The sequence below is a fragment of the Shewanella sp. FDAARGOS_354 genome, from assembly GCF_002209245.2.
In the GTDB taxonomy this organism is placed as follows: Bacteria; Pseudomonadota; Gammaproteobacteria; order Enterobacterales; family Shewanellaceae; genus Shewanella; species Shewanella xiamenensis.
Genome location: NZ_CP022089.2, coordinates 1845277 through 1902947, shown reverse-complemented (window position 1 = coordinate 1902947; position 57671 = coordinate 1845277). Strand labels below are relative to the sequence as shown.

The 57671-nt window shown below is 45.8% G+C and carries 46 protein-coding genes and 1 pseudogene (2 of these 47 only partly in view); 26 read left to right on the top strand and 21 right to left on the bottom strand.

The features are described from left to right. From CEQ32_RS08580 to nadK, 5 genes are all read right to left on the bottom strand, one after another. Positions 1-754, bottom strand: partial view of a lactate utilization protein B gene (locus tag CEQ32_RS08580; RefSeq protein ID WP_055648002.1) — the 5' portion only. The gene continues 641 nt to the left of window position 1, outside the view; only the first 754 of its 1395 coding nucleotides appear in the window; its start codon is at positions 752-754; its stop codon lies off the left edge, out of view. Positions 755-764: 10 nt separating this feature from the next. Then, positions 765-1508, bottom strand: a complete 744-nt coding sequence (locus CEQ32_RS08575) for a (Fe-S)-binding protein (RefSeq protein WP_037416062.1) — start codon at positions 1506-1508, stop codon at positions 765-767. 301 nt (positions 1509-1809) lie between these two features. Beyond that, the gene (locus CEQ32_RS08570) at positions 1810-4614 is read right to left on the bottom strand and encodes an FAD-binding and (Fe-S)-binding domain-containing protein (protein WP_088585853.1); all 2805 of its coding nucleotides are present in this window, start codon (positions 4612-4614) and stop codon (positions 1810-1812) included. A 66-nt stretch (positions 4615-4680) separates the two neighbouring features. Then, complete coding sequence (locus CEQ32_RS08565) at positions 4681-6324, bottom strand: L-lactate permease (protein ID WP_037416068.1); 1644 nt, start codon at positions 6322-6324, stop codon at positions 4681-4683. A 751-nt stretch (positions 6325-7075) separates the two neighbouring features. Then, complete coding sequence (nadK, locus tag CEQ32_RS08560) at positions 7076-7954, bottom strand: NAD(+) kinase (protein ID WP_086023973.1); 879 nt, start codon at positions 7952-7954, stop codon at positions 7076-7078. A gap of 99 nt (positions 7955-8053) precedes the next feature. On the opposite strand from nadK, the gene grpE reads away from it, so the two are divergent. After that, on the top strand, positions 8054-8674 hold the full coding sequence (gene grpE, locus CEQ32_RS08555) for a nucleotide exchange factor GrpE (RefSeq protein ID WP_037416074.1): 621 nt from the start codon (positions 8054-8056) through the stop codon (positions 8672-8674). A 132-nt stretch (positions 8675-8806) separates the two neighbouring features. On the opposite strand, the gene dxs is transcribed toward grpE, so the two are convergent. From dxs to xseB, 3 genes are read right to left on the bottom strand one after another with little or no spacing between them, the layout of a single operon-like run. Continuing rightward, the gene (gene dxs, locus CEQ32_RS08550) at positions 8807-10675 is read right to left on the bottom strand and encodes a 1-deoxy-D-xylulose-5-phosphate synthase (protein WP_037416077.1); all 1869 of its coding nucleotides are present in this window, start codon (positions 10673-10675) and stop codon (positions 8807-8809) included. A 21-nt stretch (positions 10676-10696) separates the two neighbouring features. Then, positions 10697-11578, bottom strand: coding sequence for a (2E,6E)-farnesyl diphosphate synthase (gene ispA / locus CEQ32_RS08545; RefSeq protein ID WP_069454565.1), 882 nt, complete (start codon positions 11576-11578; stop codon positions 10697-10699). A 2-nt stretch (positions 11579-11580) separates the two neighbouring features. Next, positions 11581-11820 (bottom strand): exodeoxyribonuclease VII small subunit, encoded by a 240-nt coding sequence (gene xseB, locus CEQ32_RS08540; protein ID WP_011623480.1) that lies wholly within the window; start codon positions 11818-11820, stop codon positions 11581-11583. Between the two features lie 314 nt (positions 11821-12134). Here xseB and pomA point away from each other — a divergent pair, with 314 nt between their 5' ends. The 3 genes from pomA (at position 12135) to thiI (ending at position 15497) form a co-directional block, all read left to right on the top strand. Continuing rightward, complete coding sequence (gene pomA / locus CEQ32_RS08535) at positions 12135-12902, top strand: flagellar motor protein PomA (RefSeq protein ID WP_037416085.1); 768 nt, start codon at positions 12135-12137, stop codon at positions 12900-12902. Between the two features lie 3 nt (positions 12903-12905). After that, positions 12906-13826: a flagellar motor protein MotB gene (locus CEQ32_RS08530; RefSeq protein ID WP_037425837.1), complete on the top strand. Its 921-nt coding sequence runs from the start codon at positions 12906-12908 to the stop codon at positions 13824-13826. A 216-nt stretch (positions 13827-14042) separates the two neighbouring features. Beyond that, positions 14043-15497, top strand: coding sequence for a tRNA uracil 4-sulfurtransferase ThiI (thiI, locus tag CEQ32_RS08525; RefSeq protein ID WP_055647997.1), 1455 nt, complete (start codon positions 14043-14045; stop codon positions 15495-15497). Between the two features lie 130 nt (positions 15498-15627). Here thiI and CEQ32_RS08520 read toward each other — a convergent pair whose 3' ends face one another. Continuing rightward, on the bottom strand, positions 15628-15861 hold the full coding sequence (locus CEQ32_RS08520) for a hypothetical protein (RefSeq protein WP_037416521.1): 234 nt from the start codon (positions 15859-15861) through the stop codon (positions 15628-15630). A gap of 176 nt (positions 15862-16037) precedes the next feature. Between CEQ32_RS08520 and CEQ32_RS08515 the strand changes: the two genes are divergently transcribed. The 4 genes from CEQ32_RS08515 (at position 16038) to rlmM (ending at position 19308) form a co-directional block, all read left to right on the top strand. After that, the gene (locus CEQ32_RS08515) at positions 16038-16949 is read left to right on the top strand and encodes a transcriptional regulator GcvA (RefSeq protein WP_037416523.1); all 912 of its coding nucleotides are present in this window, start codon (positions 16038-16040) and stop codon (positions 16947-16949) included. Next, positions 16930-17583: an alpha/beta fold hydrolase gene (locus tag CEQ32_RS08510; RefSeq protein WP_055647996.1), complete on the top strand. Its 654-nt coding sequence runs from the start codon at positions 16930-16932 to the stop codon at positions 17581-17583. Before CEQ32_RS08515 ends, CEQ32_RS08510 begins: the two co-directional genes overlap by 20 nt. 93 nt (positions 17584-17676) lie before the next feature. Continuing rightward, positions 17677-18069, top strand: a complete 393-nt coding sequence (locus tag CEQ32_RS08505; protein ID WP_037416529.1) for a DUF423 domain-containing protein — start codon at positions 17677-17679, stop codon at positions 18067-18069. 153 nt (positions 18070-18222) lie between these two features. Next, complete coding sequence (gene rlmM, locus CEQ32_RS08500) at positions 18223-19308, top strand: 23S rRNA (cytidine(2498)-2'-O)-methyltransferase RlmM (protein ID WP_037416532.1); 1086 nt, start codon at positions 18223-18225, stop codon at positions 19306-19308. Positions 19309-19429: 121 nt separating this feature from the next. On the opposite strand, the gene CEQ32_RS08495 is transcribed toward rlmM, so the two are convergent. Next, the gene (locus tag CEQ32_RS08495; protein WP_088585852.1) at positions 19430-20752 is read right to left on the bottom strand and encodes an IS4-like element ISSba6 family transposase; all 1323 of its coding nucleotides are present in this window, start codon (positions 20750-20752) and stop codon (positions 19430-19432) included. Between the two features lie 119 nt (positions 20753-20871). Beyond that, positions 20872-21882 carry an isocitrate dehydrogenase gene (locus tag CEQ32_RS08490; protein ID WP_088585851.1) on the bottom strand — a complete coding sequence of 337 codons (1011 nt, stop codon included), beginning with the start codon at positions 21880-21882 and terminating at the stop codon, positions 20872-20874. Positions 21883-22136: 254 nt separating this feature from the next. On the opposite strand from CEQ32_RS08490, the gene CEQ32_RS08480 reads away from it, so the two are divergent. Continuing rightward, positions 22137-24953: a S9 family peptidase gene (locus CEQ32_RS08480; protein ID WP_055647172.1), complete on the top strand. Its 2817-nt coding sequence runs from the start codon at positions 22137-22139 to the stop codon at positions 24951-24953. 1210 nt (positions 24954-26163) lie between these two features. Further along, complete coding sequence (gene ltrA / locus CEQ32_RS08475; protein ID WP_088585850.1) at positions 26164-27513, top strand: group II intron reverse transcriptase/maturase; 1350 nt, start codon at positions 26164-26166, stop codon at positions 27511-27513. A gap of 94 nt (positions 27514-27607) precedes the next feature. Here the strand turns inward: ltrA (CEQ32_RS08475) and CEQ32_RS08470 are convergent, their stop codons facing one another. Continuing rightward, complete coding sequence (locus tag CEQ32_RS08470; RefSeq protein ID WP_055646945.1) at positions 27608-27958, bottom strand: hypothetical protein; 351 nt, start codon at positions 27956-27958, stop codon at positions 27608-27610. Positions 27959-28571: 613 nt separating this feature from the next. Between CEQ32_RS08470 and ltrA (CEQ32_RS08465) the strand changes: the two genes are divergently transcribed. Then, positions 28572-29921 carry a group II intron reverse transcriptase/maturase gene (gene ltrA, locus CEQ32_RS08465; protein ID WP_088585850.1) on the top strand — a complete coding sequence of 450 codons (1350 nt, stop codon included), beginning with the start codon at positions 28572-28574 and terminating at the stop codon, positions 29919-29921. Positions 29922-30009: 88 nt separating this feature from the next. Here ltrA (CEQ32_RS08465) and CEQ32_RS08460 read toward each other — a convergent pair whose 3' ends face one another. Continuing rightward, a complete protein-coding gene (locus CEQ32_RS08460) occupies positions 30010-30801 on the bottom strand; it encodes an AadA family aminoglycoside 3''-O-nucleotidyltransferase (protein ID WP_018716282.1) in 792 nt (263 codons plus the stop codon). Between the two features lie 306 nt (positions 30802-31107). On the opposite strand from CEQ32_RS08460, the gene CEQ32_RS08455 reads away from it, so the two are divergent. Together CEQ32_RS08455 and CEQ32_RS23065 are read left to right on the top strand one after the other, a co-directional pair. Continuing rightward, the gene (locus CEQ32_RS08455; RefSeq protein WP_055646947.1) at positions 31108-32067 is read left to right on the top strand and encodes an integron integrase; all 960 of its coding nucleotides are present in this window, start codon (positions 31108-31110) and stop codon (positions 32065-32067) included. Between the two features lie 313 nt (positions 32068-32380). Next, the gene (locus tag CEQ32_RS23065) at positions 32381-32557 is read left to right on the top strand and encodes a hypothetical protein (RefSeq protein WP_226871894.1); all 177 of its coding nucleotides are present in this window, start codon (positions 32381-32383) and stop codon (positions 32555-32557) included. A 519-nt stretch (positions 32558-33076) separates the two neighbouring features. Here the strand turns inward: CEQ32_RS23065 and CEQ32_RS08440 are convergent. The 5 genes from CEQ32_RS08440 to CEQ32_RS08420 form a co-directional block, all read right to left on the bottom strand. After that, positions 33077-33505, bottom strand: coding sequence for a DUF3192 domain-containing protein (locus CEQ32_RS08440; protein WP_037416564.1), 429 nt, complete (start codon positions 33503-33505; stop codon positions 33077-33079). 110 nt (positions 33506-33615) lie between these two features. Then, entirely contained in the window at positions 33616-34398 is a 783-nt protein-coding gene (gene xni, locus CEQ32_RS08435; RefSeq protein ID WP_055646948.1) for a flap endonuclease Xni, read from the bottom strand. 14 nt (positions 34399-34412) lie between these two features. Continuing rightward, on the bottom strand, positions 34413-35768 hold the full coding sequence (ppnN, locus tag CEQ32_RS08430; protein WP_037425808.1) for a nucleotide 5'-monophosphate nucleosidase PpnN: 1356 nt from the start codon (positions 35766-35768) through the stop codon (positions 34413-34415). A gap of 56 nt (positions 35769-35824) precedes the next feature. After that, entirely contained in the window at positions 35825-37381 is a 1557-nt protein-coding gene (locus tag CEQ32_RS08425; protein ID WP_037416573.1) for a GGDEF domain-containing protein, read from the bottom strand. A 149-nt stretch (positions 37382-37530) separates the two neighbouring features. Next, positions 37531-39693 (bottom strand): tetratricopeptide repeat protein, encoded by a 2163-nt coding sequence (locus tag CEQ32_RS08420; protein WP_037425805.1) that lies wholly within the window; start codon positions 39691-39693, stop codon positions 37531-37533. Positions 39694-39833: 140 nt separating this feature from the next. On the opposite strand from CEQ32_RS08420, the pseudogene CEQ32_RS08415 reads away from it, so the two are divergent. From CEQ32_RS08415 to CEQ32_RS08405, 3 genes and pseudogenes are all read left to right on the top strand, one after another. Then, positions 39834-40031 (top strand): annotated as a pseudogene (locus tag CEQ32_RS08415) (M61 family peptidase); the annotation flags it as partial. A gap of 103 nt (positions 40032-40134) precedes the next feature. Next, positions 40135-41343 carry an IS4-like element IS10A family transposase gene (locus tag CEQ32_RS08410; RefSeq protein WP_001206290.1) on the top strand — a complete coding sequence of 403 codons (1209 nt, stop codon included), beginning with the start codon at positions 40135-40137 and terminating at the stop codon, positions 41341-41343. Beyond that, positions 41318-42982: a M61 family metallopeptidase gene (locus CEQ32_RS08405; RefSeq protein ID WP_226871893.1), complete on the top strand. Its 1665-nt coding sequence runs from the start codon at positions 41318-41320 to the stop codon at positions 42980-42982. The genes CEQ32_RS08410 and CEQ32_RS08405 overlap by 26 nt, the downstream gene beginning before the upstream one ends. 181 nt (positions 42983-43163) lie before the next feature. Here the strand turns inward: CEQ32_RS08405 and rdgC are convergent, their stop codons facing one another. Further along, positions 43164-44078 carry a recombination-associated protein RdgC gene (gene rdgC / locus CEQ32_RS08400; RefSeq protein ID WP_088585848.1) on the bottom strand — a complete coding sequence of 305 codons (915 nt, stop codon included), beginning with the start codon at positions 44076-44078 and terminating at the stop codon, positions 43164-43166. A gap of 292 nt (positions 44079-44370) precedes the next feature. Here rdgC and CEQ32_RS08395 point away from each other — a divergent pair, with 292 nt between their 5' ends. The 6 genes from CEQ32_RS08395 (at position 44371) to CEQ32_RS08370 (ending at position 51726) form a co-directional block, all read left to right on the top strand. Continuing rightward, positions 44371-45345, top strand: a complete 975-nt coding sequence (locus tag CEQ32_RS08395) for a porin (RefSeq protein WP_181159797.1) — start codon at positions 44371-44373, stop codon at positions 45343-45345. Between the two features lie 165 nt (positions 45346-45510). Next, entirely contained in the window at positions 45511-45945 is a 435-nt protein-coding gene (gene tnpA, locus CEQ32_RS08390; RefSeq protein WP_088585846.1) for an IS200/IS605 family transposase, read from the top strand. Between the two features lie 196 nt (positions 45946-46141). Continuing rightward, positions 46142-46831 (top strand): phosphate regulon transcriptional regulator PhoB, encoded by a 690-nt coding sequence (gene phoB, locus CEQ32_RS08385; protein ID WP_011071727.1) that lies wholly within the window; start codon positions 46142-46144, stop codon positions 46829-46831. Positions 46832-46911: 80 nt separating this feature from the next. Further along, positions 46912-48210: a phosphate regulon sensor histidine kinase PhoR gene (phoR, locus tag CEQ32_RS08380; RefSeq protein ID WP_122040753.1), complete on the top strand. Its 1299-nt coding sequence runs from the start codon at positions 46912-46914 to the stop codon at positions 48208-48210. A 217-nt stretch (positions 48211-48427) separates the two neighbouring features. After that, the gene (locus tag CEQ32_RS08375) at positions 48428-49399 is read left to right on the top strand and encodes a PstS family phosphate ABC transporter substrate-binding protein (protein WP_011623458.1); all 972 of its coding nucleotides are present in this window, start codon (positions 48428-48430) and stop codon (positions 49397-49399) included. A gap of 509 nt (positions 49400-49908) precedes the next feature. Continuing rightward, the gene (locus tag CEQ32_RS08370; RefSeq protein ID WP_181159796.1) at positions 49909-51726 is read left to right on the top strand and encodes a M1 family metallopeptidase; all 1818 of its coding nucleotides are present in this window, start codon (positions 49909-49911) and stop codon (positions 51724-51726) included. Positions 51727-52322: 596 nt separating this feature from the next. Here the strand turns inward: CEQ32_RS08370 and CEQ32_RS08365 are convergent. Beyond that, positions 52323-52808, bottom strand: coding sequence for a glutathione peroxidase (locus CEQ32_RS08365; protein WP_037425797.1), 486 nt, complete (start codon positions 52806-52808; stop codon positions 52323-52325). Between the two features lie 147 nt (positions 52809-52955). On the opposite strand from CEQ32_RS08365, the gene CEQ32_RS08360 reads away from it, so the two are divergent. From CEQ32_RS08360 to CEQ32_RS08350, 3 genes are all read left to right on the top strand, one after another. Beyond that, positions 52956-54326, top strand: coding sequence for a magnesium transporter (locus tag CEQ32_RS08360; protein WP_088585845.1), 1371 nt, complete (start codon positions 52956-52958; stop codon positions 54324-54326). 27 nt (positions 54327-54353) lie between these two features. Further along, positions 54354-54863, top strand: coding sequence for a GNAT family N-acetyltransferase (locus CEQ32_RS08355; protein ID WP_088585844.1), 510 nt, complete (start codon positions 54354-54356; stop codon positions 54861-54863). Positions 54864-55025: 162 nt separating this feature from the next. Beyond that, the gene (locus tag CEQ32_RS08350) at positions 55026-55565 is read left to right on the top strand and encodes a YfaZ family protein (protein WP_037416607.1); all 540 of its coding nucleotides are present in this window, start codon (positions 55026-55028) and stop codon (positions 55563-55565) included. Positions 55566-55622: 57 nt separating this feature from the next. Here the strand turns inward: CEQ32_RS08350 and CEQ32_RS08345 are convergent, their stop codons facing one another. Next, on the bottom strand, positions 55623-56474 hold the full coding sequence (locus CEQ32_RS08345; RefSeq protein ID WP_037416608.1) for a DMT family transporter: 852 nt from the start codon (positions 56472-56474) through the stop codon (positions 55623-55625). A gap of 197 nt (positions 56475-56671) precedes the next feature. On the opposite strand from CEQ32_RS08345, the gene CEQ32_RS08340 reads away from it, so the two are divergent. Beyond that, positions 56672-57671: the 5' portion of a diguanylate cyclase gene (locus tag CEQ32_RS08340; protein ID WP_122040752.1), read on the top strand. 668 nt of this gene lie beyond the right edge of the window; 1000 of the gene's 1668 nt are visible here — the first part of the coding sequence; the start codon lies at positions 56672-56674; the stop codon falls past the right edge of the window.

The window sequence follows — 57671 nt, the reverse complement described above, 5'->3', positions numbered from 1 at the left end:
GGACAATTTTGTCGATCCCCATTGAATGCAACTGCAACTTGGGCAGGTTAGCGCCCATATCGGCGTTACCTTCGTTGGTACAAACGACCACGGCGCCCTTATCGGCAATCGCCATGTTTACCCCTGTCATGGCGGCATCGGCGCTGAGGAATTTTTCACGCAAATGCGCGCGGGCGGCACGGGTTAAATACAAGGGATCGGCTGCCCCCGCTTTAGTGCCGAGTTTCTCATGGAAGAGGTCACCGACTTCTTCTTTTTTCATGTGAATAGCGGGCACCACAATGTGCGAAGGCGGCATTTTCGCGAGCTGAATAATGCGCTCACCTAAGTCGGTGTCGATGACTTCAATTCCACGCTGCTCTAAGTAAGGATTGAGATGACATTCCTCGGTGAGCATGGATTTGGACTTAACTAACTTCTTCACTTTATGGCTAGCTAAGATCTCGTGCACGATACGGTTGTGCTCGGCACCATCTTTAGCCCAATGCACTTTGATGCCGTTGGCAAGGCAGTTTTGCTCAAAGGTTTCAAGGTATTGTGCAAGGTTGGTTAAGGTGTGCAGTTTGATTTCAGAACCTAACTGACGCAGTTGCTCCCATTCGGGTAAGCTGCCAGCGGCGCGGTCACGTTTTTCACGCAGTACCCAGAGGGCTTTAGAGTGCCAGTCAACTCGGGTTTCATCGCGGCAGAAAATATCGGCTTTATGAGCGTGAACCTGTGAACCCGTGGCTCCGTGATTATGTTGATATGCCATAGTGGGTCTCCTAGAGCGCGGCGTTTAGCACTTGCGCTATGTGGCGAATTTCAATCGGCAATTGTTGTCTGCGGATCATGCCATCGAGGTGCAAGAGGCAAGAGGGGTCGAAGCCAACCACATATTGCGCGCCTGTTGCCGCGTGGGCTTGGGCTTTGTCTTTACCCATCTTGGCGGATACGGCACCTTCATCGACGGCAAACGTACCACCAAAGCCACAGCATTCATCGCGGCGGTCTGGATAGACAATGTCGATACCTGCGATATTAGCAAGCACGGCTTCAACTTTGTTGAATCGTGGGCCCATTTGCTCGCTTGGCGTGGCAAGGCTCAGCATACGAATGCCGTGACAGCTTAGTTGCAGGCTGATCTTATGGGCAAAAGGTTTGTTGAAGGCGGGAATGGGAGCGATATCGTGGAGGAACTCGGTCAGCTCATAGAGTTTGTCGATAACGGCTTGAGCTTCTGGGCTGCTATCAAACTCGTGGAAATTTTCTTTGGCGGCCACTAAACAAGAAGCGGCAGGACAAACAATGGCATCGCATTCTACACCTTTGAAGGCATTGAGTAATTTCAAGGTGGTACTGCGTGCTGCATCAAAGCAACCCGAGTTAGTCATCGGTTGGCCACAGCAAGTTTGGCCTGCGGGTAGAATCACTTGGTGTCCGAGTTTTTCCAGTAATTCCAGAGTGGCAATGGCCACATCCGGCATCATTTGGTTAACAAGACACGGGATGAAAAGGGCGATTTTCATTGTGCTTTCTCTTTCTTGTTAGTGAACGACATTGCCTTGCATTGTGGCCCCAAAGTCCACACAAATGCTAAGGTAGTTGATCCAATATAGGCTTATCTAAAGTAAATAAGTAGCCCTAATTTAGTAAATGATCTACTAGATTTTTGCAAAAATGAGAAGTTTTTAACAATATGATTTTAAATGGTTAATTTGGTTTTTATTTTAAGATTTATTTCGTTAACTTTGCGGAGTTGTCGATAAATGAGAATAGTTTTCTTCTAAAGAAAAACGGGGCTATCTTTAGCCCCGTTTGGTCAGTGTGTTAGCGACTGCACTCTTCGAGCAGATACGCTAAGTGGCGGTAGGAAATACCACTGTGTTGGGTCAAACCGACCTCGCACATACGGTTGGCGTAATAGCCTTCTTTAACCTCAACTGGGATTAACTTCTTAATATTGCGCAGGGCGCTGGCGTTGATTTCTGGCTTATATAAACCTTTTTCACCGGCGTATCCACAACATTCAATACCCGCGGGTTTGAGCACTTGCGCCGAGCAAGCATTGGCAATGGCTTGCATCTTAGGCTCTAACTTCATCTTGCGAGCACTACAACCTAAGTGTAAAGCAACATTGACCTTTTTGTTGATGGTCAGCTTGTCCAGCAGCTTGTCATGCATAAACTCAACTAGATCCGTTATTTGTACCTTTGGGTTACCCGTGAGGGTGCGATAAGTACAAGATAAGGCATCGACTAACACTGGGATCTTGCCGCCATTGCTCATCTTGCTAAGCACATCGATAAGCTCTTGGCGTTTGGCGTCGGCGTTTTTAAAGTCGCCCTTTGATTCCCACATTTGGCCGCAACATAAATCGCGGGTCTTTTCTGGCGTGACAACGTTATAGCCCGCGCGCTCTAGTAGGGTTACAACCACTTCTGGCAAGGTGCGGTTATCCGGATCTTTCGGCGTTGGACCAAAGGTCCGGCCACCACAGGCGGGGAAGTAAACCACGGTTTCTTGGCCTGCTTTGGCGGGTGACGGTTTAGGCAGTTTGCCGCCTTTGGGGAAGTCAGGATTCCAGTAGGGCACTTCTTTAGAAATCAGCCGACCCGTTTTCATCAGTGCATTAGTAATGCCATCGCCGGTGATTTTATGGATAACGCCAAGTACATCAAAGCCCGTACTGATCACTTGGTTTACCGCGCCAAAATGCTTGGCTTGGAAATCCAATACTTTTTGCTCTGTGGTGCTGATATAAGGTGTACGTAGTTTACGGACTAACTGACCCATGCTGTTATCGACTGGACAGGCGATAGTACAAAGCTGACAGGCAGCGCAGGTATCAATCACATCGTATTTTGCATCGGCGCGCATTTTAGCGGCCGCAGCTTTATCACCGGACTGCTCTAAGCGTTCGATTTCACGCAGAGTAGCGATACGTTGACGTGGCGAGAAGTTAAGTGCTGATGTTGGGCAGGTTTTTTCGCAGAAGCCACATTCAATACATCTATCAACAAAATCATCGACAACAGGGCAGGGCTTAATATTTTTAACGTGGACGTTCGCATCATCGTTAAGAATAACGCCTGGGTTTAGAATACCCTGAGGATCAAATAGTTGTTTGATGCTCTTCATCAAAGTGTAAGCATCTTGTCCCCATTCTTTTTCAACAAATGGTGCCACAGCGCGGCCGGTGCCATGCTCAGCTTTCATTGAGCCGTTGTACTTGTTAATCACCATATCGGCAATATCGTCCATAAAGGCATGGAAGCGGTCAATATCGGCTTGAGTGGAGAAGGTAGGAGTAATAATGAAGTGGAAGTTACCTGCTAGCGCGTGGCCATAAATACAGCCTTCAGGGTAACCATGTTTATGGAAAAGCTCAGTGATATCGTGAGCTGCTGCGGCTAGATGTTCAAGCTCAAAGGCCACGTCTTCGATGATAACTGAGGTTCCTTTTGGACGCTCGCCACCGACAATGGGGAAAAGCCCTTTACGCATCGCCCAGTACTTGTCGTAAACCGCGGGATTGGTACTGAATTCCATCGGACGGATGAAGTCAAAACCAGCCAGCTTGGTACTGACATCTTGGGTATAGCGTTCGAGCGTTTGAGCATCATCCGCACGGGATTCTATCAATAGAATCGCCGATAATGCAGGCAGTTCCGACAACCAATCTGGCATGCCTGGCTTGCCTGTTACCGCTTTAATGGATGGCCAGTCAAGGAGTTCGGCCGCAGAAACACTTTCACCATTAATCAGCGGAATGGCGCGTGCAGCATCTTCCATATTATGGAATACAGCCATGGCTGAGGCTTTAAATTTAGCTTCATTTACAGTGTGGTAAGTGACTTCGTTAATGAAAGCTAACGTACCTTCCATCCCGACCATTAAGTGGTTAATGATGTCAAATGGGTCGGTAAAATCGATTAAGGAGTTAATACCGTAGCCAGTGGTATTTTTGATGGAATACTTTTTACGAATGCGCTCGGCCAATACGGTGTTATGGCGTGTCAGATGGGAGAGCTCGCTCAGATCTTGCAGTAATTTTCCGTGGGTCTTAGCAAACTCAGCCTTAGATTTTTCACAGCCAGTATCGAGTTCAGTGCCATCGGCAAACAACAGTTTTGCCGATGCGATGGTTTGGTAACTGTTTTGAGCAGTACCACAGCACATGCCTGAAGCGTTGTTAGCAACAATTCCGCCAATTTTTGCCGAAGCAATCGTCGCTGGATCGGGGCCGATTTTGCGATTCAGTGGCGCAAGCGCAGCATTCGCGTCTGAACCAATAACGGCGGCACCTAAGGTAATTTGTTTTGCATCGCTACTGACTTCAATCTTTCTAAAACCATCATGGCCAAGGATAAGTAGTATCCCTTCACCAATCGCTTGGCCAGATAAACTGGTGCCTGCTGCTCTAAATGTGACGGGCGCATTATGCTTGCGGGCAACGGCTAAGGTGAGTTTTACCTGTTCTAAGGTCTCGGTATGGACAACAACTTCGGGCACGATTCTGAAGTAGCTGGCATCGGTAGACCAAGCAAAACGACGGACGGGATCATCCGTCACCGGACGATCACCTAATTGTGTTCTGAGATCACTGATGACCTCTTTGTAGTTAATCGACATAACATCACTCTCTTTATCTTATAGAAGAAAGTCGAAGTCACTCGGCGTGACTTCGAACAAGATGGATTAGAAGCCACCCCAAAGTGTTGCGATAGTGCCTGCAAGTAAGGCGTAGCCAAGGGCAACAGGCATGGTTTTACGAATAATTTCCGACTCTCTACCCGCCATACCTACTACAGTTGCTGCGGCAACCACGTTCATTACGCACATCATGTTACCGGCGTTTGCACCGATACCTTGCAGTGCCAATATCAGCGTATGGTTCATGCCAACATTATCAGCCACACTGTATTGCAGGCTTGAGAACATCATGTTTGAGAACGTCGCTGAACCTGACAGGAAGGCACCAAAAATCCCCACGATAGGCGCCATCCATGCCCATACCGCGCCCATTGAATGGCCCAACATATCGGCTAAGGCCACTGGCATAGAGGCTAGTCCAGCACCATTAGCACCTGAGTTTAAGAAGATTTTCACCATAGGTACTGAAGCACCTAATGAAATAATCGTCGGTAACATTGATTTGCATGAAACACCGATGGATTGCTTAATCGCAGGACTTTTCATTTTGAACAGGAAGAAACCGATAATACACACTGCGACGAAGAAGGCGCCAGGGGCGTATAAGGTTGCAAAGCTCGCTTTAAGCTCAGTACCCATCAGGCCTGTCCAGCTAATGTTGAAACTCGATAACCAAGCTTTCAGTGGCGTGACTGTACGAGATAACACTAACAGCGCAGCCATGATGATATAAGGTGTCCAGGCGGCAATTTGTGAAAACTGGGCTTTCGCTTCGATCTTCACACCTTCTTGGTTGTCATTCTCTGCGAAATCATTCCAAGGTGTTTTAGGCAGTAGGTAGCCCTTACGCGCAACAGGGATCACCAGTGCCATACCGATTAATGCACCAATAACTGATGGGAATTCAGGGCCTGCAAGGTAGTTAATAATCCAGGCGGGGACAGTAAAGGCAAGACCTGCGAAAATCGCAAATTTCCAAATGGCTAAGCCTTCTTTAAAGGATTTGTTGCGGCCAAAGAACCCGGTCAGCATCGTCACCATAACCAGTGGAATTAATGAACCTGTGATTAAGTCGATAGTGATCATATGCATTACGATATATCGAGCATAACCCGCATAGGTTCCACCATGGGCAGCAAACTGCTCAGCAGCCATGCTTACACCACCTTGGATAAGACCCTGTTCCATCCCAAAGAGCACGGGTAAACCAATTGCCCCAAATGATACGCAGGCTGAGTCAGCAATTAAGGCGACTACGGCGGCGGCGACAGGAGGTACTCCCAGTAATACCAGCAGTGGCGCGCCAATGGCGGCTGGCGTACCAAAGCCTGCGCTACCTTCGATAAAGGCGCCGAATAACCAACAAATAATAATCACCTGTACACGGGCATCGGCACTGATGTTAGTGAAGCCTGCTCGGATAGTATCCATTGCACCTGAATATTTCAGAGTATTAAGTAGGAATACCGCACCGAAGATGATGGTTAATGGCGTGATCGCTGACAGCAGTCCTTCAAGAACGGATGCGGCCAATAGAGTGGTATCCATTTGCCAAATAAATACGGCGGCGATGGCCGTAACTACCATGGAAATGGGCATAGCTTTTGACGCGGGCATTCTCAGTAATACAAGAAAGATCATTACACTGAGCACTGGCGTCAAGCTGGCGAAGAGTTGGAGTATTGTCATGCTTGCCTCTACATAAAGTGGTCTGTCTTATTTTTTATAGGAATCTTATTGGTGCTTCGATATCAGAACTTATGGTGGATAAATCAGCAGTATTCACTACTAATAATCACTGTTACGACATTCTGTGGTGTGTACTAGACGCTATTCGGGGTTGAACTTATATGATCTAGATCATTTTGACTGCTGTATGAAATGCTAATTTACAGTGCTGCGGGAGGCTTCTCTCATAGGATTTCTTCAACTGTGACCAATGTCACTTAAAGAGTGGTTTGTATATTCCTGTTATTAGTAATTTATTTAACTTTTATGCTTTTTAGTTATAAAAAATCAGATCTTCACTAAATTAGCGATCAGTATTGCAATTAACTGATCCATTTATTTCATTAATGGGCACTTAATGAATTTTTAAGACAATATTAAGGTGTGATCTGCGTCACTCAGGCTCTCATTAAAAGGAACGGTGGTTTTTAATGATTTATTTTAAATATATGATTTTTATTATTTTATATGATTTTTAGATGGAGATTTTTAGTGTGATCTAGCTCACGCTTTATCGGGCGGGGAAATTGAGTGTGAGCAATGTCACTTTATGAAATATGAGTTAATCTGAAATTTAATAACGGTTAATAAAGCTGTTTACAGCAATGCAGCTGCACAACTCCATTTTGTTAACAACTATAGTCAGTCATTGTCTATATTTTTTTATGGTAGGTTGCTTGAGTTAAGCTTCGCATCATCTCATCGTACAAACTCAAAACAACTTACTGCCCCAGCCAAGTTTGCTTCGTAATACATGGAAGTAATTATGGCCTTTAGGATGGATAAGCCTAAGTTGCTCAGAGCTGCGGCGCACGATGATCTCATCACCGGGTAATACTGCTAAATGCACATGGCCATCACAGCTAACCTCAAGGTTTTCGCCATTTTCAGGGGAAACCACCATCTTAATGGTGCTGCAAGCATCGACCACAATAGGACGGCATGACAAGGTGTGTGGAAACATCGGGACTAAAATTAATGCCTGTAAATTGGGGGTGAGAATCGCCCCACCTGCTGACAGTGCATAGGCGGTTGACCCCGTGGGAGTGGAAACTATCATGCCATCGGCGCGTTGGCTGTACATGAATTGATTGTCAATATAGACTTCAAATTCAATCATGTGAGCGATCTTCCCCGGATGCAGCACCGCTTCATTTACCGCGGTATTACTGGCTTTTAGCTGTCCATGGCGATAGACCTCTGCCTCAAGTAAAAAACGGTGTTCGGTATCAAACTCACCATCGAGCACTTTAGCGAGCGCCTCTTCGAATGCATCCGGCGGTAAATCCGTTAAAAAGCCAAGGTTGCCACGGTTTACACCAATCACGCCCACATCGAAGCGCGCCAGCACTCTGGCGGCGCCGAGCATATTGCCATCACCGCCAACGACTATCGCTAAATCACAACGCTCGCCAATCTCTAATAAATCAACCGCCACAATTTGTGGGCCTAACTCAGTTGCTACCCGCTCTTCTACGAGGACTTCATAACCTTGCATCGTCAGCCAGTGGTGCAGACGTTTGAGGGTTTGATTTGTCCCTGGATGATGCGGCTTACCAATTAGGCCAATGGTGTGGAACTTTGTGGTCATATTTATGCTAGATCTGGCCTTAGGCCTTGAAACGTCAAAATTGATCCCCATAATATGCCCAGAGTATTTAGAAACAAAGCATTTTTAGCTGGAGTGAAAATGAGCAACGAGTCGATTAAAGCAGAACAGGATCTGATCCAAGAGGGTGTAGAGTCTGAAGTTTCTACCGAAGAAGCAAGTCTGATTGATGAGCTTACCCAAGCCAATTTCCGTATTGAAGAGCTGGAACAGTTACTCGCTGACGCTTTGGCGAAAGTTGATGAGCAAAAAGATTCAGTAATACGTGCAGCTGCCGAAGTGGATAACATTCGTCGTCGCGCTGCGATGGATGTAGAGAAAGCCAATAAGTTTGCTCTGGAAAAATTCGCCAACGAATTGCTGCCAGTGATAGACAATATGGAGCGAGCGCTGCAAGGGACTAATCCGCAGGATGAAACCACTAAAGCTATCTATGAAGGTGTTGAGTTAACACAAAAGAGTTTGTTGACCGCTGTGGCGAAATTTGGTGTAAAACAAATTGATCCTCAAGGACAAGCCTTCAACCCTGATCAACATCAAGCGATTGGTATGCAACCAAGTGCTGAATTCCCAGCCAATACTGTGATGTTAGTAATGCAAAAAGGCTACGAACTGAATAGCCGTTTATTGCGCCCAGCCATGGTGATGGTGTCTCAAGGTGGCCCTAGCCAAGAGTCAGCTTCGATTGATATTGAAGCTTAAGCGGTAAAACGTTAAACCAATAAAAAGGACTGCCGATACAGTCCTTTTTATTTGTCTGTTGCTTTTCTATTTGCCGTTAATCGTGAATTATCACGTTTGTAGTATTGATGGGAGCTTAGCCCCCATCAATAATCAATCGGCGAGATAGGCATTAATCTGCGCTAACATGCCTTCGGCATCGAGTTGTAAGTCATGGATCACTTCTTCTGGTGATCCATGTTTAATAAACTCATCGGGCAAGCCAATTTGTAGTACAGGTTTAGGCATTTTAAGCTTTTGCAGAAGCTCTAGCACACCTGAGCCAGCGCCGCCCATAATGGCGTTTTCTTCCACTGTGACGAGCACATCGTGGGTTTGAGCCATCTCTTTGACTAAATCCACATCCAGCGGTTTCACAAAGCGCATATCGACCACTGTTGCATCTAAACTCTCTGCGGCAGTGAGTGCTGCGGCTAAGGTAGTCCCGAAGTTAAGCATCGCGATACGTTTGCCTAAACGCTTAATCACCCCTTTACCAATTGGCAGTGCCGTCATGGCTTCAACTTGAGTCGCACCTGTTGCACTACCTCTTGGATAGCGTACCGCGCTTGGGCCTGCATCATAGCAATACCCGGTATACAGCATCTGGCGACATTCATTTTCATCCGATGGCGCCATAATCACCATATTTGGGATACAGCGCATAAAGCTTAAATCGAACGCCCCTTGATGGGTTGGGCCGTCGGCACCGACAATACCTCCACGGTCAATCGCAAATAGTACGGGTAAACGCTGCAATGCGACGTCGTGGATCAGCTGATCATAGCCGCGTTGCAAGAAAGTCGAATAAATGGCGACCACAGGTTTATAGCCCTCACAGGCAAACCCTGCGCCTAAGGTCACCGCATGTTGCTCGGCAATGGCTGCATCAAAATATTGTTTTGGGAAGCGCTGCGAGAACTCCACCATACCCGACCCTTCACGCATGGCAGGGGTAATGCCTAAGACTTTTTCATCCTGCTCAGCGATATCACATAACCATTTGCCAAACACTTGGGAAAAGGTTGGTAGTCCCGGCTTAGTCGCTGGCTTCTTAAACTGTGATGGGTCAAATTTAGGGACGGCGTGCCAACCGATAGGATCTTTTTCTGCTGGCTCATAACCGCGACCTTTTTTGGTCATAATGTGTAGCACTTGTGGCCCCTTGAGATTGCGCATATTGCGCAGGGTTTCCACTAGGGCATCGACATCGTGGCCATCGATAGGGCCGATATAGTTAAAGCCTAACTCTTCAAACAGTGTGCCAGGAACCACCATGCCTTTGAGGTGTTCTTCGGTGCGCTTGGCCATTTCTTTGATAACAGGCATGCCCTTGAGCACTTTCTTGCTGCTTTCACGAATCGTGGTGTAGAAGCGGCCTGACATCAATTGGGCTAAGTGATTGTTGAGTGCGCCGACATTTTCTGAAATCGACATTTCATTATCGTTTAGCACCATCAGCATATCATTGTGCAAATCACCCGCGTGGTTCATTGCCTCGAACACCATGCCGCCTGTCATGGCACCATCGCCAATCACGGCAACCACTTTACGGCCTGCCTGTTCTTTTTCGGCTGCAACGGCCATGGCTAATGCGGCACTGATGGAGGTGCCTGAGTGGCCTACGCTAAAGGTGTCATATTCACTTTCTTCCCGCCAAGGGAAGGGGTGTAAACCGTTCTTTTGCCTAATGGTGTGCATTCTATCACGGCGACCAGTGAGGATTTTATGGGGATAGGCTTGGTGACCAACATCCCAAATCAAACGGTCAAACGGGGTGTTATAGACATAATGCAGGGCAACAGTCAGCTCGACTGTGCCAAGCCCAGAGGCAAAATGTCCGCTGGACATGCCAACGGACTTAAGAAGGAACTCCCGCAACTCATCGGCCAATTGGGGTAATAGGGCCTGTGGAAGCTGGCGGAGTTCATTAGGTGTGTTGGCCTGTGCCAACACCGGAAACTGAGAAATGTCCAAACTCATAGCGAGATACTTCGTCTCTTTTTATATTCTTCGCTCAATAATATAGCGGGCGAAGTCTGCAATTAACTGGCTATTGTATGGCAATTTAGCCAGCGCTGATAGTGCCTCTTGGATCAGTTGCGCGGCGGTATCTTTTGCGCCTTGCAGTCCAAGTAGTTGCGGAAAAGTACTCTTATTTGACTCGGCATCTGAGCCTTGAGGTTTGCCGAGTTCTTCCGTGGTGGCAATAATGTCCAGAATATCGTCTTGGACTTGGAAGGCAAGTCCTACGGCATGGGCAAATTCCATCATAGTCTGATATTGATCTTTTGGCGCGTTCGCGGCAATCAATGCTAACTCAACGGCGCAGCTGATCAGCGCCCCTGTTTTCATATTATGCAGTTGAGTTAATGCTTTAAGATCAATGTGCTTATCGGTGGAGGCTAAGTCGATGGCTTGACCGCCACACATCCCCCGATAACCAGAGGCTTTTGCCAATGCTCTGACCATAGCGATATGTTGCTCGCTGGTAATCCCTGGCACGGCTTCAGTCACAATCTCAAAAGCTAAGGTTTGTAGTGCATCCCCAGCAAGAATTGCGGTGGCTTCATCGAAAGCGATATGCACTGTGGGTTGACCACGGCGAAGTGCATCATCATCCATAGCGGGTAAATCGTCATGGATTAACGAATAGGCGTGGATGCATTCAATCGCGGCGGCGCAGGCATCGAGTTTTTCAAGTGCTACACCAAACATTTGCCCGACACTGTAAACCAAGAAGGGACGAATGCGTTTTCCCCCTAAAAGGGCGCCATGGGTCATCGCGGCTTTTAACTGAGGAGCTGTATCTTCGAGTGTACTAAAACGTTGTTTTAATTGGTTATCAACTCGTAGTTGATATTCTTTTATTGCATTGACTAACACGCTTATTCGCCCTCAACGGCATAGGGAGAGAGGGGCGCATTTTCATCCTGCTTGAGTAAAATGGCCACTTTTTGCTGAGCTTGTTCAAGTTTTGCCTGGCTGTTACGCACCAGATTGATGCCTCGTTCAAATTGTTTTAACGCATCATCGAGAGAGACATCGCCCTGCTCTAACTCAGCAACGATGCGCTCGAGTTCACCAAGGGATTCTTCAAAACTGAGATTTTCGGGTTTCTTTGCCACGTTAATAATTCCTTTGAAAGAGCGGACACAAGGTATATCAGGGCGGCTCAAGGGTCAAATTCAGTCGATGGATATTTGCTCGATAGCACGCTTTGTTGCTGAATTTTTTTCAGAAAATAGAAATTGCCACTAAACTTGCTTAGAGCTTGTCCGATAAATGACAATAGTAGCATTATGCTTATAATCATCTTAAGACATCATAAAATAAGGCTTGGGTTAAGACCAAAGTGTTAACCGTTGACGGATGACATTTAGTGTTATTTTGCCAATAGAGTCAGTATCATGTCGTTTATACAGAATATTGAGGAGCCGTTGTGGATTTAGCTACAGTTATTGGACTAGTCGGGGGCTTTGGTTTTATCCTTTGGGCCATGATGACCAGCGGCGGCATTGCCATTTTTATCGACGTCCCCTCTGTTTTTATCGTATTCGGTGGTTCCTTCTTCGTCGTGATGATGAAATTCAATTTAAAACAGTTTTTAGGTGCGGTAAAAATCGCAGTAAAAGCCTTTATGTTTAAAATTGATAAACCTGAAGATCTTATCGAACAATCAGTGACGATGGCTGATGCGGCGCGTAAAGGTGGATTTCTTGCTCTTGAAGAAGCACAAATTTCCAACAGTTTTATGCAAAAAGCCGTCGATATGTTAGTGGATGGTCATGACGGTGAGGTGGTGCGTGCCGCGCTTGAAAAAGATATCGCCCTCACCGAAGAGCGCCATCGTAACGGCATTGCCATTTTCCGAGCTTTTGGTGACGTAGGACCCGCGATGGGGATGATTGGTACCCTAGTGGGCTTGGTGGCGATGTTATCCAATATGTCGGACCCGAAATCGATTGGCCCTTCAATGGCGGTTGCGTTGTTAACTACCCTATATGGTGCGGTAGTGGCTAACATGGTGTGTATTCCTATCGCCGATAAATTAAGCCTTAGAATGGGTGAGGAAATGCTAAACCGTAACTTGATTATGGATGCGGTATTGGCGATTCAAGATGGCCAAAACCCTCGAGTAATTGAAGGCTTTTTGAAAAACTATCTTGCTGAAAAACAGCGGAAAATCGATACAACGGACGGAGAGTAGCCCATGGCTAAGTGCAACTGTCCACCGCCCGGAGCACCACTCTGGTTGGCAACATTTGCCGATTTGATGTCCCTCTTGATGTGTTTCTTCGTGTTGCTGCTGTCATTCTCCGAAATGGATGTGATGAAGTTTAAGCAGATTGCAGGTTCGATGAAGTATGCATTTGGGGTGCAAAACAAAGTCGAAGTCAAAGATATTCCTAAGGGGACGTCTGTGATTGCCCTCGAGTTCCGTCCTGGTCGTCCCGATCCCACGCCGATTGAGATCATCAACCAACAAACCAATGAAATGACCGAACCCACGTTGGATTTCCAAGCGGGGGAAGATGATAGTGCGGGTGGGGTACAACAACAGAACGGTTCGCAGCGAGGTGGCGAAGCAACGGCTACAGCCCAAGAAACCGCAGATGCAGTGAAGGCCGAGGCTGCGGCAGCGCAGGATAAGATTAATCAGCAAGTGAAAAAAATGGCGCAGGAGCTCAATAAAGAGATCACCGATGGGGCGATTGAAATTGAGTCACTTGGACAGCAGATTATTATTCGAATCCGTGAAAAAGGTTCATTTGCCTCAGGCTCTGGTTTCCTACAACCGCGATTTAAACCAGTGGTGCGTTCGGTGGGTGAGTTGCTCAAAGATGTGCCGGGAATTATTACCGTATCGGGTTATACCGACGATATGCAGATAAGTGATGAGCTCTATAGCTCAAACTGGGATCTCTCCAGTAAACGTGCTGTAGCTGTGGCTGATGTGTTATTGCAGGTCAAGGGCTTTGATCCTAAACGGATGAAAGTGGTCGGTATGGCCTCAAATAATCCAATTGTTTTAAATGATTCGCCTGAAAATCGCGCGCGAAATCGTCGAGTTGAGATTGCGATTGAACAAGGTAAAGCAAAAGAATCCGAAGAAATTCAAGTAGGTAAATAGCTTTTAATCCAAATAAGTTATTTGATAAAAACGCCGTGACTTGCTCACGGCTTTTTTATTTGGGCTTTTTTGACTATAAGTTCAACTGTGCGTAAGCGCACGCCACGAGCAGCCCTAGTGTGGAAACAGGTGCGCCAATCGCCGTGAGTTTGTTATAATCCGGCGATTATTCTTTTAACCAATTTTGCTGTTGCCAAAATTGCCCGCGGAAATCCCATGAAGTTTATTGTAAAGCTGTACCCAGAAATCATGATGAAGAGTAAGCCTGTGCGCATGCGCTTCACTAAAATGCTTGAAACCAACATCCGTAACGTGCTCAAAAAAGTTGATGAAGATGCTAAAGTGCAACGTCAATGGGACCGTATTTGGGTAAAGGTGCCAAATGATAAACCTGAATTAGCTCAGGCCTTTGGTGAGCGTTTAGCTTGTATCCCTGGGATCGCCCACGTAGTGCAAGTGGATGAATACAGCTTTACGTCAGTTGATGATATCTACCAGCAAGTATTACCCGTTTATCGCGACCAAATTGCCGGCAAAACCTTCTGTGTACGTGTCAAGCGCACTGGTAATCACGATTTTAACTCTATTGAAGTAGAGCGTTATGTCGGTGGTGGTTTAAACCAGTTTACCGATGCGATTGGCGTGCGCTTAAAGAACCCCGAAGTCACTGTTAACCTCGAAATCGAGGGCGATAAACTGTATATGGTGACTAAGCGTATCGAAGGCTTAGGCGGTTTCCCAATGGCAACGCAGGAAGATGTGTTGTCGTTAATTTCGGGCGGTTTTGACTCGGGCGTATCGAGTTATCAATTTATTAAGAAGGGCGCTCGTACCCATTACTGTTTCTTCAACCTAGGCGGCGCGCAGCACGAGATTGGCGTTAAGCAGGTTGCTTACCATTTGTGGAAAACCTATGGTGAATCCCACAAGGTGAAGTTTGTGTCCGTGCCGTTTGAGCCTGTGGTGGCCGAGATTTTAGAGAAAATCGACAATGGTCAAATGGGCGTGGTGCTCAAGCGTATGATGATGCGCACCGCGGCACGTATTGCTGAGCGTATGGGCATTCAGGCGATTGTAACAGGTGAAAGCTTGGGTCAAGTGTCGAGCCAAACCTTAACCAACTTAAACGTGATTGATCGTTGCACCGATATGTTGATTTTGCGTCCGCTGATCACTATGGATAAGCAAGATATTATCAATGAATGCCGCCGTATCGGCACCGAAGATTTTGCTAAGTCTATGCCGGAATATTGCGGTGTGATTTCACAAAAGCCGACTGTTAAAGCGGTACTGGCTAAGGTGGAAGCGGAAGAGACGAAATTCTCTGAGGATTTGATTGACCGTATCATAGAGCAAGCCGTGGCTATTGATATCCGGGAGATAGCAGAACAAATGAATACCCGTATCACTGAAACTGAGACCGTTGTTGCTATCGACACCAATGAAGTGGTGATTGATATTCGCGCCCCAGAGGAAGAAGAGAATAAACCGCTGGAGATTGAAGGCGTGGAAATCAAGCGCATTCCTTTCTTCAAATTAGCGACTCAGTTTGCCGATCTCGATAAGCAAAAGACTTACCTGCTGTACTGTGAGCGTGGCGTGATGAGTAAATTACAGGCACTTTACCTGATTGAGCAAGGTTATCACAATGTTAAGGTTTACCGCCCTTAAGCGATAACCAGCAAAGTGTATGCAAGGTCAAGCCTCGGGTTTGACCTTGATATGCAGCAATCTACGGGATTATGAATACAAAAAAGCCGCATTGGAATGCGGCTTTTATGTTATTGCGAAGCAGTGCAATTTACTCGGTTTTGACCACTTGCTGTGCTGGTAACACCTCATCGGCAATCAATAAGGTGGGATCTTGCAGCGCTTCTTGGTGCATTTTTTCCATCGTTGCCGTCAGTTCGGCATTGATACTTGTTTGTAAATCACTGGTGTCGATAATAATTTCAGCATTGATAACATTAGCGTAGACATTGGCACTGAGTGCGCTGACTAACACTAACGCAAAAGCAGATTTTAAATTGAACATAGTCGCCTCCGGGCTGACAAAGTATTGCTGTCAGACATTCCCATCACCCGTTCGAGATTGTCCAACTCATGTGTTTCGTTGGCGCAAAATTTAATCAAAAATGCTGGCCTTTACAAACGATTAAATGTAACAATACGGATTAGAAAAACTAATTAAAAATTGAGATAGAGATCACTATGTCAAGACGCTTACCACCACTGAATGCGGTTAAAGCATTTGAGGCCGCCGCACGGCATTTGAGCTTTACTCGAGCGGCTGAAGAATTGTTTGTGACTCAGGCTGCGGTGAGTCATCAAATTAAAGCGCTGGAAGATTTTCTCGGATTAAAATTATTTCGCCGAAAAAATCGTTCACTGCTGCTAACCGAGGAAGGCCAGAGTTATTTTCTCGATATTAAGGACATCTTTATTCAATTGGCAGATGCGACCGATAGGCTGCTCGCACGTAGTGCTATTGGTTCGTTGACCGTGAGCATGTCGCCAAGCTTTGCGATTCAGTGGCTGGTGCCGCGTCTGTCCAAGTTTAGTGAAAAGAATCCTGATATTGACGTACGGATCAAGGCGGTGGACACAGAGGCCAGTTCCTTAACTGACGATGTTGATGTCGCGATCTATTATGGTTTAGGCAATTGGCCTGGGCTGCGGGCCGATAAACTTCGCAATGAAGTGCTTATTCCGGTGTGTTCACCCATGCTGTTAAATGGCCCTAAGCCGCTGTCAAAGCCGGAAGATTTAAAACACCACACATTGCTACACGATATGAGTCGCCACGATTGGCAGGCGTGGTTTAGACAATGCGGTATTACCGATATCAATGTGAACCAAGGTCCAATTTTCAGTCATTCTTCCCTCGTCTTGCAGGCGGCAGCTCATGGTCAAGGTGTGGCGTTAGGTTATAGCGTGTTGGCTCGGCCCGATATTAAGGCGGGACGACTGGTATGCCCATTCCAAGAAGTGCTAGTGAGCAAAGATGCTTACTACCTCGTTTGCCAACAGAATCATGCCGAGCTGGGTAAAGTGGTCGCGTTTCGTGAGTGGATGTTAGATATGTTTGCCGAGGAGTCACGCAGTGAGTTGTTGCCCGGATAATCCCTCGGTAAATGTTGCACTGAGTGCCCATGTGTTAGAAGGTGAACCCTCAGAGATCTTGATTTTATTTGCCCATGGCGCGGGAGCGAATCGAGACTCAGACTTTATGTGCCAAATGGCAGCAGGTCTTGTTGCCAAGGGCTTTCAAGTGATGCGTTTTAACTTTCCCTACATGCAGGCTAATGCCATGGATGGTAAAAAGCGACCGCCAGACAGGGCTCCAAAGCTGCTTGCCTGTTTTAGCGAGATGCTCGATGTGGCACACGCTCAGCCTAAGGTTAAGCGTGTGGTCTTGATGGGCAAATCCATGGGCGGACGCATGGCGGCTTTACTGGCTTGTGATAGCGTACAAGCCAGCCGTATCGATAGGGTTATTTGTTTAGGTTATCCCTTTATTCCGCTTAAGGGCGGTGAGCCTAGGTTGGAACCCCTGAACGACTGCCAAGTGCCCGTGTTAGTGCTGCAAGGGGAGCGGGATAAGTTTGGCGGCAAGATGCAAATCCCCACTAATGATATTCAAATTGAATACTTAGCTGATGGGGATCATAGTTTTGTCCCAAGAAAGTCGTCAGGTACGACTGAAGCGGCTAACCTTGCACTGGCTGTTGATTTATCAGCAAAATTTATTGGCTAATGTTTCTTCTTGATATGACGTAAAGTGCTCAGAGTCTGGATTAACGGCTCGGGCGTCATCCGTTGTAAAGCCTATTGGTTTTTGGAGGTTAAAATGCGTAAAGGATTGTTGTTACTCGCCGCGGTAAGCGGTTTTTTTGCGGTCGCGCTAGGTGCTTTTGGTGCCCACGGTTTAAAAGCCGTGGCGCCCCCAGAGTTGATTGAAGTGTTTAATCTTGGGGTGCAATACCACTTCTACCATACCTTTGCCTTGATTGTGGTTGCTTTTGCGGGGCAGTGGTTAACCTCACGTTTACTCGATTGGGCGGCGTATTTATTTATTGCGGGTATAGTGCTGTTTTCTGGCTCGCTCTACGGTTTGGCGCTGGTCGGCAGCAAATGGTTTGGCCCTATCACGCCGATGGGCGGCGGCTGTTTCCTCTTAGGTTGGTTATTGCTGGCCGCGGCCGTATGGCGCCATAAAGTGGTGGATGGTAACGAGTCATAATGCTTGTATGGCGCAGCTACTGCGCCGTGCGTCCACGCAGCCAATAGCACAAAAGCCCGATAGCAAATCGGGCTTTTGTGTATTGAAATTGCTATACTGGCGCCCAAATCGATAGTCGGCCATGTTTATGGCTTGGATTTCTTAAGGATCTCCATGAAAAACCTATTTTTATTTTGCCGTGCAGGCTATGAGAAAGAATGCGCAGCAGAAATCCAACAGCGAGCCGCCGAGCTCAATGTGGGTGGCTTTGTTAAGGCCAACAATAACGATGCCTATGTGGTATACCAATGTTTTGACGATGATGGCGGCGATACCTTGGCTAAGCAGCTGTCGTTAGATTCGCTGATCTTTGCTCGTCAGATGTTTGCCGCGAGTGAACTGCTAGCCGATTTGCCCGAGTCTGACCGTGTCAGCCCGATTGTGGCAGCGCTCAGTGAGGTGAGTAAAGCGGGCGAGCTGAGGGTTGAAACCCCTGATACCAATGAAGCAAAAGAGCTGTCGGCATTTTGCCGTAAGTTTACTGTGCCTTTGCGCCAGCATTTGAAAAAATCAGGTAGTTTACTGGCGCAGGAAAACCCTAAGCGTCCGATTATTCATGTGTGTTTTGTTGGCCCAGGACGCGCCTACGTTGGTTATTCCTTCAGCAACAACAGCTCACCCTATTTTATGGGGATCCCGCGCCTGAAAATGGCTGCCGATGCACCAAGTCGTTCAAGCCTGAAACTCGATGAAGCATTCGCGCAGTTTGTGCCTAAAGAAGCGCAGGAAGAGCGGGTTCGCAGCGGCATGAATGCGGTGGACTTAGGCGCTTGCCCAGGTGGCTGGACCTATCAGTTAGTGCGTCGTGGCATGATGGTCTCCGCGGTCGATAATGGCCCAATGAACGAAAAACTGATGGAAACCGGACAAGTGAAACATTTCCGTGAGGATGGTTTCCGCTTCGAGCCACAGCGTAAAAACATTTATTGGTTAGTGTGTGACATGGTTGAAAAACCCGCGCGCGTGGCTGAGCTGATTGAGGCTTGGGCCATCAATGGCTGGTTTAAAGAAGCCATTTTCAACCTCAAGCTGCCGATGAAGAGCCGTTATAAAGAAGTGATGGCGATTTTGAATACCATGCAGGAAATCCTCAAGGAAAATGGTATCAACGAATTCCAGTTGCAGTGTAAGCACTTATACCATGACCGCGATGAAGTGACGGTGCACTTATGGCTTAAACCTAGCCAGCCTTGGAACTAATCTACGGTTTTTTACCGTTCTGTTAGTGAGTGAAGCCCCAAGTCATGTTTGGGGCTTTTTATTTGGCTGTTCTGCTAAATGGCGGGCATAAAAAACGCACCCTAAGGTTAATGCCGTTCACTTAAGAGTGAACGGCATTTTTCTTTGGTCTAACCGGAAACTTGTTTTTGCTCATTTTAAGGACTCGTGGATATGCCCTTTCCCGTTTACCATCCAGCTTAAATTGCCGTGCATTTCGTTCTATATCCAATACGTCTCTCGGGACATTCCCCGGTGTTTGTGATGACAGTTGTGTCAACTTGAAGATGATATAACTCGCCGCATCCCGAAAACTCAGTTGATTGGGATGGACCGATGGCAAGCTTTTAGCCATCAGCAACATCTTATATCTAATGAGATTATAGGCCAGTAGCACGCCCCATAACTCTTGAGTCACCAGCTCCGGTAGTTGACTGCGGAGCGTAAAACGGCTCTCCAGTAGATGTTGTTTCATCTCTCTATAGCCCAGTTCGATTTCCCATCGATGGGCATATAAGTCGACGATGTCTTCGCTGGGGTAACGCATCGGGTCTGTCAACGAGGTCAAAATGGCGACTGACTTACCTTTCACTGTCTTAGTCAATAAACGCGCTTCAAGAGTTTCAGGGAGCTGCGGCCATTTCTTTCTGGCTTGAGGTGTCGTGGTGAGTTTCACCCTCTGGTCATGCTTTCCTAGCGTTCGCACCACCTCATATTGAGTGCCTTTCTTCAATGGCAACAACCAGTGGCTATCAGGTTGCGCTTGCTGCCAAGCGTGCAGCAGGCCGAGCGAGTAAAATCCTCGGTCAAATAGGGTTAGGCTGTGATTAGGAATGCTAGGAATGAGCTGGGACGCTAAGTTCATTTCATTTTCGGCAACCGAATCAAAGGCGCTGTTGACCAACAAATGGCTGCTTAATTCCATCAAGCAAACCATGCGAATTTGCGGATAAGCCGCTTCGCCTAAAGCGTTGGCGGTTCGTCCAAAGGCGGCTTGATTTTGGACACTATCGGGTGTCCGCCACACGACACCGTCAACACCATACAAGTTAAGGCCGCACCAATGAGGATGTTCAGCTCTCGCGTGCCAGGTATTGGCGCTGCGGCTAAATACTTCTCTAATAACCTCACTGCCCAATCGTTTACGCGCCTGAGTCACGGCGCTGCGTGCAACATAATCAATCTCTTGCGGCAAAACAATGTCGAGTTTGTTGATGAGTGACCGAACAGACTCCCCTCGGAACAAAGCCATTCCGATAACGGCCCAAATCATCGCGTCCATCGGCAATTTACGCCGTCTTAACGTCGCAACGCCCTGGGAGTCTAGGCAAGATTGAATTAACTCAGGTTCTAACACATCAGCTAAGCAGGTGAATTCGGTTAGGCGGGTAATATGGGTACGGGCGAGTGCTTCTGAGAGTTGCATAAAAAATCCGATGACATGAGGTCATCGGATTTTGATCTTTTCAGCGAGATCGTCAAGCGATCTGTCTTAACTGATCGGCATTACACCCTAAGGTGCGTTTTTTGTTTCGCGCAAAGCGATTATGACAGACGGTCAAGCACCGCTTGAGTGAAGTCAGTCGTACCGTGGGTGCCGCCTAAATCGCGAGTCGTACGGTCGCCTTCTTCAATCACTGCCGATACGGCTTTACGGATCATGTCGGCTTTATCAGCCATGCCTAAGTATTCCAGCATTTGGATAGAGGCTAAGATCACAGAGGTTGGGTTTGCGAGGTTTTTACCCGCGATATCGGGCGCGCTGCCGTGAACCGCTTCGAAAATCGCTGCATCACGGCCAATGTTGGCGCCGGGTGCCATACCTAAACCGCCGACTAAACCAGCACACAGATCCGACAGAATGTCACCAAACAGGTTGGTGGTCACGATGACGTCGAAGTTTTCTGGGGTCATCACTAACTTCATGCAAGTCGCATCGACGATCATTTCTTCAGTTTTGATGTCTGGGTAGCGTTGGCTCACTTCACGGGCCACTTTCAGGAACAGGCCTGAGGTTGACTTCATGATGTTTGCTTTGTGCACGATTGTGACTTTCTTGCGGTTTTCTTTACGGGCTAGTTCGTAAGCGAAGGTCGCGATTTGCTCAGCGCCTTGGCGAGTGACAATACTGGTCGCTTCTGCGGTGCTGCCGTCTTCAGAAACCTTCTGACCGTGGCCTGAGTACATGCCTTCGGTGTTTTCACGCACTGTGATGATATCAATGTTTTCATAACGGGCTTGAGTGCCTTTGAAAGACAACACAGGACGCACGTTAGCGTACAGGCCGAATTTCTTACGTAATGTCACGTTGATAGAGGTAAAACCTTCGCCTACAGGCGTAGTTAGCGGGCCTTTTAGGGTGATGCGGTTTTTTTCGATCAGTTCTAAAGTACGCTGCGGAAGTAGTTCGCCTTGCTTCTCGAGAGCGGTTAAGCCTGCATCTGCAAATTCATATTCAAAATCACAACCTGCTTTATCAAGAATTTTTAAGGCTGAATCAATAATACTTGGGCCAATTCCATCACCTGGAATTACGGTTATCGTTCTTTTTGACATGGAGAAGTCCTTCCACGGTTCGTCGTTACTGCAATTGTCCGCCCCGGGATCAGCCGGGTAACATGACTATGAATTTGGTATTTTTTCTCCCTATTATTTTAACCGTGTTTGGTCAAACTTCACAGGAATTAGTGAGCAATATCACGATTTTTTATTGGGTAAAACTTGTAAAAATACTGGGTTATAACGATGATGGAGAGCCAATGGTTAAAAAAGTCTACTTTAGTCTAACAACTACATAAAAGAGGAAGACATTGAAGTTATTACCTATCACATCGCTAGTGCTGTTATCCCTCGGAATATTGCCGCATGCCCATGCTGAAACTAGCACTAAACCCCTTACCCTAAACGACATCATGCATTTTGAGTCCCTCGAAAAGCCCGTTATCGCTGACAATGGTCAGGTGCTGGCGGTTGAGGTGGCGCCGGATCGTGGCGATAGCCATGGTTTAATTAAAAATCTGCAATCAGGAAAAGACTTTCAGATTGAAGGCGGCTCAGACCCTATCGTGAGTCACACAGGCCGTTATGTAGCGATGGCGGTTAAGCCTAGTTTGCTTAAAGTTGAAACCAGCGATGCTAAAGCTAAGAAAAAGCTTAAGGCCGATATGGTGTTGCTCGATACCCAAACGGGCACGCAAACCAAATTTGAACGGGTAAAAGAATTTGTCTTTAGTGACGATGGCGCGCATTTAGCCATTTGGTTTGAAGTCGACGAAGAGGCCAAGAAAGACGCCAAAGAGAAGAGCGAAGGCATCGAAGATAAGCCCAAAGCCGAAAAGGTGAAGATTGATAAGTTCGACCAAGGCCGTCGTTTTAGCTTAGTGAATCTATCTTCGCCTTCGCAGCGGGTGGATCTGGAGCATGTGACCGCCTATCAGTTTGATAAAGACAGTCGCCGCTTGGCCGTCACGGTTAATGATATCGAAGCAAAGCAACATCAATTACAACTAATTGATTTGAAAAACTACAAAAAATCAACGGTATTTGAGTCTCAAACCCAACAAATAGGCGCGCTAGCACTTTCAAAAAATGGTCGCTGGCTGGCCTTTACTCAAGGAGATGCGAGTGAATTACCCTATGGCCGCAGCTATCAGTTAAGCCTAGTCGATATCGCTTCGGGCAAAATTCGCCCTGTGCCAAACACTAAAGAGTGGACGTTAAATCGTTACGCCAGTTTAAACTTTTCATTAGACAGTGAACGGCTCTTCTTTGGCCGTGTGCCTGAGGTGAGCCAACAGCTCAGCCTGAAGAAAATCGCCGAAGAAAAAGATCTTTATGATAAAGAGATTGTGACTGGCCAGCGCGGGCTTAAGGTTTGGCATGGGGAAGATCCGCGGATTAAACCCCATGAAATCAAGCAATATGAAGCAGAGCAAAAGCGTACTTATTTAGCCGTGTTGCATTTAGGCTCTAACAATGTGGTGCAGCTTGGCGATAAAACGGTGCCAGATGTGGCCCTGTCACAGCACAAGCGTTATATGCTGGCAAGTTCTGACTTACCCTATCGCAAGATGATCACTTGGGCAGGGTTCTATCAAGATTATTACTTGGTGGATATCAACACGGGTCGCAAGTTGCCGCTGTTAACCCAACAACCCAGTGATGCTGAGCCAAGCTTATCGGGCGACGGTAAATATGTGGCCTATTATCAGCAAGGTCATGTGTATTTATACGATATTGCCGAAGGTCGCCGCACTAATCTGACCCAGTCTTTAAAGGTGAGTTTTGCCGATGAAGATCATGATTCTCCCTCCAATGCACCGGGTTATGGTTTTGGCCCTTGGCTTAAGGACGATGCCGGCTTCCTTGTCTACGATAAATTCGATGTGTGGCAGTTTAACACCGCATCGAAAACGGGCTTTGCCTTAACAGCAGGGCAGGGACGCGCTCAAAAAATTCAATATCGTGTCGAAGGTTTAGTCGATAATCCCGATGAGCCAACGACGCTTGCCTACAACGCTACTGTGCTGCTGCATGGTTACAGCGACAAGACTAAGGCCGATGGTTTTTATCAAGCGACCCTTGGCGAAGCGGGCGTTAAGCCCCTGATGGAAGGCGAGTATAAATTAACTGTGCTTGGGCGCAGTAAAGATGCCGATACCTTGGTATTTTCTAAGGAGCGATTTGATCTCTTCCCCGATTTATACACCGCAAGCTATCAAGCGCCACAACAAGCAGTGAAGCAAACCGATTTTGATAAGCAGCGCCAAGCTTTTAATTGGAGCCAAGCTGAATTAGTGCATTGGATCAATGGTGATGGTAAACCCCTCGATGGTGTGTTGATAAAACCGACCAACTATCAAGCGGGCGAGCGTTATCCTGTGCTGGTGTACTACTATGAATTGATGACCGACAGACTGCATGCCTTTCCGCAAATGAAGGTCAACCATAGACCTAACTTCGCTTGGTATGTCAATAATGGTTATGCGGTATTTTTGCCGGATATTCGTTTCGATATCGGTTATCCCGGTGCTAGCTCAGTACAAACATTGACCTCGGGCGTGCAAAAGCTTATCGATATGGGTGTTGCCGATGCTAACGCCATTGGTTTACAAGGACACTCTTGGAGCGGTTATCAAACGGCGTTTGCCATCACCCAAACTAAGATGTTTAAAGCCGCGGTGGCTGGTGCGCCAGTGGCGAATATGACCAGCGCCTACAGCGGTATTCGCCATGGCACCGGCATTGCACGCCAATTCCAATACGAAACAGGCCAAAGCCGCATAGGTGCAAGTTTATTTGCAGCGCCACAAAAATACATTGAGAACTCGCCCGTGTTTTATGCCGATCGCATTAATACGCCGTTGATGATCATGTTTGGCGATAAAGACGATGCGGTGCCCTGGGAGCAAGGTGTTGAAATGTACTTAGCGATGCGCCGTGCGGGTAAAGATGTGGTGTTTTTACAATATGAAGATGAACCACATCATCTGAAGAAATACCCTAATAAGCTCGATTACAGCATTCGGATGATGGAATACTTCGACCATTATCTTAAAGGCAAACCCGCGCCAACTTGGTTAAGCCAAGGCGAAGCCTATGTCGAATATAAAGCCGATGATGAGTAATCGTCTGTTTTAGGTTTATCTATAAGCAAACGCCACCATAAGGTGGCGTTTTTTATGGCAAAAAGGGCGCGAGCTAGCTCATTGAAATAGTCCTTTTATCCCCTTGGAATTACCATGGCTCACCTGTTTGGCATTAGCGTAGTCTGTAAGTTTTAAAGAAATACAAAGCATGCTTTGGGGCAAGAAGAGCGTTAAATATTGGAAGACGAATATCATTGCTTGGTTATTGAATGCAGACCATATTTAAGGGCGAACCATGGTATTTGCTCAACGACACGGTGAATAGAAATCTAGGATTTCTAAGCTTATGAACGAGAGCCATGGATGGCGAACAGGCCGTTAAACAGGGATGTTGTTCAAGTCCATCCGTTAATGCTCGACCGCCCCGTCTGATGTTAATGGATTCACGAATGCCGCGATGGCATGGATGCCAAAGAGCGGCCATGGGGCGGACGGTCGTCTCGCTAATCACCATGGCTCACCTGTTTAGCATTAGCGTGGTCTGTAAGTTTTAAAGAAATACGAAGCACGCTTTGGGACAGAAGCGTGATAGAGCCGTTGCTCTAACTCTTCAGTTTCGGATTAAAATTTTTTAAGGATTTAACGCCCGCATTTGCGGCTGGTTTGAAGCGCAGCGGAAAACCAGTCCGACAAGATGCGCTTGTGTACGCCCAGCATGGGCATGAACTAATGAGGTGAAAGTCCTCTGTAGGAAGGTCACCGTTCAATAACATGCTGTTATTAAACGCTAACTACTAGTGAATGGCAAGGGCTTATCCGCGAGGATTGGTCTGAAGGAAGCCGCTAGCAAATTTGCGAGCTGATGAACAAGAACATCATATGAGGCGTAGGCTAGAGGTGAGTTGGCACAAGACGACGAAACCACGTGATCTAATGGCCACCGTAAATGATGCAGCAGTGCAAAGAAAGTTCATGTTCTTATCTGGGGAGATCTGCTTAACACGCGATCGGTCAATAACCAGTCAGGCTCTGGTCTATTAAGTGCCTTGGCTTTTCAATCTCATCGACTGAAAAGAGCGAACCAGATGAAAACCGATAGCGCATGACGGGGCAACTCGGCATGTGATTAAGCAGAAGTCAGCAGACGGCATAGTAGCCCAACGCCCATCGTAATGGATGGGATAGCATACCCCGCGTTAGCGTTGTGGGTACATGGTGAAGGCCTGAACATTTAGAAGAAGGAGGAGTCTTGTCAAACTTGTCGATACCCACTACGTCGCCAGACGATTACTATCGGCAGCGTATTGATATGCAACCGGCCTTCAACAGCGATTTATTCCAACAACTACTCGAACCTGAAAATCTACACCGAGCTTGGCGTCAAGTTAAAGCCAATAAAGGCGCGGCTGGCATCGATGGCATGACTATCGAAGCCTTCCCGCTTTGGATGCAACAAGGCGGTTGGCAACAGTGTAAATCTCAACTTGAGTTAGGTGAATATCAACCCTCAGCAGTCAGACGCGTAGAGATCGACAAACCCGATGGCGGTAAACGCAAACTGGGTATCCCTAACGTCATTGATCGTGTGATACAGCAAGCTATTGCTCAAATTCTCACGCCGTTGTTTGACCCTTTCTTCTCGGCTAATAGCTTCGGCTTTAGACCGAATAGGAATGCCAAACAAGCGGTCTTGCAAGTCAGAGATATCATCAAACAGAAGCGCAAATTTGCCGTCGATGTTGATCTGTCCAAGTTCTTTGATCGAGTAAATCACGACCTGTTGATGACTCAATTGAGGATCAAGGTACAGGATAAGCGTCTGCTGGCGCTTATTGGTAAATACCTGCGAGCTGGTGTGATGGTCAACGACCAATTTGAAGCAAGCTTCGAAGGCGTGCCTCAAGGCGGCCCACTCTCGCCATTACTCTCTAACATTATGTTGGACAGTCTTGATAAAGAGCTGGAAAGCCGAGGGCACAAATTCGCCCGCTACGCGGACGACTTTATCATTTTGGTCAAGTCTCAACGAGCGGGCGAACGTGTCCTCAAGAGTATTACTCGCTATCTTGCCACTAAGCTAAAACTGGTTGTTAACGAACAGAAAAGCCAAGTGGTTAAGGTAGGCCAAAGCAAGTTCCTAGGGTTTACCTTTAACCGCGGAAAGATCCAGTGGCATGTCAAAACACTGCACATCTTCAAACAAAAGATAAGACGACTGACAAACCGCAATTGGGGCGTGAGCATGAGCTATCAATTGTTTAAAGTGCGGCAATACATGCAAGGCTGGATCAACTACTTTGGCATAGCCAACGCTTATCAAGAGTGTGTCGATTTAGACCACTGGATCCGTCGTCGAGTACGTATGTGCTACTGGCGTCAATGGCGAAAGCCACGGACTAAGGTACAAAACTTACTCAAACGTGGCGTCAGGCTCCAAGCGGCCGTTGCTTGTGGAATTACAAGCAAAGGGCCGTGGCGAAGCTCGAAAACACCAGGGATACAGCAAGCGCTGAGTAATGAGTATCTTAAGAAAGCAGGATTGTATTCACTGAGAGATGGATGGATCGCGGTTCACTATCCGAACCAGAAAACAGGTTAGGCGTTCTAAATGAACCGCCCTGTGCGGAGCCGCATGCAGGGTGGTGTGGGGGCTGGAGGCTAAATACCTCCGGCTACCCGATTAGGTGCTTGGATCATAGCTGCGTAATAACCTCTATAGAGGAATCTGTGACAACCGCATTTGTTAAAGTACCTGAGGTAAAATAAACCGCAGGAAAACTCGAAGCAACTCGCCCATTTGGGTATGTAGCTTTAAATTCCATTGCAGCTTCATCAGTAACTTCGAACTCAATCATAGTGCCTGGTGAAAGCTCGCCAAGGTCCTTAATTTTCTCTCTCCAATGAGCCGTAACCTTAATGGGAACGCTGGCTTTATTTTGGACGATAAACTTTGGCGTTGCCACATGTGGTGCAACCAAATAGACCAATGCGCCAATACCAAGGATTAAAAATGCGGCGATCGATAATAGTAACTTTTTGATCATGGGTAACTCGGTCACCTAACGCTCGAGTTAAGCCGCGCCGCGAAGCGGCGTCGGCTTGAACGAATTGTGTACGCCCAGCATGGGCATGAACTAATGAGGTGAAAGTCCTCTGTAGGAAGGTCACCGTTCAATAACATGCTGTTATTAAACGCTAACTACTAGTGAATGGCAAGGGCTTATCCGCGAGGATTGGTCTGAAGGAAGCCGCTAGCAAATTTGCGAGCTGATGAACAAGAACATCATATGAGGCGTAGGCTAGAGGTGAGTTGGCACAAGACGACGAAACCACGTGATCTAATGGCCACCGTAAATGATGCAGCAGTGCAAAGAAAGTTCATGTTCTTATCTGGGGAGATCTGCTTAACACGCGATCGGTCAATAACCAGTCAGGCTCTGGTCTATTAAGTGCCTTGGCTTTTCAATCTCATCGACTGAAAAGAGCGAACCAGATGAAAACCGATAGCGCATGACGGGGCAACTCGGCATGTGATTAAGCAGAAGTCAGCAGACGGCATAGTAGCCCAACGCCCATCGTAATGGATGGGATAGCATACCCCGCGTTAGCGTTGTGGGTACATGGTGAAGGCCTGAACATTTAGAAGAAGGAGGAGTCTTGTCAAACTTGTCGATACCCACTACGTCGCCAGACGATTACTATCGGCAGCGTATTGATATGCAACCGGCCTTCAACAGCGATTTATTCCAACAACTACTCGAACCTGAAAATCTACACCGAGCTTGGCGTCAAGTTAAAGCCAATAAAGGCGCGGCTGGCATCGATGGCATGACTATCGAAGCCTTCCCGCTTTGGATGCAACAAGGCGGTTGGCAACAGTGTAAATCTCAACTTGAGTTAGGTGAATATCAACCCTCAGCAGTCAGACGCGTAGAGATCGACAAACCCGATGGCGGTAAACGCAAACTGGGTATCCCTAACGTCATTGATCGTGTGATACAGCAAGCTATTGCTCAAATTCTCACGCCGTTGTTTGACCCTTTCTTCTCGGCTAATAGCTTCGGCTTTAGACCGAATAGGAATGCCAAACAAGCGGTCTTGCAAGTCAGAGATATCATCAAACAGAAGCGCAAATTTGCCGTCGATGTTGATCTGTCCAAGTTCTTTGATCGAGTAAATCACGACCTGTTGATGACTCAATTGAGGATCAAGGTACAGGATAAGCGTCTGCTGGCGCTTATTGGTAAATACCTGCGAGCTGGTGTGATGGTCAACGACCAATTTGAAGCAAGCTTCGAAGGCGTGCCTCAAGGCGGCCCACTCTCGCCATTACTCTCTAACATTATGTTGGACAGTCTTGATAAAGAGCTGGAAAGCCGAGGGCACAAATTCGCCCGCTACGCGGACGACTTTATCATTTTGGTCAAGTCTCAACGAGCGGGCGAACGTGTCCTCAAGAGTATTACTCGCTATCTTGCCACTAAGCTAAAACTGGTTGTTAACGAACAGAAAAGCCAAGTGGTTAAGGTAGGCCAAAGCAAGTTCCTAGGGTTTACCTTTAACCGCGGAAAGATCCAGTGGCATGTCAAAACACTGCACATCTTCAAACAAAAGATAAGACGACTGACAAACCGCAATTGGGGCGTGAGCATGAGCTATCAATTGTTTAAAGTGCGGCAATACATGCAAGGCTGGATCAACTACTTTGGCATAGCCAACGCTTATCAAGAGTGTGTCGATTTAGACCACTGGATCCGTCGTCGAGTACGTATGTGCTACTGGCGTCAATGGCGAAAGCCACGGACTAAGGTACAAAACTTACTCAAACGTGGCGTCAGGCTCCAAGCGGCCGTTGCTTGTGGAATTACAAGCAAAGGGCCGTGGCGAAGCTCGAAAACACCAGGGATACAGCAAGCGCTGAGTAATGAGTATCTTAAGAAAGCAGGATTGTATTCACTGAGAGATGGATGGATCGCGGTTCACTATCCGAACCAGAAAACAGGTTAGGCGTTCTAAATGAACCGCCCTGTGCGGAGCCGCATGCAGGGTGGTGTGGGGGCTGGAGGCTAAATACCTCCGGCTACCCGATTAGACATCATTTGCCGACTACCTTGGTGCTCTCGCCTTTCACGTAGTGAACAAATTCTTCCAACTGATCAGCGTGCAAGGCCAAGCGATCTTCTTCTTGTCCAAGATAAGCCTGTCTAGCTTCAAGCAAGACGGGCTGATACTGGGCCGGTAGGCGCTCCATTGCCCAGTCGGCAGCGACATCCTTCGGCGCGATTTTGCCGGTTACTGCGCTGTACCAAATACGAGACAACGTAAGCACTACATTTCGCTCATCGCCAGCCCAGTCGGGCTGCGAGTTCCATAGCTTCAAGGTTTCATTTAGTGCCTCGAATAGATCCTGTTCAGGGACCGGATCAAAGAGTTCCTCCGCCGCTGGACCTACCAAGGCAACGCTATGTTCTCTTGCTTTTGTCAGCAAGATAGCCAGATCAATGTCGATCGTGGCTGGCTCGAAGATACCCGCAAGAATGTCATTGCGCTGCCATTCTCCAAATTGCAGTTCTCGCTTAGCTGGATAACGCCACGGAATGATGTCGTCGTGCACGACAATGGTGACTTCTATAGCGCGGAGAGCCTCACTCTCGCCGGGGAAAGTCGAAACCTCCAGAAGGTCGTTGAGCAAAGCTCGCCGCGTTGTTTCATTAAGCCTTACAGTCACAGTAACCAGCAAATCAATATCGCTGTATGGCTTCAGGCCGCCATTCACTGCGGAGCCGTACAAATGCACGGCCAGCAACGTCGGCTCCAGATGGCGCTCAATGACACTAAGCACCTCTAACAGTTGTGTCGAAATTTCGGCGATCACTGCGTCCCTCATGATGTCTAACATTTTATTAGTGCGCATGCGCGTTTACCTCGTTTGACCAGTAAAAACGCGCACAGTTAACTACTTGTATTGCAAATAACTTATCAGCTTCTCTTCAAATATACTATCTGGAAAAACGCGCATGCGCGTTTTCCAAACCTATTATCTCAAATCGCAAGCACATAACTGATTGAAATAAAATAATTATATAAATTAGTCCGTGTACAAACGCGCAAAATTTTTCCACTATTTTCCTTGATATCCGGGAATTTTAAATAATACTGTATAAAATAACAGTATTTAAGAGCGAGGATTATCATGAGTCTAAAAAGCCCATTTCTAAGCGGCCTTCAAGAAGAAATGCGTATGCGTGGTTACAGTATTAGAACGGAAAAAACCTATCTCTATTGGATCAAGGCCTTTATTAACTTTCACAACAAGCGTCACCCTGAAACAATGGGAACGGAAGAAGTTACACAATTTTTAACCTTCCTTGCCAATCAACGAAATGTGGCCATCAACACACAAAAAATTGCACTTAACGCATTAGCCTATTTATATCAGAAGCATTTGCACCATGAGCTTGGGGATTTAGGTTTTTGCTATGCCACTAAACAGAGACATTTACCGACAGTGTTATCCCCATCAGAAATCTCACTAATATTAAATGAACTTGATGGCCGCGATAGGCTAATAATAGAACTACTCTATGGTAGTGGACTAAGAGTTTCAGAATGCCTCAGGTTACGTATCCAAGATATTGATATTGTGAGAGCTTCGCTGACCGTTAGAGACGGTAAAGGACATAAAGATAGGCAAACCATCCTCAGCCATAGATGCGCAGAAAAGCTCACTACATATATTGAAAAGGCTATTAAAATTCAACAGAATGATAACCAGCAAGGGATAGGTCCATCTCTGCCAAATGCATTAGAACGTAAGTATCCCAATGCGTTTAGGCAACACGGGTGGATGTTTATTTTTCCTTCCAGCACAACCTGTATCAATCCTTATACAGGAACACTTTGCAGGCATCATTTACATCAAAGTGTTATTCGTAAAGCGCTCGGGAATGCCGTGCGTAATATTCAAATGAATAAACGCGTCACCTGCCATACGTTTAGGCATAGCTTCGCAACCCATTTACTTCAAGCTGGTCGTGATATAAGAAGTGTTCAAGAGTTACTGGGCCACAATGACGTTAGTACCACACAAATCTATACACATGTACTTGGCCAACATTTTGCGGGAACAACTAGCCCGTTAGACACATTATAAATGTCAGAGTCCTTTTGTAACTCTGTAGCATTACTAAAATTGAGTCAACATACTGATGTTAAAGTGAGCTAGATACTACTTTGCTAACTAGGAATGGGGCAAATATCTTTTTAGCTGACCTAGCAGCTAGAGGGATAGTTAGGATTGGCATTGTTGCAACAGTGACCGTTGGCGACATGGATGTCGCCGTCGAGCCTATAGGGATACTTCTTGTAAAATAAAAGGACGGCGTGTCACTGGGGAAACAGTGACAATTCATCCTACACACCTGACGACAAACTTATCTCGCTTTGGGGCAAAAGCTTTTAGCCAGATGAACAGTTCAATGGTCGTTAAGATTGCCACTGTTACAACAGTGACCGTTGGCGGCATGGATGCCGCCGTCGAGCCTATAGGGATATATTCACGGCGTGTCACTGGGGAAACAGTGGCAATGCATATATCGCAATATCCGATTCAGCCGACTTGTTTTGGGGCAAAAAGCTTTTAGCCGGATGAACAGTTCAATGGTCGTAAAGATTTTTATTGTTGCAACAGTGACCGTTGGCGACATGGCCACTCTTTCACATCCATGTAATCGCGGCATTTACACTTCCATGTATTGCAGATGCCGCCGTCGAGCTCTCAGGGATGAGTTTATGGCGTGTCGCAGGGGAAACAATGGCAATTCATCCTACACACCTGACGACAAACTTTTCTCGTTTGGGGGCAAAAAAGCTTTTAGCCAGATGAACAGTTCAATGGTTGTAAAGATTGTCATTGTTGCAACTGTGACTTTCTAAAACATCTAGGTTTTAGTAGGGCCTTCATGAATGCTTCTTGTGAAATAACAAGGGGTCTCACAGGGGAAAATGACAATGCATCCTACACTCCTGACGATAAAGTCATCTTGCTTTCAAGCGGTTATAGAACATAAATGGCAATGTATTGATTTACACTGCCATTTTGGGGGATAGCTTAATAAGCTTTGGATATTTAGCTTAGGGATGATGGTGATATCAGAGCAAAATCAATTTTTGCTTGAGCTTTCGACCTCTTTGGCGGTGCGGCTAACAATATCTGTGCCGGCTTCGAGATACTGTTTATAGGTATCATCGCCCCAGGCCACGAGTTTATTATCTTTAAAAATCAGCGGGGTGCATTCTTCTTTGCTGGTCACGCCATCGGATTTTTCATGGTGAGTACGATAAAAGAGCACTTGTAGCTGGCTATCCTTAAGGGATTTTGCCTCTGTAAAATCGGCCTTACCAAATAGGGTTTTGACGGCGGAAATATCTTGCCCGAGTGTTAAATCGTTTAATTTCTGGCTGTTATAGACTTGCCTATCTTCCCAATCCATTTCATCTGGAGTGGGCTCATATACGAGCACCACTACGGCGACGAAGGCGACATAGGCGGCAAATATGCTACCAATAATAACCGAGGTTTTTGATTTCATTGAATCTAATTCCTTTGCATATCCAATGTGTTATTTGGCAAATGAATAAAATACGCCTTTGATGACCTGAGGTAAACGGCTTTATTGCAACTTAGTGTTAACAAGAGGCGCTAGTCGACGGGTGGCGTATGAATAGGGCTATTGACCCGAAAATCTTTTAAGTTGATGTTTAAGGGTAAATCGGTTTGTAGTTGGGCTAACTTATAACTGAGGCGTGCAATATCTCGGCCTTCTGCTAACTTTTTCGCTTGTTTGGCGCCGAGATTGGACAACGAGGAAAACAGTGTCGCTAAGGTTCTAAAGGTTCGGAGTAACTCGGCGGCCGATTTAGGGCCAATACCTGCGATACCGGGGATTTTATTGCCGCTATCACCCGCAAGAGCCATTAAATCGAGAAATTGGCTGCGATCGACTCCCAGTTTTTGTTCAAGCTCAGCGATGTTGAGATATTGCTGATTAAAGTGATCCCACTGGCTGATCCGCGGATGATTGAGTTGGCTAAAACCTTTATCCGTCGACACAATAATGGCTTCACCTTGGGCTTTGGCGGTTTTCATTGCAAGGGTGGCGATAACATCATCGGCCTCAGCAGCGGCATAAATTGATTGGATTTGTAAACTGTTAAGGTGTTTTTGCAATGCCGTTAAGCCCGCCGCCAGTGGCTCAGGCATAGGTTTACGGCCCTTTTTATAATCAGGGTAGAGCTGTTTACGCCAAGAGATCTCATCCCCATCCCAGACGATAGCGACATGGGTTGGGTGGTGAATGCGCAGCAGTTTAGTGCAGGCGACACTCACACGCTCCGTTAAACTGTCCATATCGTTCTCATCTGGGATCGCCGCATAAATCCGGCGGACTAAGTTGAGACCATCGATAATTAAAAACTTATTCATTGGCGGTTTTTGTTTTACTTCACGATTTGATAGCAGGGAACATAAGCGCTTCCCGGCAGTTTCATCCTATGCTGGGCGACAAAGGCCCCCAGCAAATTGTCCATCAACTCCATTAAATGCGGATCCCCTTTAATGTGGAAGGGGCCTAATTGCTCAATTTGCTTGATGGTGTCAGATTTTACATTACCCGCTACGATACCCGAAAAGGCTTTGCGCAGGTTGGCTGCAAGCTCCGCTTTGTTGGTTTGAAAATGTAAATTTAAGTTTGCCATTACCTCATGGGTGGGAGTGAAGGGCAGTTGAAATTCTGGCTCAATTTTTAGCCCCCATTGATATTGGTAAGCATCTCCTGTGGCACGGCGATGGTTTTTCACTTGCTCCATGCCTTGCTTCATCACCCGAGCGACTTCGGCAGGATTATCAATAATGATTTGGTATTTTTGTTGCGCTTCAGGCCCTAAGGTTGCAGCGATAAACTCATCAATTTTAATAAAATAATCTGCGCTTTCGCTGGGGCCAGTTAATACCAGTGGGAAGGGCGTTTGTTGGTTTTCTTTATTGAGCAAAATCCCCAGTATATACAGCAGTTCTTCGGCTGTACCCGCACCGCCGGGGAAGATGATAATGCCGTGACCTAAGCGTACAAACGCTTCTAGGCGTTTTTCGATATCGGGCAAGATCACCAACTCGTTAACGATTTGGTTAGGCGGCTCAGCGGCGATAATACTCGGCTCTGTGAGGCCAATATAACGAGCATTTTTAATCCGTTGTTTAGAGTGACCAATCGCTGCGCCCTTCATCGGGCCTTCCATTGCGCCTGGGCCGCAACCAGTGCAAATATCTAATTCCCTTAGGCCGAGTTGATAACCGACTTCACGGGTATATTGGTATTCGATGGCATTAATGCTGTGTCCGCCCCAGCAGACCACTACATTAGGATCCTTCATGGGCGCAATGGCGCGGGCATTACGCAAAATATCAAACACGACGTTAGTAATGTGGCTAGCATTTGTTAAATTGATATGTTTTAGGGTGTCGTATTTGTCGCTGATGTAGAGAATATCTCTGAGCACCGAAAATAAATGCTCTTGGATCCCAGTGATAATTTGGCCATCAACAAAGGCTTGTTCCGGTGGATTGATAAGCTCGAGCTTAACCCCGCGTTCGCGTTGCAGTACATTGATGTCGAAGTCGTGATATTGCTCGAATAGTGCTTTAGAATTGTCGGTCTTTAAACCCGCAGCGAGTACCGCGAGTGAGCAGTTACGATACAGTTGATATAGGGCGCTTTTGGCGCTTTTTTTGAGGCGATCAACTTCAAGTTGTGAAAGCTGATCCATGCTGCCCTTAGGGCTGACTTTTACTATCATTTATCACTCCTTCGTATCGACAGGAGTGATAAGAAGCGACGTATAGTCTGACTTAGTTATACGTCAATCACGACCCTGTCTCTGCTTTCATGTTTTGCTTTGTAGAGTGCTGCATCGGCGCGCTCAAAGGTTTCGTGTATGAGCTCATTGCCCATGACTCGTGCAGCCCCTATAGATACTGTAACTGTAATTCGCTGATTTTTAAATTTAAATGGAATATTTTTTACTTTTTCTCTAACTCTGTTTAAAAGTTGAGCGATATCGTTATCGTCAATATCTGGCAAAATGAGCACAAATTCTTCACCGCCGTAGCGGGCGACAAACTCGGTATCCCGTAAAGAATTTTTTAATGCCATGGCGATGACCTGTAGGGTTTTGTCCCCAGTACTGTGGCCAAAACTGTCATTGATGCTCTTAAAGTGATCGATATCTGCAATCGCAATCCATAGCGGAGATTTATGACGTTGGTAATTGCGATACTCAAGCTCCATGCGCTCTTCTAAGGCAGCACGGTTAGGTAATTGAGTTAGGCTGTCCAGCAGATTGAGCTTTTGTTGTTCGAAAAGTCGTTCTTTATAGGTATTGGCCTCGTTGCTCAGCTCGTTAAGCTCTTTGCGCATGGTTTCCATCGATTTACGCAGTAAGGCTTGCTCCCGTTGTTCTAAGGCTTCTTTGCGGGCGAGTGCGGAGCGAATTGAATTGAGCTGTTCGGTTAAACGTGCTTTGAGGTCGACAATATCGTCGGTATCGATAATGGCTTCACCCACATTATCGACTCGAGAATTGATTTCACGATTAAGCTGGGTTTTAAGTTGGAAACTACGCTGGTTGTGATTATAGGATTCACTAACGACTTCCCGCACTGCTGCTAAGGCATCGTTTAAGGCGTAGAGAAATTCCTGAGAGGCGGATTTTTCCCGTGCAATATTATCGAGCAGCAGGGATAAAATCGTTTGATAAGCCTCCAGTAAATTATCGATTTCAATATCGGATGCTAGCATTTCTTTAATGACAAGCACTTGATCGCGTTGATCTTTACGGAATTCAATTTCCGAGATCATTTGTGCCAACTCATGGGCGAGTTGTCTGTGCTTTGGTAACACATCTAACTTTTCAGTTTCATTAAACTGTTGCTGTAGGATGGTGTCGTAGAAGCCGATAATTTGTTTTACTTTAGGAATGTACTCCCACACCGTATGGAACGGTTTAGCGAGATCTTGCTTAAAGTAGTTAATTTCTTTTTTGAGCTTTTCTGGTACAGAGTTAACCCGTTGAATTTGGCGGACGACCTGTGCAAGCCCTGCGCGACTTTCTTCAAGTTGTACCATTACATGGTGGTATTGGCCTTTTAATAGGCGTTCAACATCGACCAATTCAGGTAGGGCTTCATCGACTCGCTCAAAGGTATTTAAGTTATGGCGAAGTTTGGCAAGCTTATTATCCAATTCTAAGTTTTGACCTTTGCAGGCAAGACTTAAATGACCAATAAATTGGAGTAAAGTTTGTAACTTAGCATTTCTATCTTCATTGACTTCATCGAGGGCAAGTTTTGCCGAATGAAGTTTCTGTTGAAGTAATGCAAGTTGTGTAACAGTCGCGTTGGAATCCTTCATCCGGAGTATTTTCCTAACTCTGCAGGGCTAACAAGCAAGACGTCCTCTGTCCAGATTAGCGTTTAACTCATATGCTTCTAATGTTATAACAATGGTCGTAGAGTGCAAATTGCTTTGCTTGTACGATAGTGATTAATTGTCGATATTGATCAAATATTTTCTAACAAATGCCGATTTTGGTTATTTTCCCAGCAAGGCCATACAATATCTTCCTTTATCGCATTCGTCTCGACTCGGATCAGGCCGCGTTCAATACCTTTCTCTAAGTGCAAAAACAGCGGGTCGGCAAACAGTGTCGGTGGCACGAAATCTAATGCTCTGAGACTCACATAATAGCAAGTGTCATTTGGCAAACTTCGTGCACCAGCGAGCGCCATTTGCACGGTTTCAAACAGCAATTTGGGGGCAATGTTAATCTCCGCTTTGGCAAGCAGGGGCAAATTGATAAAGCCGAGATTGAAACTAGGCGTAAATGCTTGTTTATCGAATTGCTGTTGAAGTTGTGTTAACACTTGCTGTGGTTCTACGGCCTCAGTAAACCTGACCGCAAATAAGCCTTGGCGGATCACATAGACGGGCATAAACAGACTATGGCTAATATGGTTTGTGAGCTGACGGGTCATAGTATTGGCAAAATATTGGCCGTGATTGAGGTCAGTCGATATATGGTCGCGAAATTCAATTAAAGCTAGCGCAGTGGTTTGAGAGCTAGGCGGGTTTAGCGTCAGATCGTTTAATAGTGCAGCATATCCCTTATGATGGGTAAAAGGTTCTTCTAAGCTTAATTGAAGCAGCGATGCGTTTTGCTGTTTGCTCTTGCGTCGTTGATTTAGTAAGAAGATAACTGCTATCACCAACAAGGTTATGATAAGACCACTAAATGCCAGGAATTGATTAGTATCCTTAGCGGTTTGAATGGCATCATTTAACTTGCTTTGAATCATATTGAGTTCTAACTTGAGCTGCTGTTCAGCAAGGACTGAAGCAGTGACGCCAGGATCTTTAGCGGTGTCTTTTAATGAGTTGTTTAACTCAATAATCTTTTTTTGTGTGTTGATCACTTTGGCTTGATCTTGCTGTTTTTCTGCCGAAAGGGCGATTTGTGTCAGTGCTGATTTTTGCTCCTCTGGTAGATTTAAATCTGTCGCCAACGCTAAAGCGTTTTCAGCATGCCCCATCATCAATGGCCAATCTTGCTTGCCTTGAGCAATTTCACCAATCAGTAATTCGTTATAGACCAAGTAATGATGGCTTTGTTTTTCAGTAAATATTTTATTAGCCATCAACAAATACTTAAGTGCATTCACATCATCATTAAGATGCGAATAAGCTTGACCTAAATTGTGGAAATTAAGCCCTTGAGCGATGTAATTACCGCGTTTAGCATCGAGTTGCTGAGCATTAAGGTAGTAATCAATGGCGCGGTTCCAATCCCCTTGCTCACCATACACCATGGCAATAACTGTCATACAGCTGGAAAGATAAGTATCGTTCCCTAGCTTTTTAAATCCTGCTGCGGCTTCGTGGGCATTTTTTAACGCTTCATCCCATTGTTTTAAATCACGATACACCTTAGCGAGTTGTAACTGAAGATGCGTTTTCATTGACGGATAATTGGAGCGATTTGATAGTCGAATCGCTTCACTATAATGTTGCAATGATTTGGTTAGTTGTTGATTTTTATTATAGTAGTGCCCTAGTTTCGATTCGGCCGCCGCGATGAGGTAGTCGTTTCTGAGCTTATAAGCTATATCGCGATAAGTGTGAAAATGCATTAGTGCAGGAACATCTTGGCGAATAACCAAGTGCATGCCACCTAAATGTTCATGGATGGTATGTTTTAGCAGCATAGACTCAATATCAACGCTTTCGCTGATCTGTGTCAGTGCTTCGTTATAAAAAGCGATCGCTTCTTGGTATTTTTGTTCGGTGCGGCCGATATAGCGCCCCTTTAGCATGGCGACGGTGGCTTGCTCGAAGGGCGTTTGCGCTATGCTTGCCAGAAGTTCGATTAAGTTGTTTGCGTCTTGAAAACCCACCTTGGTTTTGACATTGGGTTCCAGATTTAACCGTGCGAGGAGTTGCAGTATGTGCTCAAACTCATCACTGCTGTAGCCCTGTTCTTGGGCTGCTCGTTCGAATTGTTCACGGTTCTTAAAGGTGATAGGAAAAGAAATCGACTGATTAAGCCTGTCATACATTTTTTGTGGCGTTTCACGCAATTCTATTTCTTCAGCCTCAAGATCAACCGCCAATGTTTGAAAAGAAATAGATATTAACAAGGTCACGAAAATAACAATGAGTTTATGCATGTGTAGGTGGCCCTATATTCCCTAAGTCAAGGAACTTATTTTGTTAGCTTTTGTTAGCGCCTAATGAGGATGCTACATCGACTTGTTATACTTGGAAAAAATATAAGAAGCATAATAACAGAAGACGGAAGGAAGTCAGAGTGAAACCCAATAGATTATCTATTTTGGCATTAAGTGTATTAGGGTCGGCTAACGTATTTGCCGATGTGGATTACAAAATTGATTTAAGCCAACCCCAACATCATCTTGCACAGGTGAGTGTAACGTTTCCCGAAGCTAAAGCAGGTGAGCTAATAGTTAATCTTCCTGTGTGGCGTACGGGTAAATACCAAGTGCTGAAGAATCCCCTGATGATTTACAAATAAATCATCAAATTAGAGTGGAAGCGCATCTTGTTGCATGATCAAATGGTTTCGCTAAAAACTACACTTGGACAACAAGATGCGCGAAGCCAATATCCTACAACATTCTTTACACCAATACTGCCCAGAACTTCACCTAAAACGATTAAACAGCTTGATGCTGGCCTCTAAGGCACTGATTGAATGTAAGACACTGACCTTGACTGAGTTAGGTCGAAATTTACCAACCACGGCCCGAACCAAGCACAACATCAAGCGCATTGATCGTTTGCTCGGCAACACGCATCTGCATCAAGAACGGTTAGCTGTCTACCAATGGCATGCCAGCCTCATCTGTTCTGGTAACCCTATGCCGATTGTGCTCGTCGATTGGTCAGACATCCGAGAGCATAAACGCATCATGGCTCTGCGCGCCTCAATAGCCTTCAATGGCCGCTCTATTACCCTGTATGAGAAGTCCTATCCCCTATCAGAACAATGCTCTAAGGCCTCCCACAACGGTTTTTTAGCGGACTTAGCCAAGATTTTACCTTTGCATGTTACCCCTCTCATCGTGACTGACGCGGGGTTCAAAGTGCCTTGGTACAAAGAGGTTGAGGCGCATGGTTGGTTTTGGCTAAGCCGTATTCGCGGTACAGTTCAATTTGCAGATATTGGCGCTGAAAATTGGCGTGCAGTTCGCAGTACACATGACTTGGCCAACGGTCAAGCGAAGAGCCTGGGTTGTAAGACCTTGACCAAAACTAACCCTATCAATTGCCATCTCACGCTTTATCGTAGCAAACCTAAGGGGCGTACAAATCAGCGTTCAACGAGGACTAATTGCCACCATCCATCGGCAAAAACGTACTCAACATCGGCGAAAGAGCCTTGGGTGTTAGCCAGCAATTTACCACCAGAATCTCGGAGCCCAAAGCAGCTGGTAAACCTGTACGCCAAACGTATGCAAATAGAGGAAACCTTTCGTGACCTCAAAAGCCCGGCATACGGCTTTGGCTTACGCCAAAGTCGTACCAACAGTCCAGAGCGATTCGACATCATCCTACTGATAGCGTTGATGGTTCAATGCCTGTTGTGGCTAGTTGGTTTACACGCACAGCAACAGGGCTGGGATAAGCATTTTCAGGCCAATACCATTGGGCATCGAACGGTACTCTCAACGATTCGCTTGGGATTGGAGGTACTCAGGCGGCCTGATTATCAAATCACGGAGAAAGAATTGCTGGCGGCCTGGGTATTATTCGCCAATCAGTTGCTCAAATATGGCTATGCTATGGCTGATTTATGAGGGGATCCTTCAGTACCAAGTGTTACCACTCTCTGATGGCGTGCGTTTATTCACGGCAAAAGACAGTAAGGGCAATCCACTCCCATGGAAACGCAGTGCTAGTGGCGAGTGGAAAATTGCCTTAGATAATCCAACCAATGTAACCGTGAGTTATCAACTTTACGCCAATGAATTAGGCCAGCGCGTGCGTCATATTGATTCAAGCCATGCTTATCTCGATGCCAGTGGCGTATTAATGTATAGCCCGCAATTTCGAGAAGACCCAGTTGCAGTACAATTAACCGTGCCCGAAAACTGGCAGAGTTATTCGGGCATGTCGTCAGGCAAAATGGCGCATTCATTTATTGCACCTAATTATGATGTGCTAATTGACTCCCCCATTGAAACAGGGGTGAGTACTCACAATAAATTTAGTGCTAATGGCAAAGACTATGAATTAGTGTTTTGGGGTGAAGGCAACTACGATGCCGATAAGGTGGTGAAAGACTTAACCGCATTGAGTGGCCAAGCCAAAGCGATCTGGGATGATTATCCTTTTGATCGTTATGTGTATATGGTGCATGCCACCAGCGGGGCGGGCGGCGCGACCGAGCACTTAAACTCGACGGTTATCCAACTACCACGGTTTAGTTTTCGTGAGCGTAAGGATTACCTGCGCTTTATTAGCACGGCGTCCCATGAGTTTATTCATACTTGGAACGTTAAAGCTTATCGTCCGGCGGGTCTTGTTCCCTACGATTATCAGCATGAAAATATGACTGAACTGTTGTGGATTGCCGAGGGATCAACTAGTTATTTCCAAGGGCAATTGTTGCTGCGCGCAGGTGTAATGACGCCTAAGGAATTTTTAGAAGACCTCGCCAAACGCATCGAGAAGAGTGAGCTTACACCGGGGCGCGAAATTCAATCCGTTGCCGAAGCCAGTTTAGGCGAGTGGAGCAGCACGGGCGGCGATTATGCCATTAACCACAGTGTGAATATTTACTCCGAAGGTTATTTAGCCTCACTGGCGCTGGATTTCTCTCTGCTGACGGACTCGAATCTTGCCCATTCATACCGCGACGTGCATCGTAAACTCTATCAGGATTACCGCGTTCCTAAGGGGTACACTGTGGCCGATGTGCAGCAAATTCTGAAGGACTTATCGGGTAAGGACTATGGCCCATGGTGGCAAAGTCATGTGAATAGTCCACTGAGCCTTGAGTTTTCAAGCCTGTTGTCTCAGGCGGGATTAGTGATGTCCTACGGTAAAGACGCTAAAGCTGAGCCTTTTACGGGCATGACCTTAAGCAGCGAATATGGTTCTTTGGTGCTTGCCCAAGTATTGCGTAATAGCCCCGCCTGGCAGGCTGGTATCATGGCGGGAGACGAGATTATCGCGATTAATGGCTTAAAGGTGACCGCTCAAGGATTTGATAAGCGCATCAAAGACTTTAAAGTGGGTGATAAGGTCGAAATCACCTTATTTAACAACGACAAAATCAAGCAAGTGGCGTTAACCTTAGGTGAGAAACAAAGCGGCAAGCTAGTGCTCAAAGGCGATGTGAAGGCGACTAAACAGCAAAAAGCCTTCTTCAAGGCTTGGCTGGGCATCGATTGGCCGTTTGATAATAAGGGGGAGCTGCTGACGAAAAGTTAACTTGTTTGCGATTTGAGTGAGTGGGCTTTAGGTTGGCTTATTCGAATCACTACCAATGTGTTACTTCAGTCATAGAGACTAAAAAGGCGCCGCAGTGAACTGAGTCCAACTGCGGCGCCTTTTACTTTTCTAATACTCGCTAGGAAGGAGCCTTGGCCAAATACGATCAGCGTTTTAAGCGTTAAGCTTGAGCCTCTTCAATGCCACCCAATGCAGAAACTAGGGCGTGCATTAGTGCGACTAATTCACTGCCCATTAAGGCAAAGTCAGCATCGAGGCGCGCCATCGGATCTTCATTACCCAACTCATCGTTACCCGCTCTAAATTCTTCGGAGAATTTTAAGCGTTTCACACTGGCATCGGATTGCAGCAGTAGCGCAATCGATTGGCCAAAGTGCAGGGCGAGCTTATGCACTTCTTTACCGGTTTCAAGGTGGGCAAGTACTTCGTCTTCTTTTAGATCTTGCTGCTTAAAGCGTACTATGCCGCCTTCATCTGCGGCTGATTTCAGCTCAGCTTCATCTTGTATTTCAAAAGGTAAGGGGGCGCTGCCATTTTTAAGCCATTCAGTTAATTGGCTTTCAATCGGTGCTTTAAAGCTTAATGGGATCACTGGCAAGCTACCTAAGGCCTTGCGTAATAAGGCTAATAATTCTTCTGCCTTAGTGGCGCTTGAACTGTCAACGAGGATCATTTCTAACTCAGGTAAAATCAGTGCGCGTGTTTGGCTGCGGCGCGAAAAAGCGCGTGGCAATAGGCTAGTGATGATTTCATCTTTTAGCGCATCTTTTTCTTTTTTGGCAAGTTTACGATTTTCTTCGTTTTCAATTTGTGCCACTTTTTCTTCTAATGATTCTTTAATTACTTGACCAGGAAGAATTTTTTCTTCTTTAGTGACACAGATTAGATGACGATTGTTGGCGCTGTGCACTAAGGTGCTGCCCTGTTTACCTAAGGCATTGGAAAACCCAAATTTGCTGACGTCTTGGCTGGCGCACGGGGAAAATGTGAAATCGGCAAGTGCGGTTTCAAGTGCTTCTGTCTCGATGGAAAAAGGTTTATTGAAACGATAAATAGTAAGATTTTTAAACCACATAAGATGCGCTCATTGGAAAAATAAAGTCGCAGTTTACGGCATAGTTGCGGCGGGGTAAACCTACCTGAAATCGTTAAATTTTGCCTTGGTTGCAGAATTCATCAAAATGTAACATTGAGAAAAACTCAGCTATAACCCTTGGTGTTAATGGGTTTTGTCTTTTGTAGGTGGTGCGGTTTTATGGTGGTAGTCCTAAGTTGTCACAATTGAAATAAAACTGAAACAGATTCATTGCAAACTTTCGGTCGTTCCAAACCAATAACCAAGACGAACATAACGTCGAAAGGATTAAATGATGAACGTTTTTTGTAAAACTCTACTTGCTTCTGCGCTAGCTTCTGCAACTCTGGCTTCTGCTTATGCCGCTGAGCCACTGACTGTTTATGGTAAGTTGAATGTTAGCGCTCAATCAAACGATGAGAATGGTGACGCTACAACAACTATTCAAAGTAATGCTTCTCGTTTTGGTGTGAAGGGTGATTTCGAATTATCAAGTTCACTTACCGCTTTCTATACTGTTGAGTATCAAGTAGATACTGGTAATGCATCAAGCGACAACTTTACTGCGCGTAATCAATTTGTTGGTTTAAAAGGCGACTTTGGTTCGTTCTCTGTTGGTCGTAACGATACTTTGCTGAAGATTTCTCAAGGTGGTGTTGACCAATTCAATGACTTTATGAATTCTGGTGACCTGGCTAAATTGTTTAAAGGTGAAGTTCGTGCTGCGCAAACGGCAACTTACTTAACCCCTTCCTTTGGTGACTTTGTGTTTGGTGTCACTTATGTTGCGGAAGGTAATGATGTTAAAAGTCAATTTGCTCAAGATGGTTTCAGTGCTGCCGCCATGTATGGTGACGCTAAGTTAAAGAAAACCGCTGTCTATGCAGCCCTTGCCTACGATTCTGATGTGTCTGGATATGAAATCGTGCGCGCTAGCTTACAAACCAAGTTAGCAGGCATCACATTGGGTGGTATGTATCAGCAGCAGGAACAAACGTACAAATACAATGCAACAACGGGCCAACCAGTTGAGGTGTCTGCAGACAGTGCGACTGGCTACCTGTTAAGTGCTGCTTATGATATCAATGCTGTGACATTAAAAGCTCAATATCAAGACATGGAAGACTTAGGTGATTCATGGTCAGTGGGTGCGGACTACAGCTTAGGCAAGCCGACTAAAGTGTTTGCTTTCTATACCAACCGCTCTTTAGAAGCGAATACAGATGATGATAAATACATCGTTGTTGGTTTAGAACACAAGTTCTAATCTCAGTATTAAGATTGAATTAAGGAAGCTTCGGCTTCCTTTTTTATTTTTAGCCCAAAACCACCTACTTCAGTAGGTGGTTATCATCATTTGAGGCTTTGCCTGTATACCTACCCATGTTAAATGCATCTTTGATTTTTAGCGAAGTCAAAAGAGGCAAATAACATGAGTAGATACGAGCAAGCATCGCATGTGTTCTGGCGATGTCAATATCATATAGTCTGGACACCAAAGTACCGCTTTCGGATATTGAAAGGTAATGTCGGAAAAGAGGTTTATCGATGCATTCAGGTTTATTGCCATCAAATGGGATGCATAGTCATGGAGCTAAATGTTCAAGTTGACCATGTTCATTTAGTAGTGAAGGTACCTCCGAAGATATCTATATCGAATTTAATGGGGGCGTTAAAAGGTAAGATAGCTTTGAAAATATTCAGTAAATTTCCTTACCTACGTAAGAATAAACTTTCGGGAAATCATTTTTGGCAGAGAGGATACTTCGTCGATTCGATTGGAATTAACGAGGAAATAATCCGTAGATACGTTAGGCATCAAGAGAAAGTAGAGCGGCAAGAGCAGGGTCAACTTGCTCTTGAATAAAGGCCCCCTTTTAGGGGGTTAAAACAAAGCCACCTTCTTCAGAAGGTGGATTCTTTACTGCGATAAACAAACAGTTATATAAACTTAATATGACAATCATCGCTACTATATAGCTTGTGCGGCACACTTATTCATAAATCTGTAATAAAAATGACTAATAATAGCCGTGTTGACATTCACTGACAGAAAATCACCTATGACTGCAAGGATATTGATAGTAGAAGACGAGTTAGCTATCCGCGAGATGCTGACTTTTGTAATGGAACAGCATGGGTTTACCACCTCTGCGGCAGAAGATTTTGATTCGGCCATTGCGCTGCTAAAGGAGCCTTACCCCGATCTGATTTTGTTGGATTGGATGTTTCCTGGAGGAAGCGGTATTCAATTGGCTAAACGCCTCAAGCAGGATGAGTTTACCCGTCAGATCCCCATTATTATGCTCACCGCCCGTGGAGAAGAGGAAGATAAGGTTAAGGGCCTCGAAGTGGGCGCCGATGACTATATCACTAAACCTTTCTCACCCAAGGAGTTGGTGGCACGTATCAAAGCGGTGCTACGCCGTAGCGCGCCGACCCGTCTTGAAGAAACGATTGACGTACAAGGATTGTTACTCGACCCCGTGAGTCACAGGGTAAGTGTTGGCGATACTGTACTCGATATGGGGCCCACAGAATTTCGATTGTTACACTTTTTTATGACACACCCAGAACGTGTCTATAGCCGCGAACAGCTGCTTGATAATGTGTGGGGCACAAACGTATATGTCGAAGACCGAACCGTTGATGTGCATATTCGCCGCCTACGTAAAGCGGTTGAAGAGTCGGGCCATGATCGTCTCATTCAAACGGTTCGTGGTGCGGGTTATCGTTTCTCAACACGTAGTTAGTGCCAAATAAGAGATAGGCACAGGTTAGCTTTTCGGCTATCTTGTGCTCCTCTTATTTAGCCTGATGTTTGGGTTTATTTATGTTCGACTCTTATTCAGGGTACCGGTTGTTTACGCGCTTAGCCGTATTTTTACTGCTTTGTTTGCTCATTGGTTTATTGGTAGGGAAACCCCTCTGGATACTGATCATTGGATTGCTAGGGCTAGTGTTCTGGCATTACCGTCAGTTAGCGCGACTTAATTTTTGGTTATGGCGAGATAGAAAATTAACGCCTCCCCAAGGCACTGGCAGTTGGGAAGGCGTATTTAATGGTATTTACCGCCTGCAAGGTAAAAATCGTCGCCGAGTCGGTCAATTGGCGGCTCTACTTGGGCGTTTCCGTCAAGGCGCTGAAGCCTTACCCGATGCAGCAGTCGTGCTCGACTCAGAGCATAATATCTTATGGTGTAATAAATTAGCTCAGCTGATGTTGGGATTCGTTTGGCCACAGGATAATGGTCAACGAATCGATAATTTAATTCGTCATCCCGATTTTTCTGCCTATATCAAAGCGGCTGAATATAAGGAACCCTTAGAGCTGGCTTCGCCAGTATCGGAGCGGCGTTTACTCGAAATTCGTATCATGGCCTATGGCGATCGGCAGTTACTGTTGATTGCCCGCGATATTACACGGATAAGACAACTCGAAGGCATGCGTAAAGAATTTGTCGCCAATGTGTCACACGAACTCAAAACCCCGCTCACTGTATTGCAGGGCTATTTAGAGATGATGCAAAGCATGGCGGAACCCGATTCGATGAACGCTAAGCCCTTAGCCTTAATGCAGCAGCAGACTCGGCGAATGCAGTCGATGGTCGAACAATTACTGGTGTTATCGCGTATCGAAGATGCAGTGGATATTAATCTTGAGAACACGGTAAACATGTCGCAGCTAATGGAAGTTTTAAAGGAAGAAGCTAAAGCATTAGCGCAGGATAAATATGAGTTAAGTTTCCATTGTGAGCCGGGATTAGATTCCCATGGCAATGAGCTACAGCTTAGAAGTGCTTGCTCTAACCTGATTTCGAATGCGATTCGTTACACTGAGCCTGGTGGTAAGATTACGGTGCAGTGGCGTAGCGTTGCTACTGGCGGTCTCTTCAGTGTGACAGATACCGGGGAAGGGATTGCACCGCAGCATATCAATCGCTTAACCGAGCGTTTTTATCGAGTTGATAGCGCGCGCTCACGGCAAACGGGGGGAAGCGGCCTTGGTTTAGCCATTGTGAAACATGCGTTAAGTCATCATCACAGTGAGCTTAATATCAGCAGTGAATTAGGAAAGGGTAGCACTTTCAGCTTTATGATCCCGCAGCATTTGATTGAACGTAAAAAATAATTGCTATTTACTGTAACGTTATTTTTTATATTAAAAACAGGCCATTATGGCCTGTTTTGTTTTTTATCGGGTTTGAATCGGCGGATTTTTTATAAAAAGGTGTTTTGTCATCTAAGTGTCATATCTTGGACATAGAATTGTCATTGTAGCGATTGATACTGGCTGCGTCTGAAGAAACTTAAGTTACAAATTAGTTAGCTTATTACTGGAGCACATAATGAAACTGAAAAAGCTTGTCGGCGCGATGACTCTTACTGCCGCTGGTGTATTCTCTGCCACTGCAATGGCATCTGTTGATCAATCTCTGCCAACTTACGAGAAAGCAAGTGGGGTATCGGGCAACCTTTCCTCTGTAGGTTCAGATACTTTAGCCAATATGATGACACTGTGGGCTGAAGAATTTAAACAGATGTACCCTAACGTAAATATCCAAATTCAAGCAGCTGGTTCTTCTACTGCGCCACCAGCATTAACTGAAGGTACTTCACAATTCGGCCCAATGAGCCGCAAGATGAAGCCTAATGAAGAAGAAGCCTTCGAAAAACACTACGGTTACAAGCCAACTGCAGTTCGTGTTGCGATTGACGCTTTAGCGGTATTCGTACACAAAGATAACCCAATCAAAGGCTTAACTGTCGAACAAGTTGACGGTATTTTCTCTTCTACTCACAAATGTGGTAGCAGCGACATCCAACGTTGGGGCGATTTAGGCCTTGACGGTAACTGGTCAGCTAAAGACGTACAGTTATATGGCCGTAACTCAGTATCTGGTACTTACGGTTACTTTAAAGAGCACGCTCTGTGTAAAGGTGACTTCAAGGCCAACGTAAACGAACAACCAGGCTCTGCTTCTGTAGTTCAGTCAGTGTCTCAATCACTGAACGCTATCGGTTACTCAGGTATCGGTTACAAAACTGCTGGCGTGAAAGCCGTTGCCATCGCGAAGAAAGGTAACGAGTTTATCGAAGCGACTGCAGAAAACGCCGCTAACGGTACTTACCCATTATCACGTTACTTATATGTATACGTGAACAAGCAACCAAACAAAGACTTAGCACCAATGGAAAAAGAATTCATCCGTTACGTGCTGTCTAAGCAAGGTCAGCAAGTGGTAGAAAAAGACGGTTATGTGACTCTGCCTAAGAGCGTCGTTGCTAAAGATTTAGAACAGTTAGGCATCCGCCTCTAATGCTAAATCGCTAAACCTTAAGGGTCTCTTCGGAGGCCCTTTTTGTTTTGGGGGCTAAAACCACCAACGTCAGTATGGGGTTATCATGCGAGGTGATTACTAGCTGGCGCTTACGACTGAAAATAGGCATAAAAAAAGCAACCTAATTAGGTTGCTGTAAATTCCAATTCGGAATCTGGGGACGGTCGCGCTAGAAACCATCGAAAGGAGAATGATGATGAACGAAGAAACTCATTGCAAAGATTCGGTTCATAATATCTGACTCAAGGGCGCGAAATTAGTTCAGCCAAAATAGAAAATTTTTGAAAAAATTTTTACTATTTTTCTTTATGCATTGAAAAATATGTAAATTTTATTTTTATGAGTTAACTAAAGTCGATTATAGCAAAACTTGGATTCAAGCATTGTTACAAAATGCCGATGCGAGGACAGTTTATTCGATTGCGCGTCGGTAAATCTGCGTCCGATAATATGATTAGATAATTTACCGTTCACAGGTTAGCTAAGTGATGTCATCAGAAAGCCAGCAAATGCCAATCGCTCCCGCAGCATGGGATTTAACTCGGGATTACCATTCCTTTGCCAATAGCGACCAAGTGCAGGTCACGCACTTATCCCTCGCGTTGAAAATCGACTTTGCGACTCGCACTTTGCTCGGGGAAGCGATTCTGTCACTTCGCTACTTTGAACCACAGACTAGCGAGTTATGGCTCGATAGCCGTGATTTACATATTTTATCGGTCACGACTGATACTCAAGAGCCCCTTGAGTTTGTGCTTGAAGTGCCAAATGAAATCCTCGGGCAGAAATTGGTGATCCAGCTACCCGCTGAAAAGTGTGAGCGAGTCTGTATTCACTATCGCACCTCGCCAGAAGCTGAAGGGTTGCAGTGGCTTATGCCTGAGCAAACGGCTGGCAAACAGTTACCTTATCTCTTTAGTCAATCTCAGCCCATTAATGCCCGCAGTTGGATCCCCTTGCAGGATACGCCAAAGGCGCGGATAACCTTCGATGCGAAAGTCCAAGTGCCCAAGGGAATGCGTGCAGTGATGAGTGCGATGAACCATCCAGATACACCGCTTGAAGGGATATTTACGTTTGAGATGGAAAAAGCCATCCCAACCCATTTGCTGGCATTAGCGGTAGGTGACTTGGCATTTCAAGCCATAGGCCCGCGCAGCGGCGTGTATACAGAACCTTGCATGTTGGCCGCCGCAGCAACTGAGTTTGCCGATACCGAACATATGCTAGATGTGGCGCAATCGCTATTAGGCCCCTATGCCTGGGGGCGTTATGACATGATCATCTTGCCGCCGAGCTTTCCGTTTGGTGGCATGGAAAATCCCCGTTTAGCTTTTTTAACTCCAACCTTGATTGCGGGAGATAAGAGCCTTGTGTCAACGGTTGCCCATGAGTTGGCACACTCGTGGACGGGCAATTTGGTGAGCAATGCCACATGGCGTGATCTCTGGTTAAATGAAGGTTTTACGACCTATTTCACCAATCGAATTGTCGAGGAAGTCTATGGCAAGGAGCAGGCTGAGCTAGAATGGGTGATTGAATTTGGTCGACTAAAAGAAGAAATGGCCGTTTTACCGCGCTACAGGCAAACGCTACCCGCCAATGTACAACAGGCCGATCCTAATCTGGCCTTTAACCGTTTTACCTATGATAAGGCGTCGATCTTCGTCCATGAATTAGAGCATCGACTTGGCCGCACCGAATTCGATAAGTTTCTGTTTGCCTATGTGCAGCACTTTGCTTTTAAGGCAATCACCACTGAAGAGTTTGTCAAATACGCCAAAGTCGCTTTAGTTGAAGCCTATTCCGATAAGATAAGCGAAGCCGAATTGTTGGAATGGATTTATGGCGAAGGGCTACCTCAAGGTTATGTGGGGCCCACATCGCGAAGTTTAGATAAGGTCGATAGCGCCTTGGAGGACTTTTTAAAGGGCAAAGTGGCCAGAGAGCTTAAGGTGCAAGGCTGGCGTGTCCATCACTGGCAATACTTTCTGACTCAATTGCCTGAAGTCTTGTCTCAGGTGAAATTAATGGATTTGGACGATACCTTTAAGTTAACCGAGTCGAGCAATGCCGAAATTGCCTGCGATTGGTTTAGGGTCGCTATCCGCAATCATTACGATCCTGTGCTGCCCGCTTTAAGCGCTTATTTACAGCGTATTGGCCGCGGCAAGTTTGTCCGTCCGCTTTACGCTGAGTTAAAGATTGCGGGTTATCATGCTGAGTTACAAAAGATTTATGCAAGCGCACGCGCAGGTTATCACCCATCCATTCAAGTACAGTTAGATAGGATGTTTAACTCGTAAAAACAGATAAAAAAATGGCAACCAAAGGTTGCCATAAGAAAATCAAGCTAGGAGACAAAGGAATTCAGTGCGCTAGCGTGTATTCGATTGCTTCCCAAAAGGGAGATGATGATGAACGACCAACCAATTCGACTCTATGCAATAACTTGAAACTGTTCCATTGAATTAAACGGCATGTTTTATCCATTTAATCCTTTGCTAAACTTTTCATTTAGCAATCAATTGTGCATTAAAGCGGATTTGTTAATCCTTACATATAGTCAGACTAAGGCATTTTCATAAAGTTCAGTTTGCGGCTAAAAATTTTTGAAATTATTTTCGACCATGCCGACATGCTAAATATAGAAGTTAGTGGGTGACTACATTTATTTTACAAATAAAACATAGACATAAAAAAAGGCAACCAATTGGTTGCCTAGTGACCTCTTCCTAGGTCAAGGGGGCCGCGCTAGAAGCCCCTGGGAGAATGATGAACATGAAAAAGACATTCGCTGTTCAATATGTTTGAGGGGCTTATAGGGTTAAAGTTCCATCGAAAATAAAAAATAACTTAACTTTTTATTTAATAGAAAAGTTTCAACGGGATAGCTCGCTGATTACTTTAAAAGCGTTTCTATTTTGTCGCTAATGTCTTCTGGTTTTGTGGTTGGCGCAAAGCGAGCGACCACTTCTCCCTGACGATTCACTAAGAATTTAGTGAAATTCCACTTAATCCGTTCTGTGCCCAATAGGCCCGGCGCTGCTTTTTTAAGATACTGATATAAAGGGTGAGTATGCTCACCGTTTACCTCGATTTTTGAAAATAGGGGAAAACTCACGCCAAAGTTGAGTTCACAAAAGCTTTGGATGCCTTTCTCATCGGCTTTTTCTTGGGCACCAAACTGATTGCATGGGAAGCCTAAAACCACAAATCCTTGTGCTTTATATTTTTGATAAAGCGCCTCTAAGCCTTTGTACTGTGGTGTAAAACCGCACTCACTGGCGGTATTTACAATTAAAATTACTTTGCCTTGATATTGTGCCAGTGCCGTTGGATTGCCTTGAATGTCGTTTGCGCTGTGGCTATAGATAGTCGATGTCATCATTACCTCCTTAGGTGTGATGATTAGCATAAATAATAGTTAAGTTGTTATCAATCAATTTGTGTGCAATTTATTCTGTGTGTTTGCCAATCTTCTTCAATATCAATATAGTTACGCTAATTTTTATCTCAGCAGAAGGGCGTTTATGTGACTGAACATGAAGCCGAATACGAAACAAACACACAGGCCGATGTCGGGCAGGTTGTTCAGCAACTCACTGAAGTTGAAGGTGAAGAACAGGCTGAAGTGTTCAGTGAAATCTTAAATGAAGCAGAGCCTGGTACTATTGCATTAGCACTGGAGTCTTTACCCCTAGACGAGCGTTACGAGCGTTGGCAACAGGTTGAGTTTAGTGACCGTGTGACAGTGCTGAGTTTAATGCGTGCCGATCCGCGTATGGGTATCCTAAAGCAGATGCCCGACAATGAGGTGGATCTGCTATTCGCGCAGCTCAGTCCTGAGGATTTGATTGAGTGGAGTGATTATCTCCCCGAAAGTTTTACCGACCGCGCCTTGGCGCAGATGGGCGAGCGTCAGCGGCAGCGTTTCGAGTTGTATGACCAATATTCGGAAAACGAAATTGGTCGTTATACCGATCATCAAATGTTAGTGCTCAGCGATAAGGCGACTGTGGCTCAGGCACAGCGGTTTTTCAGGCGAATTGAACTCGACTGTAACGACAACTTATTTATTGTCGATGAGGCGGATAAATACCTAGGTACGGTCAGACGTTATGATATTTTCAAGCATGATCCCTCTGAGCCGCTGATTTCACTGTTATCGGAAGACAGTCGTGCATTAACTGCGGATACGACGCTACTCGATGCCGCCGAGGCGATAGAACATAGCCGCGAAATTGAGTTACCCGTGATCGATGAGGCTGGGGAGCTGATTGGCCGTGTCACCCTGAGGGCCGCGACTGCCTTAGTGCGTGAACATTACGAAGCGCAATTAATGGCGACCGCGGGTATGGATGAGTCCGACGACTTATTCGCCCCAATCATCAAAGGTGCGCAGCGCCGCGCCGTGTGGTTAGGGATTAACTTACTCACCGCATTTTTGGCCTCGGCAACCATTGGATTGTTTGAAAACGTCTTATCTCAAGTGGTTGCACTTGCGGTACTTATGCCGATAGTGGCGTCCATGGGCGGGATTGCGGGGAGTCAGTCGCTCACCTTGATGATCCGCGGTATGGCGATGGGGCAGATCTCTGCGGGTAACTTATTCTCGTTAATGAAGAACGAGTTAGGGATTGGTTTAGTCAATGGCACTCTGTGGGCGATTGTTATTGGATTGGTGGCGGGCTGGTGGTTTGCCGACAGCACCATAGGCATAGTGATAGGTTGTGCGATTTTAATCAATATGGCGGTCGCGGCTTTAGCTGGGGTGATCGTGCCTATGGTCTTGCAGCGATTTAACCAAGATGCGGCGCTCTCTGGCTCGGTGATTTTAACCACTGTGACCGATGTGGTGGGCTTTTTCACTTTCCTCGGTATGGCGACGATACTCTATCTTTAAGTGGATTTGGTTGTTTAACTCATTTGTATGAATCAAAACGATATTCAATTTGTTCTTTGTCAAAACGCGGCCGAATTAGCGGCTGCGGCGGCATTAATTGACCTGCGGGATGACAACGCGCATCCCCTCGACCATCAGGCTTTTGCTCTGTCCCGCGCCGTGATATTGGCGAAGACTCTCGAAGGCGAGATAGTCGGCTGCGCAGCGATTAAGGCTGGTTCTGGTCCAGTGGGGGAACTCGGTTATCTGGTAGTCTCGCCTTTATATCGCCGCCGAGGCATCGCCCAAGGGCTTACCCTTATGCGAATTGAAGTGGCTAAAGCACAGGGAATCGCCCTGTTATTTGCCACTATTCGAGATGAAAACAACGCCAGCAGAGTGAATTTACTCAAGGCCGGATTTCACTTTTGGCGTAACTATTTAAGTATTCGAGGAACGGGGAATACCGTGGGTTGGTATTACTTAACCTTGTTCGATGAGATTGATATTGAAGGAACGATGCAAACCTTAGTGGGAAATCGTATACCAGCACCTTAATGTGTAAAAATTGTTTTATTTAGGTTTTGCTTATGTTTATTGCAGGTTTTTATTTGGTTTTAAATTCAAAAATATCGGCACCAAAATCCTAAATATGCAGATTTTCTTTTTTTATTCGGTATGATCCGCGCTATTACCCACAGTCATTATTGAGGTGTTTTTATGGCTAAATTCAGAGTAGCAAGTGTCTTATTATTGAGTGCAGCCGCGCTGCAAGTGAATGCGTCAGAATTTAATCTTGGCTTAAACAACGATGTCGTTTCTACTGAATTAGAGCTGCAAGTGAATAAAGATACTAATGCAGTATTAGGATATATTTATTCGGACGATAGCGGTCATATTGCTCAAGGTGCAATGCACATGACCCACGATGCGGGAGTGCATCATTTTGAAGTGGGCGCTAAGTTAAGCCAGTTATGGGCAGACGATGCGCCAAATGGCAGTACTGTGTCTGTCGGTGGTCGCTATGCGTTAGCCTTAGGGCCAAATATTTCTATACATGCTGCCGCTTACTATGCGCCATCGGTATTGTCTTTCGGTAATGTCGATGGTCAGTATGAATTGGATTCCAAAGTGCAATACAACATCAACCCAAATATGGCACTGTACGTCGGTTATCGTAAAATTGCCTTTGAATACGATAATGCTCGTGATTTTACCTTTGAAGATGGTGCGTACATCGGCGGTAAATTCCGCTTCTAATCGAACCAGTAAATTGGCGACCTAAATGTGTCGCCTCGAATTTAAAGCCGGCCAAGGTTACCTTTGCCGGCTTTTCCATTTAGCTTTGAGCTCGCTGTAACTTGGTAGGATGGAGGAGAAGAGCACTAGTCCAATGCCAATACACACCACAATGCTAAGGGTTTCATCTAAAAACCACCAACCAAACAACGCGGCAAAAATAAGGCCTGTGTATTCCACTGGTGCCATTTGGCTCGCATCTGCTCGTCGATAGGCATGGATAATCAGGTAGGTCATGCCGATATAAAACACGCCTAAGGTTAAGCCGACTTGAGCGACGGGGAGATTAAAATCTGCGCCCTCGTACCAAGTTGCCGGTATCAGAAAAACCATCGCAAAGGCATTAGACCAAAAGAGTGTTGAAAAGGGATGCTCGTGGGTTGAGTATGCCTTCAAAATCAAGCTGTTTGTTGCAGAAGTCATAGCCCCAAAAAAGGCTAAGCCAATGTAGAGATTAAATTCAGTTGGTTGGCTTATCAGTAATATGCCCGTAAAACCAATGATGCCTGCTACTGTTCGGCGATAGCCTATGCGCTCATGTAAAAAGAACGCGGACAATAACAGCAGTAATAATGGCGAGGTATAAATGACTGCGGTGACTGTTGCGAGTGGCAGATGCAATACAGCTAGCATAAAGATAGCATTGCCTAAACCAATTAATAGCGCTCGGCTTAAGTGCACTTTGTAAAAGGGACTTAACTTGAGATTGCCCTGTAAACGCCAGACAAAGGGCAGTACCAAAAGTGTGGCAAATAATTGCCGGTAAAGTACAAGTTGAAACACTGGCGTATTAGTTTCAAGCAACTTAACCAATAGGTTACCGCTGGCTATCAACAATTGTGCCGCTAAAATCATCAATAAAGGTGCCATAGGTATCCATGTTAACGACTGATATTGAGGCTAAAGTGTGGTTCTATAAGTTAACGACTAAAATATCATCATAAGGCATCCAATTGCCGACTAATTTAGTCTAATCAATTGTAAAAAATAAAATGTAGTCATAAAGTTAACACTCTAAATTGATTTTCTGCGTGGAACTAAACGCGGGTATATAAACCAAGATACCAATGAGCAAAACTAACGTGCATAATTTCTGGTGCTTTTTGTTGCTGTTTTGGACATTTAGTCCATTTGCCCTTAGCGCTGAAATTGCGTTGGACTCCCCTTATTTATTCCATGCAGAAGATAACCAGCTCCCGCCTGCCGATTTTAATGAGGTAACTCAATGGATGAGCCTACTCAAAGAAGCTAGCTCTGTGAGTCTGGCTGGTGGCGACTATTGGATGGTGTCTCCAGTGATGGTTAATAGCCGTCAAACTCGTTGGGTAGTCGATGCCAGTAATTCTATTGTTGAATCGGTCGATTATTGGTTACTTGGTAGTGATGGCTCAGTGCAAACGGCCCACAGTGGTTACTATGCACCCTATGAATTTTTATTCGATTACGGTCGCAAGGTTCAACTGAATATTGGGACTGATTATTGGTTGGTGACTCGACTGAGTAGCCGCTATTATTCCTCCGCCCCGGAGCTGGCTTTAACGTCAGAAGAGGTGCATCAGTTAACCAACGACCGTGTGGCAATGGCGATACTGATTTGTTTAGGGGGATTATTGTTTATCGCTTTATATAATATACTGATTTATATCTCTATTTTTGATAAAGCCTTCTTATATTATGGCCTTTATGTATTGGCCTATTTTGGAGGTTGGGCATTAACATTCCATTTACCCGCTCACTTGTTTAACTATCATCAATTAGAACTACATCATCTGTTTTTTATCAGTTTGCCGATATTTAATATTATGTTCTACAAGCACTTTTTACAGTTGCCTAGCTATTCGCCCCGATTGTGGCGACTGAGCCAGTACTTATTAGTTGCGTGTATTTTAGCCTTGCCAACTAGTATTTGGTTATTGCCCTATACCGCGATTATTGCCTCAGTCTTAATCATGCTGTGGATTGCGTTGGCTATCACCTGTGGCAATGTGTGTTTGATGAAAGGCTTTGCCCCAGCGCGCTATTTCATCATGGCCTTTAGTTGTTTGCTGTTGCCTGCGGTGATTATTT

Coding starts and splice junctions, on each gene's coding strand:
- CEQ32_RS08575 (WP_037416062.1), bottom strand. CDS start 1,508: ATGAAAATCGCCCTTTTCATCCCGTGTCTTGTTAACCAAATGATGCCG.
- CEQ32_RS08570 (WP_088585853.1), bottom strand. CDS start 4,614: ATGTCGATTAACTACAAAGAGGTCATCAGTGATCTCAGAACACAATTA.
- CEQ32_RS08565 (WP_037416068.1), bottom strand. CDS start 6,324: ATGACAATACTCCAACTCTTCGCCAGCTTGACGCCAGTGCTCAGTGTA.
- nadK (WP_086023973.1), bottom strand. CDS start 7,954: ATGACCACAAAGTTCCACACCATTGGCCTAATTGGTAAGCCGCATCAT.
- grpE (WP_037416074.1), top strand. CDS start 8,054: ATGAGCAACGAGTCGATTAAAGCAGAACAGGATCTGATCCAAGAGGGT.
- dxs (WP_037416077.1), bottom strand. CDS start 10,675: ATGAGTTTGGACATTTCTCAGTTTCCGGTGTTGGCACAGGCCAACACA.
- CEQ32_RS08530 (WP_037425837.1), top strand. CDS start 12,906: ATGGCTAAGTGCAACTGTCCACCGCCCGGAGCACCACTCTGGTTGGCA.
- thiI (WP_055647997.1), top strand. CDS start 14,043: ATGAAGTTTATTGTAAAGCTGTACCCAGAAATCATGATGAAGAGTAAG.
- CEQ32_RS08520 (WP_037416521.1), bottom strand. CDS start 15,861: ATGTTCAATTTAAAATCTGCTTTTGCGTTAGTGTTAGTCAGCGCACTC.
- CEQ32_RS08515 (WP_037416523.1), top strand. CDS start 16,038: ATGTCAAGACGCTTACCACCACTGAATGCGGTTAAAGCATTTGAGGCC.
- CEQ32_RS08505 (WP_037416529.1), top strand. CDS start 17,677: ATGCGTAAAGGATTGTTGTTACTCGCCGCGGTAAGCGGTTTTTTTGCG.
- rlmM (WP_037416532.1), top strand. CDS start 18,223: ATGAAAAACCTATTTTTATTTTGCCGTGCAGGCTATGAGAAAGAATGC.
- CEQ32_RS08495 (WP_088585852.1), bottom strand. CDS start 20,752: ATGCAACTCTCAGAAGCACTCGCCCGTACCCATATTACCCGCCTAACC.
- CEQ32_RS08490 (WP_088585851.1), bottom strand. CDS start 21,882: ATGTCAAAAAGAACGATAACCGTAATTCCAGGTGATGGAATTGGCCCA.
- CEQ32_RS08470 (WP_055646945.1), bottom strand. CDS start 27,958: ATGATCAAAAAGTTACTATTATCGATCGCCGCATTTTTAATCCTTGGT.
- CEQ32_RS08460 (WP_018716282.1), bottom strand. CDS start 30,801: ATGAGGGACGCAGTGATCGCCGAAATTTCGACACAACTGTTAGAGGTG.
- CEQ32_RS08455 (WP_055646947.1), top strand. CDS start 31,108: ATGAGTCTAAAAAGCCCATTTCTAAGCGGCCTTCAAGAAGAAATGCGT.
- CEQ32_RS23065 (WP_226871894.1), top strand. CDS start 32,381: ATGAACAGTTCAATGGTCGTTAAGATTGCCACTGTTACAACAGTGACC.
- CEQ32_RS08440 (WP_037416564.1), bottom strand. CDS start 33,505: ATGAAATCAAAAACCTCGGTTATTATTGGTAGCATATTTGCCGCCTAT.
- xni (WP_055646948.1), bottom strand. CDS start 34,398: ATGAATAAGTTTTTAATTATCGATGGTCTCAACTTAGTCCGCCGGATT.
- ppnN (WP_037425808.1), bottom strand. CDS start 35,768: ATGATAGTAAAAGTCAGCCCTAAGGGCAGCATGGATCAGCTTTCACAA.
- CEQ32_RS08425 (WP_037416573.1), bottom strand. CDS start 37,381: ATGAAGGATTCCAACGCGACTGTTACACAACTTGCATTACTTCAACAG.
- CEQ32_RS08420 (WP_037425805.1), bottom strand. CDS start 39,693: ATGCATAAACTCATTGTTATTTTCGTGACCTTGTTAATATCTATTTCT.
- CEQ32_RS08410 (WP_001206290.1), top strand. CDS start 40,135: ATGCGCGAAGCCAATATCCTACAACATTCTTTACACCAATACTGCCCA.
- CEQ32_RS08405 (WP_226871893.1), top strand. CDS start 41,318: ATGGCTATGCTATGGCTGATTTATGAGGGGATCCTTCAGTACCAAGTG.
- rdgC (WP_088585848.1), bottom strand. CDS start 44,078: ATGTGGTTTAAAAATCTTACTATTTATCGTTTCAATAAACCTTTTTCC.
- CEQ32_RS08395 (WP_181159797.1), top strand. CDS start 44,371: ATGATGAACGTTTTTTGTAAAACTCTACTTGCTTCTGCGCTAGCTTCT.
- tnpA (WP_088585846.1), top strand. CDS start 45,511: ATGAGTAGATACGAGCAAGCATCGCATGTGTTCTGGCGATGTCAATAT.
- phoB (WP_011071727.1), top strand. CDS start 46,142: ATGACTGCAAGGATATTGATAGTAGAAGACGAGTTAGCTATCCGCGAG.
- phoR (WP_122040753.1), top strand. CDS start 46,912: ATGTTCGACTCTTATTCAGGGTACCGGTTGTTTACGCGCTTAGCCGTA.
- CEQ32_RS08375 (WP_011623458.1), top strand. CDS start 48,428: ATGAAACTGAAAAAGCTTGTCGGCGCGATGACTCTTACTGCCGCTGGT.
- CEQ32_RS08370 (WP_181159796.1), top strand. CDS start 49,909: ATGTCATCAGAAAGCCAGCAAATGCCAATCGCTCCCGCAGCATGGGAT.
- CEQ32_RS08365 (WP_037425797.1), bottom strand. CDS start 52,808: ATGACATCGACTATCTATAGCCACAGCGCAAACGACATTCAAGGCAAT.
- CEQ32_RS08355 (WP_088585844.1), top strand. CDS start 54,354: ATGAATCAAAACGATATTCAATTTGTTCTTTGTCAAAACGCGGCCGAA.
- CEQ32_RS08350 (WP_037416607.1), top strand. CDS start 55,026: ATGGCTAAATTCAGAGTAGCAAGTGTCTTATTATTGAGTGCAGCCGCG.
- CEQ32_RS08345 (WP_037416608.1), bottom strand. CDS start 56,474: ATGGCACCTTTATTGATGATTTTAGCGGCACAATTGTTGATAGCCAGC.